The sequence below is a fragment of the Bacillus sp. BB081 genome (assembly GCF_008368895.1).
Lineage (GTDB): Bacteria > Bacillota > Bacilli > Bacillales > Bacillaceae_G > Bacillus_A > Bacillus_A wiedmannii.
Genome location: NZ_QOZX01000003.1, coordinates 1 through 50,090 on the forward strand (window position 1 = coordinate 1; position 50,090 = coordinate 50,090).

Here is a 50,090-nt window from a genome sequence, read left to right on the forward strand (position 1 = left end):
TGGAAGAAAAAGATATAGATTATCTTCAGCCATTATGCGAGAAAATTGCTATTGAACGTGCAGGGGCAGATGCGAATATTGGAGACTTTGTTTATAATGCAAATGTGGGAAGAAATGAACTTTTCGAAGCGATGTGTGAATTAGATGTTAGCGCACGTGAATTGAAACCGATTATGGCCCAAATACATACTTGTTTTGATAAATTAATTTATTATACTGTTTTAAAATACTCGGAAATTATATCAAAAAATTTAGAGGAAAAACAGCAATATATTAACGAAACACATAAAGAAAGGCTGACGATTTTAGGGCAAATGTCAGCAAGTTTTGTACATGAATTCCGTAACCCACTCACTTCAATTATGGGATTTGTTAAATTATTAAAGGCAGACCATCCAAGTTTATCTTATTTAGATATTATTTCGCATGAATTAGACCAATTAAATTTTCGTATTTCGCAATTTTTACTCGTATCGAAAAAAGAAATGTGGAATGAATCAGAACAATTTTGGCTTAACGATTTGTTTCAAGATATTATACAGTTCTTATATCCGAGTTTGGTCAATGCAAATGTTTCGATTGAAAAGAATTTACCGTATCCAATTCCACTTGTTGGCTATCGGAGTGAAGTGAGACAAGTATTTTTAAATATATTAATGAACTCAATTGACGCTCTAGAATCAATGAAAGAAGAACGGAAAATTATCATTGATGTATTTGAAGAAGATCAATCGATTCGAATTGTGATAAAAAATAATGGGCCAATGATTCCAGCTGAAAGTGTAGAAATGATTTTCGAACCATTTGTAACTACTAAAAAGTTAGGAACTGGTATTGGATTATTTGTATGTAAACAAATTGTAGAAAAACATAATGGGTCTATCATGTGCCGTTCAGATAACGAATGGACAGAATTTCAAATTGTATTTCAAAAATAAACAGTCTACACCAAATGAATGGTGTAGACTGTTTTAATTCGTAAGTATAACGGCTTCTAATTTAGGATCTTTAGTTGAATAGCCTAAAAGTGAAATTGTATATATGATGTTCGGTTCGACTTTGAAATTCGGTATAGTTAGTAAGACGCTTGGATTATCAGCGAGTGAAACTTCAATATCTGCTGTACCAGGACTAACTTCCAAAAAATCTGTTATTTGTTTAAAGAGTACATTTTCAAATAAATGATCTCCACCTTTTAAATCTACATTTACAACAGGGGTATCTGGAGAAAAATGTGCAAAGCGTATTTTTGCTTGACCAGCTGGTAAATGTGTATTATCAAGCATAGGTTGTAATTGTAGATGATTATCACTATTTATTGCGGAAAAAGTATAAGTGTGATTCCCCATTATTGGTACTAAAGCTGAAAAGATGGGAGTTTCATTTCCAACAGGGACAATATCTATACGGTATTTACCTTGCACTAATGTTAAATAGGGACTAAATTGTTTAAATGAAATATTTTTAATAACCTTTTGCCCGTTTACTAAAATGTCAACCGCAGGTGTATTTGAAGCAGAGTGAAAAAAACGTATGTGTGACGGTAAAGCAGCTTCTTGTGAATCTCTTTTTTCATACGCCTGTACAAGTTTCGTAAGCGCATCGTAATATTTCATATATAGTTCTACATATTTTTTCGGATTTTTAAATTGATAGTAACGAGCGAGCTGTTCGTAACGTGCAGCTTCTTGTCCATATTTTTCGATTTCAGATTGAGACATGAATATTCCTCCTTTGTCATCATTAAAACTATATGCTTAACAAGAAAGAGGTTATGCGAAAAAATTGTTTTTTGAAGGAGAAAAGTTGAAAATTAATAAAGAGTATTGCTTATGGATAAGTGTTTTTTAGGCGAAAGAGCCTTATAATTTTCTAGAGTATACAGCAATATATCATCTATGTTGGATGATGATGTACCGATTACAATGTATATTTCGAAATAAAAAACCTTAAGAGCGTATGAAGTAACATATCGAAAACATGTCCAAAAATCCTTAGGAAACTAGGGATTTTTTTAATAATGGGCAAATACACATACAAAGTGATAATTGTCCTACATAAATTATAAAGGAAAGGTAGTTTAAATATAAGGAAAGGAATGAAATATTGGGATGGGGATATCCAAAAAGGAATTGTGAATGGAGTTATGGAAGGTTTTGTGCTTTACGATGTAGGATGAATTTTGAATTTGTAACATTATTTTTTCTATTTACGTTAGCAAGTGGCAGTATTAACCGATAAAAGAGCGTCGTGCCGAACTGATTAATGTGGTTAATCGGTTCTTTTTTTATTGTATAAAATGGAGGAGAATGTATGTGAAATATAGGTTTCTATAAAAATAATTGCTATGCATTTAGTAGGATTAATTGTCGATATTTGTTTGAAAATATGCAATATAAAGTAGGAGAATAGGAAGGAGTTTAAAGGGAGTTTCGTCGAAGTTTACACAATGTCGGCAATTGAGGGAAGCTGATATTATGTTAAGAAAATATGTAGTGAAGCGTTTATTTTATATAAAGGAGGGTTATTGGAGCGTATAGATAAGGGTTGGTCTTCGTTTCAAGTTCTGAATTTTCTGTTTTCAAAATTAATATTTAGCACTCATTTGTATATTTTATAATAGTTTTTTGATAAAATCACTGCTTTCGCAGAGGGTTCTTTTTTATGAAAGAAACGTCAATTTTCTTCATATATATATACAAATTGGAGAAATGGGGGAGCGCTATGCGCGATTACTTAATTAAACCACTTGTTGGTCAGCCGTATCCAATGATTTCACATGGAAAAGGTGTGTATTTGTATGATCAAAACGGAAATAAATATTTTGATGGCTCGTCAGGGGCAATTACGGCAGGTATTGGGCATGGCGTAAAGGAGATTGCAGATGTTATAAAAAAGCAAGCAGAGGAGATTGCTTTCGTTTATAGATCACAGTTCACGAGTGAACCAGCTGAAAAATTAGCGAAGAAATTAAGCGATTTAAGTGTAGGAGATTTGAACTGGAGCTTTTTTGTGAATAGTGGTACGGAAGCAAATGAAACAGCTATGAAAATTGCAATCCAGCATTTTCAAGAGCGAGGTATTCAAGGGAAGCATAAAATTTTGTCACGATGGATGAGTTATCACGGTATTACGATGGGAGCCTTATCAATGTCTGGGCATCCACTGCGCAGACAACGTTTCGTGTCAATTTTAGAAGATTATCCAACTATTCCAGCTCCATATTGTTTTAGATGTCCGGTGCAAAAGGTATATCCAACTTGTCAGCTTGCTTGTGCGACTGAACTAGAAAGATCAATTGAAAGAATTGGTGCAGAACATATCGCAGCTTTTATCGCTGAACCGATTATCGGAGCAGCTGGAGGAGCAGTCGTTCCGCCGAAAGAATATTATAAAGTCATTAAAGATATTTGTAGTCATTACGATATTTTATTTATTGCTGATGAAGTAATGACAGGGCTTGGTCGTACTGGCGCATGGTTTGCGATGGAGCATTGGGGTGTAGAACCGGATATTATGACTCTTGGTAAAGGTTTAGGAGCTGGATATACACCGATGGCAGCGACGATTGTAAGTGACCGTGTTATGGAGCCAATTTTACGTGGATCGCGTTCTGTAATGAGTGGGCATACGTTAAGTGCAAATCCATTATCTGCAGCAACAGCTCTAGCTGTTATTGAATATATGGAGAAACATAATCTACCTGAAAAAACAGCAGAAAAGGGAGAGTATTTAATAAAAGGACTACAGAAAGTTCAGCAACAATCGACAATCATTGCTGATGTGCGCGGAAAAGGGTTGCTGATTGGAGTAGAATTGCAACCGTTTACAAAAGCGTCGGAACTTATTTCGGTTGCAGCTAAAAATGGTCTTCTTTTATACCAAGCTGTTTCAGGGCAAGCAGGAAAAGAAGATAGTGCACTGCTTGTAGCACCGCCGATGACAACTACATATTCCGAGTTAGATGAATTACTTTCAATTTTTGCAAAAAGTGTAGAAGAAATGATGCAAAAAGGAGGGCATAGTATCGCATGACAACTATTACGAATACATTCGATAAATTAAAAGAGATAGAGGAAGTAATTTCTTTGTTCCACGATGATATGACATTAATGTTTGGAGGATTTGGGGGGATTGGATCCCCTCCATCTTTAATACAGGCGATTTTAGAAAAAGGAGTTACAAATTTAAATTTAATAGGAAATGACACGGGATTTCCTGATGTAGGAATCGGTCGTCTTGTTACGAATGAAAGAGTAAAATCATTAATTACTTCACATATTGGTTCAAATCCAAATGCAGGAAGACAGCTAAACGAAGGAAGGTTACAAATCGAGTTTTCTCCTCAAGGAACATTAGCAGAGCGTATTCGCGCTGGTGGTGTAGGACTTGGAGGTGTATTAGTTGATGTAGGTGTTGATACGATTGTAGAAGAGGGAAAACGTACAGTTGAAATGAATGGCAAGACATATTTAGTTGAAACAGCATTAACTGCTGAGGTTGCAATTGTATATGCGAAAAAAGCGGATCCGTTTGGTAATCTTGTGTTTGATAAAAGTGCTCGTAATATGAATCCTCACGTAGCTATGGCAGGGGATATAACGATTGTAGAAGCAGAGGAAATCGTTCCACTTGGAAGTTTAGATCCAGAAGAAATTGTTGTCCCAGGAGTATTTGTAAATTATATTGTACCGTCGGAAGGAGTGAATTGGAAATGGGTATGGGCGTAGAAGTGAGAGATAAGATTGCTAGGCGCGCGGCGAAAGAAATACAAAATGGTATGATTGTAAATTTAGGTATTGGTATACCATCGCTTGTACCGAATCATCTTCCTGACGATATAAACGTTATGTTTCATGCGGAAAATGGAATTGTAGGTATGGGACCTACGCCAAGAAAAGGGAATGAAGACGAAAATTTATGTAACGCAGCAGGTTTACCGACTTCTCTTATTACAGGAGCGAGTTATTTTGATAGTTGCACAGCGTTTGGGATGATTCGAAAAGGTTTATTAGACATAACGATTCTTGGTTCATTACAAGTAAGTGAGAATGGTGATTTAGCGAACTGGATTGTACCAGGAAAACGCGTTCCAGGTATTGGGGGAGCGATGGATTTGGCACAAAAAGCGAAGCGGGTCGTTGTTGTGATGAATCATGTCGATAAATACGGAAATGCAAAGATTGTTTCGGAGTGTACATTACCATTAACTTCAAAGAAATGTGTAGATTTAATTATTACGGATATGGCAGTTATGGAAGTGACGCAGGGTGGACTCGTTTTACAAGAATTAATGAGTCCATACACAGTGGAAGATATAAAACAACATACAGAAGCTGATTTTAAAATTGGCTCTAACTTACTAGTAATCGAATGAGGGGAGATGTAATATATGGAGCAATTAAAAAAGAAAATTTGTGATTATATCGAGAGTCATGAAGAGGAAAGCGTAAAATTTTTAAAACGATTAATTCAAGAAAAAAGCGTATCTGGTGATGAAAGTGGTGCGCAGGCAATTGTGATTGAAAAATTACGTGAGCTAGGTTTAGATCTTGATATTTGGGAACCTTCATTTTCTAAAATGAAAGATCATCCTTATTTTGTATCACCGCGTACAAGTTTTTCAGATAGCCCGAACATAGTGGCAACTTTAAAAGGAAGTGGCGACGGGAAATCTATGATATTAAATGGACATATTGATGTCGTACCAGAAGGAGATGTGAATCAGTGGGACCATCACCCTTATAGTGGTGAGCAAATAGGGAATCGTATATATGGTCGTGGAACAACGGATATGAAAGGCGGCAATGTCGCACTGATGCTTGCGATGGAAGCCATTATTGAATCTGGTATTGAATTAAAAGGAGATATTTATTTTCAAAGTGTAATTGAAGAAGAAAGCGGCGGGGCAGGAACATTAGCGACTATATTACGAGGATATAAAGCAGATGGTGTCATTATTCCAGAACCAACTAATATGAAGTTTTTCCCGAAACAACAAGGGTCCATGTGGTTTCGTCTACATGTGAAAGGCAAAGCAGCACATGGTGGAACGCGTTATGAAGGAGTAAGTGCAATTGAAAAAAGTATGTTTGTTGTAGATCATTTGAGAAAATTGGAAGTGAAGAGAAATGACCGAATTACAGACCCGTTATTTAAAGGAATCCCGATTCCAATTCCAATTAATATTGGGAAAATTGAAGGTGGGAGCTGGCCAAGTTCTGTTCCTGATTCATTAAATTTAGAAGGAAGATGTGGTATTGCGCCGAATGAGACTATAGAGGCAGCAAAAGAAGAGTTCGAGAATTGGATCGCTGAATTAAATAATGTGGATAATTGGTTTGTTGAAAATCCTGTAGAAGTAGAATGGTTTGGAGCGAGATGGGTTCCTGGTGAACTAGAAGAAAATCATGAGTTAATTACGACACTAGAGCATAACTTTGTTGAAATCGAAGGGAATGAACCGATTATTGAAGCATCTCCGTGGGGGACTGATGGAGGTTTATTTACACAAATCGCAGGTGTACCAACGATAGTATTTGGTCCAGGAGAGACGAAAGTAGCACATTATCCAAACGAATATATAGAAGTTGATAAAATGATCGCTGCCGCAAAAATTATTGCATGTACATTACTAGATTGGTGTGAGGTGAAAAAATGAAATACTATGAATCTTTTAGAGAACAGACGAATGGCTATACAGTAGAAGGCGTTTTAGACTATTTTAATAAACGTATTCGAGTAGACCACTACACAGGAAATATTGAGAGGATTATCCAAACAATTGACGAATTAGCAGAGAAGCATTCTTTCACTAAATGTATTATTAAAGGAAAGGGAGAGCATGTTTCTACATGGCTCTCTTTCGGTTTTTTATTGGAAGCAACAATACCGCATTATTTTCAAGGTCACGATGCATACTTCTTCGTGAAATTTATTAATGATGAAAGACGGAATAGTATTCATTGGGCTGAGGAAGATACTATTTTAAGCGGTGTTAAAGCGAAAGAAGTAAAGGGAAAAATAGTCCCAGAGAAATTTTTATTAAGAAAAGCGACAGAAGAGGATGCGGAAGAATTAGCGGCTGTCTTTGGAAAAGTATTTGAAGTTTATCCGACTCCTTTAAACGAAGCGAGTTATGTAAAACAAACGATGAAGGAAGACGATACAATATACTATGTGTACGAATTCGAGGGGGAAATAATTAGTACAGCATCTGCAGAAATGAATATAAAAGAAGGAAATGCAGAATTAACGAATTGTGCTACTTTACCCGAATATCGTAAGCATGGGTTTATGAAAAGTTTACTAATTAAGTTAGAAGAAGAACTGCAAGAAAAATCGATTTTCTGCTCCTATACAATTGCTCGATCGCTTTCTTTCGGAATGAATGCGGCCTTTCATCAGTTAGGTTATACGTATACAGGAAGACTGGCGAACAATTGCTACATTTTCGATAAGCTGGAAGATATGAATATATGGGTGAAAGATTTGTCTAAATAGTACGGTATAAAAAATAGAACGGAATCGTCATGCTTATAATCGCATATAGGTATGCCGGAAATTCGGCATGTGATTGCTGGATTTTCGGCAAAAGGGGGGATGACATTGCTAGCAGTTTCGACACAAGAAGTCATTGAAGCGATTTTGGGCAGTATTGATGAGGCTATACACGCAGTAGATGAAAATGGTATTACAATTTTCTATAATACTGTAGCTGCAAAACACGATGGGTCAAAAATTGAAAAAGTGTTAGGAAAACATTTGTTAGAAGCGTTTCCTTCTTTATCTAGGGAAACGAGTACGTTAATGAAAGTGTTAGATACAAAAAAACCAATCGTTCATCAAGTTCAGCATTATCAAAATTTAAATGGGGAAGACATTTGTACAGTAAATACGACGTTACCTATTTTTATAGATGGAAATATTGCTGGGGCTGTTGAAATTGCAAAGGATTATTCCACAGTTCAAAAACTTACGGATACAATTGTAGATTTGCAGTCAAAAATAAAGCGGTCATCTAGAAAAAAAGCAATTAAAAAGCATGTTGCATTTGAGACGATTGTGACGGATGATGCTCGATTTAAACAGACGAAAGAATTAGCACAAAAAGTAGCGCCAACTGATGCAAATGTTTTAATATACGGGGAAACAGGAACAGGGAAAGAGTTATTTGTACAAGCGATTCATGAAGCTTCTAAACGGAAGAACAAGCCATTTATTGCACAAAACTGCGCAGCTTTGCCAGAGTCGCTATTAGAAAGTTTATTGTTCGGAACGACGAAAGGTAGCTATACTGGGGCAATTGAACGAGCGGGATTATTTGAACTTGTAGATGGTGGGACATTGTTTTTAGACGAACTGAATTCAATGCCTCTCGATTTACAAGCGAAAATGCTACGTGTATTAGAAGATGGTGTTATTCGTCGAATTGGTGATAATAAGACGAGAAAAGTAGATGTTCGCGTTATTACTGCAATGAATCAGCCACCAGAAATATGTTTAAGAGAGAATAAAATTCGTACTGATTTATATTATCGATTAAATGTCTTTTCATTATATATTCCGCCGCTACGTGAAAGAACTGAGGATGTCTTATTATTAGCGTCTTATTTTTTGAACGAATATAATAAAAGTTATAAAAAAGGTGTACTTCAAATGGATAAGGAAGCGAAAGAAAGACTACAAGCTTATCAATGGCCTGGCAATGTTCGTGAGCTAAAACATACGATTGAACATGCTGTCATTATTGCAGAAGGGGATACACTAACAGCCAATTGTTTACCGCGTACATTTCGGAAAGAGAATCTGCCAAAGAAGAAGAACATATTGCCACTTAGAGAAGCACTTCATCAAACGGAAAAGGAATTAATAGATCAAGCGTTAATTGAAACGGAAGGGAATATATTACAAGCTGCAAAAATGTTAGGTATCCCTCGCCAAACGCTTCAATATAAATTGAGTAAGTACGACAAAACCGCCGAATAATTGGCGGTTTTTGTGTGTTTGCACCAATAAAAGCGTGTTTACATATATAAAAAGTAATGAATATGATAGTATGTATGGATTTCATACAGTGCTTACAAATATTTTTTTGTTTATGTAATAGCGTTCTCCGTACATTTACTTATCAATAATGTAAAGTTGGCATAACTATTGCTTATATAAAGGATGAGCGTATAAAAAGGGGGAATAGCAATGTTACATGATGTATACAAACCAAATCGTCACTGGAAGGATATCGAGTTGTGGAAGGATGTTACTGAAGAGCAATGGAATGACTGGGTTTGGCAATTAACGAATACGATCAAAACTTTGGATGACTTAAAGAAAGTGATTAATTTAATACCTGAAGAAGAAGAAGGCGTTAAAATTTCAACAAAAACGATCCCGTTAAATATTACACCGTACTATGCTTGGCTAATGAATCCTGATGACCCACGCTGTCCGATTCGGATGCAATCTGTACCGATCTCGGAAGAGTTATATAAAACAAAATATGATTTAGAAGATCCGCTTCATGAAGATGAAGATTCACCAGTTCCAGGGCTAACACATCGTTATCCAGACCGTGTATTGTTCTTAGTAACGAATCAATGTTCTATGTATTGTCGTTACTGTACACGCCGTCGTTTTAGTGGACAAATTGGAATGGGTGTGCCGAAGAAACAATTAGATGATGCGATCGGTTACATTCGTGATACACCACAAGTACGAGATGTATTAATTTCTGGTGGAGACGGTCTTCTTATTAACGATAAAATTTTAGAATATGTATTAAAAAATTTACGAGAGATTCCGCATGTCGAGATTATTCGTATCGGAACGAGAGCGCCGGTAGTATTCCCGCAGCGTATTACAGAAAACTTATGTAACATTATTAAAAAATACCATCCAGTATGGTTAAATACACATTTCAATACTTCTATTGAAATTACAGAGGAATCGAAAAAAGCATGTGAAATGCTAGCGAATGCTGGTGTTCCAGTCGGAAACCAAGCAGTAATTTTAGCTGGTATTAACGACAGCGTTCCAATTATGAAAAAACTTATGCATGACTTAGTAAAAATCCGTGTACGTCCATACTACATTTATCAATGTGACTTATCTGAAGGTATTGGTCATTTCCGTGCACCAGTATCTAAAGGTCTTGAAATTATTGAAGGTTTACGCGGTCATACATCTGGTTATGCGGTTCCAACATTCGTTGTAGATGCACCAGGAGGCGGCGGGAAAATTGCGCTTCAACCAAACTATTTAATTTCGCAAAGTGCAGATAAAGTTGTGCTTCGTAACTTTGAAGGTGTTATTACAACGTATCCAGAGCCAGAGAGCTATATCCCAGGAAGAGCAGAAGGGTACTTTAAAGAAATCTATCCAAACTACGAAGAAAAACGTTCAGATGTTGGTATCGCAGGTCTTATGAGTGATAAGAAATTTAACCTTGTTCCAGACGACTTACAGCGTATGAGCCGTCGTAAAGACTATGAAGATAATGACACTCATGCATCACTAAAAGATAAACGTGATAAGCGTGATCAACTTAAAGATAAAAAGTATCAATCGCAAATGGCTAAATTAGAAGAAAACGACAAAAAAAATGAGGATGATGCAGTATGAATTGTATGTGGTGTGACAGTACAGAAGCGAAAGAAAGCTTGAATACTGTATATTGGGAATTACCAGATGGTACGAAAGCCATTGAAATCCAAGAGACACCATGCATTTCTTGTTCCTCATGTGGTATGGACTATCAAGCAGATCAAACAGTGAAAGAAATAGAAGATCAATTGTTTCTAATTTATACGAAAGATTTACCAAAACAACTAACATATGAAGAATTAATGGGAAGACCACGTCTATTAAAGAGAAATTATTTCGACTTTTAACCAGCATTTATGCTGGTTTTTTTCTTTTTTGCCTTGTATAATGTATCCAAGTTAGAAAGGTAGGGAATATTTTTGAAAAAGACATTTTACCACTATATGATGAAGCATCGTGCAGCTTTATTTAGTAATGAAGTATCGAATTTAGCAGAAGCAATGTATGATGATTTAAGCTTTCCAAAGCAATCTGAAGATTATGATGAAATTAGTTCATACTTAGAGTTAAGTGGATTGCTAGAAAGTATGTCTATATTTGATGAAGCTTGGGATTTATACATACAAGAGAGATAAGAACTATATGAAATTTTTGACGTGAAGCTAGTCTATTTGCTAGCTTTTTTTACGTTGTAAATAATTTTTTTATACGGTGATATTTTTTATTGAAAAAATTTATGAATATACGCTTCTGTGATAAGCGTTTTTATGTAGGTTGCATATACTGTTATCAAAATCACGACGTCAAAAAAAGGAGAGATATAGATGGCGAGAAAAAAGCAACCTAAATATAACGTAGGGGACATAGTCGTGATTACGCTATATGGAACCGTTGGTAAAATCACAAATATGAAGGTTTTAGATGGAGTTTACGTTTACGAAGTCAATAATCATGATGGGTTTTACGTAGAGCAAACGTTGCAGCACGTTTCAGAGCAAGATATGAAAAAAGGTGAAACTGAGTGGATCGAATTAAATTATAATTTCACATTTGGTGATCTCGTGCAAGTAACAGGATACGATAAAGATGTGTTTCGAATTGTTGGTTTTCGTACAGAAGTATGGAGATATAAAAATGACGCATGGGAAGATACTATATACGAATTGTCACGAATTACGGATGGTGAATGGTTAGAAGCGGATGAATCAGATTTAACGTTACTTGCTAATGCTCAAACGGCAAATGCAATTTTGAAGAAAATGAAACAAGATAAAGCTGGTATGAATAAATTAGATTTAGGAAAATTAAAGTCAATTAACAACTCAAAAAAAGTGAGTGTTAAGACAAATCGTCAAGAGATCATTGATGGATTACTTGATATTTATAACGATTATCAATTGTTATTCGATACATTTAAAGATGAAGAATACAAAATTGTTATGGATGTTGTTCATAATTATTTAGTTAAATTGACAGAGAAAAAATAGTTAACTAGAAAGAGAGAATGAATTGAACAACAACATATGCAGTATAAGGTATGCCTACAATTATTAAAAAAATAAAAAGCCATTTAATAAGAGAGTCTGCCCATTGATCTTCATGCATGAACTCTTCTTTTGTTTGCCCTACTTCTTGTTCTACCTCATATTGGTATTCCATAATTAAATCCCCCTTTTTGATAGCTTGTACTACCATCGTATGCATCTCGTCCAAAGGATATGACCTATAAAAAAAGAAAAACTATTTTTCTAATCTCATATACATATTTTTGAGATTTTTTCATAAAACAGAAATAAAGGAGTGATGCTCATGAAGGAAATTGAAGTCGTAATTGATACGGAAGAGATTGCGGAGTTTTTTTATGAGCAACTAATTGAAAGAGGATACGTCCCAAAACGAGAAGAAATTGAAGATCTCGCAGATATTACATTCGAGTACTTATTAGAGAAATGTATGATTGATGAAGTGTTTGATGAAGAGGATGAGTGAAAGTAACGGCGGGGTTAACTCGTCGTTTTTTACTCTTTACAAACTTGTCACAAATATAGTCGGTAATAGTTGGTATAATTAAAAGAAAATTTTACTCAAGAGGTGAAGGGATGTTCAAAAAAATTATTGATTCTTTATTAGGTAGGAAAAAATATCGTTCGTATTCTAGTAGTGATTACCGCCATAGAGGTCGCTCTTATTCAAGTAGCGATTATAAACGACGTTCATCTGGTTATGGGCATCAGCATTATAAAAGAAAGCGTAAAAGCCGTAGTTTCTTTTCAAGTAGCTGATGAAATGGCGTCGTATACTAGCTTTATTTGATAGACCACTGCGAAAAAATACAATCGTTGCAGAACGTTATAAAATTGAATCAGTAATTGGAATGGGCAGTTATGGGGTTACATATGTCGTTAATGATTTACAAATAAATAGATATAAAGTCTTAAAACAATTAAGACAAAGTAAACAAAGGTATGAGTCTGGTAGAAGGTCGTTTGAACAAGAGAAAATGATTTTACAAAAATTAGATCATCATGCAATTCCTAGTTTATATGATCATTTCATATGGGATAAAAAAAGCTTTTTTGTGATGGAATATATGCCTGGTAAAAATTTCGAAGATTATATTTTCCTAGATGGATATATTTATACAGAACATGAAGTTTTTAAAATTTTATATGAAATATTAGAAATTGTATCGATGTTTCATAGTGAAGGTATTATTCACCGAGATTTACGTATTCCGAATATATTAATGAAAGAAAATCGAATTAGTATTATTGATTTTGGTTTGGCTAAATTGAAGGGTGAGGGTGATGAACGAGCTACAACTTATGAAGGTGAACAAGCTTTGATGCGAGAAGTTCAGTTTCGTAGCGATTTTTATGCGCTTGGTCATTTCTCATTATTTTTATTATATGCAGGCTATGAATCTAATGAAAAACATGAAAAACCATGGTATGACGAATTAACTTTAGAAAATTATAACCGTGAAATGCTTATGCGAATGTTACAAATAAAAACGCCGTACTATGAAAATGTACAAGATTTAAAAAAAGATGTAGCTTTTGCTTTAGAAAGGATGGAGGGTCCATGTTTCAAAAGTTTTTAGCAAGCGTTGGTATTGGTAATGCAAAAGTAGATACAGTTCTTGAAAAAGATGAGTATATTGTTGGAGAAGAGATACTAGGGAAGGTTCATATAACTGGAGGTTCAGTTAGCCAACAAATTGAAAGCATTTACTTAACATTATCAACATCGTATGTACGAGAAGTGGATGATAAAAAAGTAACAGCAACATATGATCTAGAGCGAGTTCGTTTAACAGAACCTTTTTCTGTTGAGCCGAATGAAAAAAAGGAAATTCCATTTACATTTATAATGCCAGTTGAAACACCGCTTACACTTGGAATGAAAACAGTTTGGGTGCATACAGGCCTTGATATTAAGCGCAGTATAGATCCAAGTGATCGTGATTACATTCAAGTGTTGCCAAATGCATTATTAAATAGTGTGTTAGAGAGTGTAAATCAATTAGGTTTTAAAGCGCGTCATATAGAATGTGAAGAATTACCGTATCGATTACGTAAGCAAGTTCCGTTTGCACAAGAATTTGAGTTTGTTCCTGTTTCCGGAGAGTATTATGGGAAATTAGACGAACTAGAATTATTAATCTTACCAAGCGCTTACGATCGCCTAGAGATTATTATGGAAGTAGACAGAAAATCTCGCGGATTAGCAGGTTTATTTGCAGAAGCGCTTGATCTTGACGAGAAAGTGATTCGCTTTACAGTAACGAATGAAGATATTCCAGCAATGAAAGAAAAAATTAACAATTATATTTTTTAATAAACTATGCATAAAAAAGAAATGGAGAGGAAAACTAAAACAACCGCTCCATTTTTTTGCATAGTGAGGTTATGTATGTGAAACGATATCGACATTTATACTTGTTAAGTTTTACGCTACTCATTTGTTTTGTCGTATTATCACTTTCGTATCATACCGCTTGTATTGAGAAATTTGACAATATAGTCGCGCATTTTATTCAAAGTTTTCGAAACGATTATTTGACAGCCTATTTTACGTGGGTGTCTTTTATCGGTTCCAAAAGAATATATTTTCCGTTGCTCATTATTCTTGTAATGTATTTTCTCGTTAGAAAAAAATTGCTTAGTGCATTACTTCTAACAATTAATTATTATGGATCTCGTTATTTAAACAGTATGCTTAAACTATGGTACGAACGAGCAAGACCTGATGTAACGCAGCTTGTTACGGCAACTGGATATAGTTTTCCGAGCGGTCATACGATGAATGCTACTGCTTTTTTAGGATTTATTGCATACGTCACAATTACTGAAGAACGAATTACATTGCATAAAAAATTGTTGATTATTTTTATAGCGAGCTTTGTTGTATTATCTATTTCAGTTAGCCGAATATATCTTGGCGTTCACTATCCATCTGACATATTAGCAGGATGGGCAGCTGGCGGTAGCTGGCTCGTTTTATGTGTTATGTTTCATAAAACGTTCATTAAAAAAGAACCTATGTCATAATAGGTTCTTTTTCCATTGGTTCAACATGAATATGTGCATGGTAAATGCCAAACTTTTTCCGAAGCATAGCCTCGATGTTGTCAGTAATACAATGACTTTCACCAACATCCATACGAGCATCTACCTCGATTGTAATATCAACGTACGTTTGATTCCCATACATACGCGCGCGAATGTCTACGATGTTTTCCACGCCACCAATATGTTCAATAGCACCAGCGTACTCTTCCATTTTATCTGGATCGATTCCATCCGTTAACATATGAGAAGCTTCTACGAAAATCTCCCATGCAGTTTTACAAATAATAAGGCCGACAATTAAAGCGGCAATAGGATCTAAAATAGGCATTTGGAATTGCGAACCGACAATACCTACTACTGTACCAATGCTTACGAGTGCATCTGATAAATTATCCTTTGCAGCGGCTTCTAATGATTTGCTTTTTGTGCGCGCTGCAATCTTTTTCGTATACAAATACACAAAGTACATAACGACAGCAGAAAATAAGGCTACCCATGCAGCAAGTACATTAGGCGCTGCTTGTTTCGGATTTAAAAAAGATTGAATAGCGCTAATAATAACTTCTAATCCGACCGTTGCCATAATAAAAGAAGCAACAAGTGATGCAATTTGTTCTGCGCGTGAATGCCCATAAGGATGATCTGGGTCACGAGGTTTACGAGAGATTTTTAGACCAATTAATATCGCTAAAGAAGCACCGATATCCGTTAAGTTATTTAAACCGTCAGCACGTAATGCGCTAGAGAGGGTAATATAACTGATGATAATTTTCATAGAGGATAAAAATATGTAGGCCATAATGCTGACAATAGCACCTTTATCAGCTTCTTTATGAGAAAGAGTATCCATTTTAATCACTCACCTTTCTACAAGGAATTTCTTTCTATAAATAGAGTACCAAACGAAACTCGTGTGGGTCTATACAAACATTGTTGACGTTTTTTAGGTTTTTAAGAAGGGGATAACAAAGTTTCGTGAAGGAAAAATATGTTGTAAAGTGCAAAGTTAGGGTGTGGAATTGATTGGGATTTATTTGCAATTAAAGGGTGGGAGGGTAAGAGGATGAAAAAACTAATATTTTTCTTACTATGTATTGTTCTTATAATGATTGGGTGTAATTCATCAAATAACGAAAATGTGCAGGAACATAATATTTCTAAAGTATCCATATCTACTTTTAATGGATACGGTGGATTAAATGAAAATTATTTTCTAAACATGGAAGACAAACAAATAATCAATGGAATTAATAATATGTTTAATGGCATGAAAAAACAAAAGAAAAGAGGCGAAACACCACAATACGATATACTAATTACATATGAAAATAGTGATACGAAGGGTATCCATTTATACCTCGGAGATGAAGGGGAAAGGAGTGTAATTATGTACATTGGTCATGAAGACACTGTATATTATACTTCTGAAGAAATGACGAAACAACTACGAAAGATAATTGTGAAAAAAGATTAAAACCCTCTGAAAAATAATTTCTAGAGGGTTTTAATCTTAGTATGCTTCTAAAAACTCAGTAACTTGCTCTTCAGTTTTTGCGTTAGCACTATGTAAGTGGCCTAGCTTCTCACCATTTTGATATACAAGTAAACTTGGAATACCCATTACTTGATACTCTTCAGCGATACTTGGGAACTCATCTTTATTAATAGAATACCATTCAAACTTATTGAACTCTTCTATTACATCTCCGATAAAGTTGTCCATACGAACGCAATCTGGGCACCATGTAGTAAAGAACTTAACAACTACTGGCTCCTCGCTTGCGATGATGTCTTTGAATTCCTGTTCTGATTTGATTTCTCTCATGTTTTTGGCTCCTCTCAATGTCACACGGATAAGCTAGTATTTTTATGCGAAATCCGTAATTGCCAACATTTTGCAAACATTAGTGCTTTTGAAATAGATTGTTTGCAAAATCTTCGACTGCTTTTTCTTGTAGGCCTGGTACGACATGTGAGTAGGTGTCTAATGTGACGCCTACTTTTTTATGTCCTAATCGTTCACTTACGATCTTTGGATGAATACCTTGTCTCAACATTAATGTTGCATGGATATGTCTTAAATCGTGGAACCGAATATCAGGAACCCCACATTTCTTTATAAGCTTTTTCCAGAGCTGTGTCAAACTTCTGAAATTGCAGGGGTTACCATTGTAGGTTGGGCAAACTAAATCAAAATTATTATATCCATCGCCATATCGTTCTTTTTCTTCATTTATCTTCTGAAGATGTTCTTGAAGAGCCAGTAAAGTAATTTCAGGCAGAACAATTAATCTTTTTCCTGAAGATGTTTTAGGTTCATGAAATTCTTTGGTGATATGAGAGAGGGAACGGTTAACCGATAAAGTTCTTCTCTCGAAATCAATATCCTTCCATTGGAGCCCTAAGATTTCACCTTTACGCATTCCACATGTAATTGCAAGAAGGTAAGCGATATAATAACGACTTTCTGTTGCATTCTCTAAAAAAAGAAGAACTTCTTCTTCAGTCTATGTATTTACCGTTCTTGCATCGGCACCAGCAGTAGGAGGGCTAATTACATCAGCAACATTCTTTTTTACAATTTCATGGCGTACAGCGTAAGCTAATGCAGTTCGTACGATTTGATGAATGCTACGAACCGTAACAGGCTTCATAGTTTCAGATAAATCGCCATAAAACTTTTCAAGATCCACACCTTTTAATTTTTGCATTGGAATGTTTCCGAGTTTTGGTATAATATGATTGTTAATATGTTTTCGATAGTTGTAGTACGTGGTTTCTCGTAAATTTATCTTCCTAGCTTCAAGATATTGAAGGGAAAATTCACGTACTCTCATTTTTGTTGGCTCAATATATGAGCCTTCTTCTATTTCTACGATTTTTTTAGCCATGTCGGCTTGAGCCTCTTTTTTTGTTTTATACCCAGAAAACCATCTCTGTCTTCTTCTTCCAGTCTCTGGATGAGGTCCGATATCCATAACGAAACTGCCATATATAAAGACCTCTTTATTTATACTGAATTTTATGTTTGAGGTTATCTGAGAAAAATGACTTACCAATCTTAGTTTAGAAACTATTAGAAGTGACTAGTCTTCTTTTAAAAATTCAATATTGATTCTATCAACTTCAATTTCAACATACTTGTTAAAGTATTCACTGTGTTCCGGGAATAATTCATCTTCGTCTGTAATAATAATCCCTGCGTCAATAAACTCAGGATTTAATATTCCACTAATACGATACTTGAAAGAATTATCAATTCTCTTTAAATTTTTCACTCCATCTATTCCTTCATTTATTTCAATATCATCAAAAATTGTAATGTCGAGAATAACAGGATAATTTTTTCCTTCTTCAATTTTATATGGACAAACAGTGGAGAACCCTGTGAATACTATACCATTAATATTTATTGTAACTTCCTCTTCGATTAGCTCATCGATTTTTTCTACATATGCCATGTACTTCATATTTTTTCCTCCTATTATTAATCAGCGGGGTTTATAATTTGTTCATTTTTTCCGTTTAAAGTTCTCCAAAACGTTTTACCGCTTTGCGTATGATATGTTGTAATATATCCCTCGTTATTTGTGCCTACTAACTCAAACTTAGCTTTCCCCTTACCAGTATTACCCATATATTTAACGTAACCCGTTCGTACTTCACCTTTGTAATCATACTTAACTTTTATCCCATTTTCAATTACATCTCTAGCACCTTGCAAATATTGTTCAGCATTTTCATAAGCACCTTTAAATTCTCCGCCATGTTTATCAAAATGCCCAATTAATTTTTCTTTATCAGCAAAATTCTCAGCTTTTTTGACTGTGTTTTCAACTTTTTCAGCTTTTTTAACTGTATTAGCAGCCTCGGCCGCTTTTGCAGTCATTTTAACACCTTTTCCAATTTTAGCAACTTTTCCGACTGGTGTAAGACCAGTTACAGCCATTCCTCCAGCGGAAATCCTTTCCCAAGTGGAAAGTTTTTCGCCAGTAGATGGATCAATACCATCCCAAGCACGACGAACATCGTATTCACCACTTATTTCACCAGCTATATCTCTTGCTAGTTTTTTACCATCAAAACCTTTTTCTTCTGATTCCGATGAAGGTCTACCATCAATCGCTCCTTCTTCAATTGGACTACCATTTAAAAGATTGTCAGCCTGACGCTTCCTATCTTCTTCAATCGTCTGAATGGAAGCCGTCCACTCCATATTCAATCCTTTTGTGCTAAATGTACCACTTGCAGGACTAAAACCTTTTCCACTTTGGACTTCCGCTAAACCTGCCGCAATACTCGCTGCTAGTTGAAGAGCCGTACTATAGTTATTACTGGATGTATATTCAAATTCATGTAAATGCTCTAGTTTTTCTTCAAGTTTTTTTCTCATCTCAACTAAAACAGCCACAAGTGCATCTATTCCAGGCATTGGTGTAACGGCATTCATCATTTCTATACTTGCAATCGATTGATTAATTTCTTGAATTTGTTCTCTTATTTCTTGTTCAATGACATCTGTTGAAGCAACTTTTGATTGAAAATCGTTTGGAAAGGCATTATTTTGACGGATTAATTCTTCACATAAGTAAATGATTCCTTGCGCTAAAGGACGAAAGGTTTGTACAAAAAATGATTTTGCACTGCTATACGTTTGCCCTTGTAGAACAGTATCAATTGCAAAAGCGTCAATCGACTGAATGGTTTGTTCCATACCTTGAATGGTAGCCGTACATACAGCATTCATGCTTTGAGTTTGGCTTTGTACTTCTCCCAAATACATATTTAAACTCATACATTGACCTCCCTTGCTAATTGTTGTTGCTGGTAGGATAGGTCGTCTTCTAAATCACTAAGGTCTCGTCTTTCTTTAAGCAATGTTTCTTTTTGGTTTTCCAATTCGAATGTAAGTTTTCGTTCGATATGTTGTGCTTCTTGACGCATATTCATAAAAAAATGAGATAATTCTCTATCGCCGTGCCAAGCTTCTAGAATTCGGTTAAATAAACGATTACTTCGATTTCTCCATTCGTGAAAATCTGCTTCCGCGTGTTCTTGAGTTTGAATTGCAGATTGATTCCGATTCTGTTCTTTGAATACACTTTGTAATTTTTGATTCAATTGATTGATTTGTTTTTCAATATCTTGACTCATCTTTTTCCTCCTACCGTTTTACTTTTACGAAGGTGGTCACATTAGCGAAAAGTGTTGTGAAGTTTGTGATCCATTCTCTCAAACTCTTTAGCTACCGAATGAATGTTATCGACCGCTTGTTGAAAGCCGGTGGAAAATTGTTTCGTCAAATCTAAAAATTGGTGGTTCATTTCTTGTGCTTTTGAATTAACAGAAAGCGTAGTACGGGTCGCCTTTTTTATAGAGCGATTTGTTGCACTTTGGATGGTATCGGACGCAGCTCTCATCTGCGTAGCGATTTGTTGTGCCGATTGAAAATTACTTTGAAATTGTCCCATCGTATAAACCCTTTCTATATTTCTATGAAATTATTTAAGAAGGGGAGCGTCTAGTGTGTATGTCCATTGTCTACTGTTCTTTATAGGAATACTCCCGGGAAAATATTGCGAACTTAATTATAACAATAATTGTATATATTTTCCTTAAAAGATTTGCTTTTTATAAAATTTTTGTGTTTTACAGTCTTTAGTCAGTGGGAAAGAGTTCGTAAAGGGAGAATACGCTTTGCTAGGAATCAAATGAAAGATAAAGAGATTGGTATAGTATTTATAATTGATGCAAAGATAATTGTTGATGGTTCATCAAAATATAAAGTAGACAACAGTAAAGGTAAGCCATACTATGTAACAGCAAATAAACCTTACGCATTTGTGCAATAAAAAAAGTGCTCATAATGTGAGCACTCTTTTTTATCTGAATTTTTTGTTGAAACGGTACAACATAGTAGCAGCTTCAGCTCTTGTTACTGCATCGTTTCCGCGAGTATTGGTATATATACCAAAATCTTCTCCCCATGCAATCGCCTTACTGAATCCAGTAGTAGGGTTCCATACTTTGGTGTTAAAACGTACTGCAAAGAGCGTAGTCATATAGCTACCCCCACGAGTTCCGTCAGAATACCCTCTACTCATCATATACTGACGTGCTTCGTCGTAATTTTTAACCCAACGTCCATTGAAACGAGAAACCATTATCCAAACATCTTGTCGAAGTGCAGGACTATCTCGGTAATCATTTCGCATAATTCCTTTTCTGAAAGCCCAATCAATTTCCTGATCAGCCCAATGTGCTGAAGCTTCTTTCGGGGCGATTGTTGCGAATCCTGTAGATAACGTAATAGCAGCAATTGCAACAAACATAACCTTTTTAAGTTTTTTTAACATCTTTTCCATTCCTTCCCTATGTGTGTGTTACTTTTAGTGTATTACAATATTATATTTTAATAGTAAATGGATATAGTGATATTTTTTAGGGGGAATTTGTGAATTTTATAACAAAATGGAATTGTGTATGTGTGATTTTTTTATTTGAATAAATGTCAGATGAGTAATTAAATGGGATGAAAGGTTGGTGGTATGAAGTTAAGTAAAAAAGAGGGTCTGCTTAATGTTGAGTGGACTTTCTTTTTTAAATCTTAATATTTATGTTATTATCCATTAAGATATTAAGGATTGAAATTTGGAGGTAACGATGAATATAGAACTGGCATTAAAAGATTTATTACCATTTGGAAGTGCATTTTTTGGTGCAGTAACAGGTGGATTAATTACCTTTACAATTGCGAGGTCGAAAGAAAAGAAAGAAGCGCGTCAAAAGCAAGTAGAATCTATATTGGAGTTAGAAGCAGAGTTAAGTAGGATGCAGAGTGAAACTATGGAATTTAAGACTGAAGTGGCAAAACTTCAATATAAGTTTAATTCGTTTAAAGATGTTGATAAAGATAATGAAAAAGTGAAGTTCTATGAAAACCTGAATAAATATTTTGACAAGCAAATATTAGGGAAGCGAGAAACCTTATGCACCCCTGCAATTCACATTGATGAGATAACGTTTATTAAGGTTAGGGAATCTTATAATGATCTCTTTGTTATTTTTGGGAAAACTCGCAAAAGTAATTTTCAAGGTGATATTATACTAAATTTTGATAAATATCTCGAAGTAGTGATTAAAGCAATGGAAGAGATATTGTTAAAGATTAATGAATTGAGGATGTATTTAAGAATGAATGAAGTGAAATACACAGATCTCTACTTAAAAAAATATATTAAAAAAATTTCAAACTAAAGTGATTGTAAATAAGTACCTTAGTTTGAAATGAATCATTTCTTATCTATAGCAGTGTGCTACCAATATATATATACATACCTCCTATTTAGTAATTGTTATGCGACGAATAGGAGGGAGGATTGGACAATAGAGTATAGTTATTTAAGGCACAAATAAAAAAAGCCATCCTATTGGGTGGCTTTTTAAATTGCATCTTCAATTATTTCATGTTCAATTTCTTCTGTTTTAGTAACTTCTACTTCAAAGTCTTTGATTTCTAATTGCCCATTTTTACCTTTACCAAACACTTTCATCTCAACATTCTGCACATTTTGCAAGGCACGGTAAATTTTACTTGAATAATTAGGGGCGATTGTAATCATACGTACTTCCTCTTTAAAACAAGTGGGATAATAAGCTGATTGCCATGTAATCCCTTTATCATCATCAACAATTTTTAATTCAATAACACATTTAACTCCATTTTTATCTTCAGCCAAAATATCGATGACACCATAATCTACTTTGTGTTGTCTTTCAACAAATTTCATACCATCTTCAATAAGGTCTATAAAATCACATAGAAAATCCTCTAATAGGCTCTCTGTGCCATTAATTATTTCGTTAGTTATTAATTTCTTCCATATCATGTCCATTTTTTCTTTCTGCTCTTTAATATCCTTGTTGTTTTCCCATTTCTCTCGAGGTATACAGTAAGTCGAACATAGGCCGAAAAATACAGAAGGTTCTTTACTAGTAATATCCTCTACATGTGACCAGTCAAGATTATTTATTGAAAATAATATTTCACTTTGTAATAATTGTTTAGTTTTCTCAGGTGTCTTCTCCCAAAAACCATGAAACCAGTATTTTGTTTCTTTTGTGTTAGATAATCTTTCTACCTCTTTTTTTCTAAAACACTCTTTGCAAAAAAAACTCCCTAATTCAAGAAAGAATACTTGTGATTTTATCGAATCTATAATTTCTTCATCTTGTGTAACCATGAGTAACTTTCCTGTATTAAAATCCCATTCTGGCAGGGCGTTATCGAAAGCATAAATATAATATCTTCGGTTCTCATATTCTCTATATTCTATTTTTACACAACCGTATTTTTCCAAAAAGGTATCTTTATCGAGTAAAAGTTCCACACCATTATTAAAATAATCATCCATCATCTAACACCTCCATTAGCATTATGGAAATGTTTCATATAGATTATACGAAAGAATGTATGAAAAGAAGCCGACCTGTTGGGCGGCTTTTTTATATTCCAAGTAATTGTTTCTTCTTCGCGTCAAATTCTTCATTTGTTAGGATACCGCTATCACGCAAGTCGGCTAGTTTTTTGATTTGATCGGCAACATCACCAGAAGCATTTGTAGGTGCAGGGGAATGCTGTTCATCCATCTTTTGTTCAATTAATGCTTTGAGTTTCAGGAAATTGGGTTGTTGTTTTTTACTAAACATTATTGAATTCTCATCTTTTGTAGCGTCGAAAAGCCCACCTTTATTTTCTTTCCCTCCAGAAAAAGCAAATTGAATATAGCCATTTGTAAATGTTCCAGCATGTTTAAATTGAATAGAAGATAAGTGTTTGATTAGGATTTCTTTATCTCCCTTTAAGCCTTGTGACATTTTTGCAAGCATACTTTTTCGTTTAATGACGATTTTGTTCCCTTCAACTTGTAATTGTCCATTTACTCCTGTTGCTTCCATGAAAAATCCTCCTCGATATGTATTGGTAAGGCAATATCAATTATATCGAATAATTCAGATAATTTTACAAAAAGTTACTTAATAAAAATATTTTTGTAAGAAATACTACCTCTAAGGAGGTTTGAATATGTTATATGCTTTTCTAGTGATAGCAGGTATACTTTACATTTCGTGGTATGTCTATAAAAGAAGAAAAGACCATCATTTATACCAACTCATTGCTCGTTTTAATAAAGATGAAGAGTTTAAACGTACTTTAGCAATGGGGCTTTATTATCGATTTATGAAGCCGTTAGAAAATGAAAAGTGTTCATCAGTATTCATCCGTCAAACACCGTTAGAATTTGAAGCTTTTGTTGCTGATGTGTTTGAAAAATATTATGGTGGTTCTGCATTTGTAACGGTAGCTACAGGTGATTATGGTGTAGACTTTGAACATACAGTAAACGGTGACCTTTATCTGGGGCAGGTGAAGTGTTTATGTAACGATATGTCCTATAAAGCAATTGCCCTGGTGCATAGTAATATTGCCAAAAGAGAGGCGAAAGGTGGTTATGTAGTATCAACAGGTGGTTTTTCAAAAAATGCAAAAAAATATGCTGAAGAATTGAATGTACAACTAATCGATGGATCAAGATTGGCTGAAATGTATATGGAATCTATTGAGGGCCAACCGTTACCTCAATATGCACTAAACCCTGCTAGTAATTAACCAGCAGGGTCTTTTTCTTGGACCTCGTATAAATCATCGACCTTACAATCGAATATTTTGGCTAACTCAAATGCTTTGTCTACTGGTGGATAAGATTTACCCGTTACATAATTACTCATTTGATTCTGGCTTATATTTAATCGTTGAGCAATCCACTTTCCTTTTAATCCACTGTGTTTTAATAATTCTCCAATATTACTCTTCAAAATGATCATTATCATCACCTGTTGAATTATTCCATATTGTAAAGGGAATTACCTTCAAAATATAATTTGTAAAAAAATCATAATTAAATTTGTATAGACAGGCAAAATCCTTCTTTCCAGGTCATATACCTATATCAAGACCACGAGGAATACCAAGTGGAATCAAGGACACCAAGAGGGAAGAGGGCGCGTATGCATTGGCAATACTCACATTTAAATGAAACGCCTTACCTGTATCCATCAAAAGAATTAAGAAGTATGTATAGAGGGGCAAGTGGTAAAAAAGAAACAAATGCAATTGTGGACCACATGGAAAGACATGAGGTTTTTGATAATCGTGAGTATAAAGGCTATTACCGTTTATCAAACGATATCATGGAGGATTTATACGAAGATGAGGATGAGATGCTTGATTGGGGAGATGTCATTAATGACTATCAACCGGTTATGACACCGAAGGGATTACAACTCATTCGAAAAGAGGGATTCAAATGACAATCGTAGGAGAAGCGATAGTGGTATGGACGGCGACTGGCTTGTCAGTGATTACGATGAAGGTTGCAGAGAAAATGGGGCAGAGTGTTCCACATTGGCTTCCACGTATGACCATGTACACAACGCTCACAGGCTCGTTCTTGTATCTTCTACGTTATGTTCTTTTCGCGTTTCTATAGGGGAATATCAACATGGAATTGCGGGACATTTACAGGTCGTTAACATATAGCACGTACGGGAGTCTTCCAAAAATAAGGGATATATACCCTTATAAAGGGTATATGGGGAGTGGAGAAAATGATTGAATTATTACTCGTTCCGGCTGCAGGTTTGACAGTGGCATTATTCGGTGAAAAGTTCAAAAGTAAAAATTATGATAAGCGAAAAATACAGGTGTTTTTTGAGGTAGCTGGAATTGCGATCAAAAGAAATAATGAAGAAAAATTACAATATCCAAAGTTCCAAAAACAAATTGATGATGATCGTAGTACGACTTATGTATACATCTTGCCGTTAGGCATGCCGAGTAAAATTATTCAGAAGGTAGAAGATGTGGTTTCAGAAGGATTAAATAAACCAGTACGTATTCAGTACGATAATTATAAATTGAATATCCGTGTATTCCGAAGAACTGGTCATGGTCAATGGATTTAGTAACGAAAGGGAAATGGTGTATTCCAGTTGGTCAGAGTTTAGAAACAATTGTTTATCACGATTTTGATGAAACGCCGCATATGGCTGTAGGTGGATTAATTCGCATGGGGAAAACAGTCTTCCTTAAAAATATGTTTGCTTCCTTATCATTAGCAAATCCGGATCATGCGCATTTTTATTTAATTGATTTAAAAGAAGAAGGGCTCGAATTTAGCGAATATAAAAAGCTGAAACAAGTTGAACAAATTGCAGAAACATCAGAGCAAGCACACGGAATGCTGCTGAAAGTGATGGAGAAAATGCATGAGCGCGGGAAGTTCATGAAAGAACGTGGCATCAAGAATATTGTTCACACGAAAGTAAAAGACCGGTATTTCATTGTAGTGGATGAAGGAGTGGTGCTTGCTCCTGCCAAAGGGTTGCCGAGAGCTCATAATAAAATGCTGGAAGAGTGCCAATACATGCTTAGTCATATTGCGCGTGTTGGAGGGGCACTTGGGTTTCGTATTGTCTTCTGTACGCAATATCCGACAGGAGATACATTGCCGAGGGTAGTAAAACAGATGGCGAATGCAAAACTTGGTTTCCGTTTACCGACTCGTACTGCATCAGAAGTTGTCATTGATCAGTCCGGATTAGAGCAACTACCATCTATTCCAGGAAGAGCTATATATATGAAGGAAAGCTTCACCGTACTGCAAGTGCCATATATTGATGACGTGGTTATGTGGAAACATCTAAAAGAATATGAGGTGGAAAAACATGAACATCCAGAGTCACATGAAAATCAACCGTCAGATGGCGATACTTGCGACGATTAGGAAATTGCAGTTTGCAACAAGAAGACACGTAATGAGTGTGCATGATATGGGTGGTATCCGAAATGCAAACAGAATTATGGGCGATTTGAAGCCGTATTTGAGTAAGACGATGCAAGGGAAAGAATATGTGTATTATCTCAATAAAGAGGGGCATGCCATGTTTGGTGATGACGGTAAGGTTGTTTCGAGATGAAAGCTTGCACATGCATTATTACGGAATGAAGCATGGTTACATTTATTCTGTCCAGATGATTGGCAGATTGAAACGGATATACGTTATATAAAGAACAAAGAGAAAAAGAGAATAATTCCTGATGTGAAGTTTCGTGATGAAGAAGATATACTTCATGCGGTTGAAGTGGATCGCACGCAGAAAATGAAAGTGAATGAAGAGAAGTTGAAAAAATATGAAGAACTTACGCAAATTTATAAACAAAAACATAACGGAAAAATGCCAGTCATTTATTTCTTTACAGTGACTAAATATAGAGAAAAGAAACTGGAAGAATTAGCAGCTAAATATGATGTGTTTGTGAAGGTGTATGTAATAGAAGAGATATAAAAAAGTGCTAACAAGTTTGCAAACCAAATTGCAAACGAAAATGCAAACTAAACGAATACTTCTTAATAATGGCAAGAGGGAAATGGTCGCTGATATGTCCTCTAAACCTTTATATATTAACGCTTATTAACGTTGCATAATCATACATAATTCGTACTACTTCACCCGAACGCAATCTGGGCACCATGTAGTAAAGAACTTAACAACTACTGGCTCCTCACTTGCGATGATGTCTTTGAATTCCTGTTCTGATTTGATTTCTTTCATGTTTTGTTTCTCCTTTTTCACTATCAATATTTTTGGTTGTTTAGTTGGTGTATTTGCTGTGAAATGAAAACTCCTAACGAGAGCTTTTCATTTCAGAATAATTCGTTTGCAAATTGATCCACCGCAGTTTCTTGAAGTACTGGTAGAACATGGAAGTGATTGTCCGATGTGATACCTACTCTGTTAAGTCCTAAACGTTCGCTAATGATCTTCGGAAGTATACCTTAGAAACTAGAAACGAATATTAGGAACCTCACTTTTCTTTATAAGCTTTTTCTAGGTTTGTGTCAAACTTCTGAATTGTAAGGTTACTATTATAAGTAGGGTAATTCAAATTGTATTCATGATAGCCATCGCTATAACGTTCTTTTCTCACATATTTTTAGGAGAAGTTTATGAAGTGCCCGTAATGTGATGTCGGATAAAACAAGCAATCTCTTTCCGGTACTTAGAGAAGGTAAACGGTGGATGATCACTCATAAATTTTATGAGTGAATTAAACAACAAGCAGGAAATTCAAAAAATGATGTAGGGGATGCATGTATGAATTTAGAGGAATCATTATAAGAACTTATTCGTGAAGTTGTGAGAGGAGAGATTAGGGTGGCGTTATCTAAGTTCCAGCAATAATCACAACCAAATAAAGTAATGTGGGTGAAAGAAGCGTGACTAACAAGGGAGAAATTAGGATGTTGAAATGGGTAAAGAAACTGTTTTCAAAAAACGCCCACCCTGCATTGTTTGTGAGAAACAAGAAGGTGAGCTTCAATTAAAAGAAACGAATTGGATTTGTGAAAATTGTGCCAAATTATGCATGGACAAGGTATTGAAAGAGATACCTATACCCTTTATATCTTATTCCATAAATAAGAAAGTTGGTGGGCTTCTGATTCAAGAGCTATTAAATGATCATTATTAATAGAGTTATTCGTATACATTCTGTTCTTTTGGATGTTAAGGACAGTATAATTCGCATCGTTATATTCATTTGAAAATGTTGATTCATTTAATAATGTCAGTGTTGAGTTGATGTTATATTTATCAATTCGCTCTTTTTTTCCTTTGAAAAATAGTTTAATAAGATGCGGCTCATCATTAATGAGCAAACCGAGTTCAGGTGATGAGCGGACGATTAAATTATCTGATAACCAATGTGACTTACCTGGATCAAACCAAGAGATGTCTTTGTTTTTAATAAATTTTTTGTACTGCTTTATAACATCAATGTAGTTTTGCTTTTTTTTCTGATCAACAGTTTGTACTAATGTTTCAAAACAGTCAAAAGGTAGTTCGTTTTTATGAAATTTAATAACAGTTTCTCGTAATTGTTTCCAGTAATCAAAAACCGGGTGGTATTCAGGTTGAGATTTTAAATTCTTTACAAAATTTGTTTTAGCTGCACTACTTTTCAGTGTGAAGTCTAAAAATTGTGTAAGTCCCACTTTAATTTCCGCCATGTTACACCTCCTTTCCGAATGTTACTAATTCAATATTGGAAAGGGAAATCCTGCATTTTTAAGGAGGTGAACTAGATGCTAGAAAAACCTATGTTCATACACATGGAAGTTGAGGGAGAGTAATATTAAAATTTCATTTGTTTTTTACTGTAATAAATAAATTCATTTGAATAGAAGTGAAAAATAGAGGTTTGCCTTAGTCATTTATGAAAGTCGAGAATATTTATAACCATAGGAGTAAATACACAGGTCCGATTTTTGTAATGATGGAGGGAATTGATGTGGACATAACTCAAAGCATGGCAAGAATAGTGGTTAATGGGAAGGATCTTCCGTTTATTTCAGTTAGAACTTCTGTATGGAATCAAGGACCTGTAAATGATTTAATTGTTTCGACAAACTTGAGAGTCGAGGAGCTTTATCAGTTTATGTGGTCACAAGTGCCAGTAATGCTTGCGATGTATTTTCTTCAAGGGGCGGACTTAATGAGGTTTGCTAGAATTAATGGGATTAATCAAAGGGTAACGGGAGAATATATATATCATTTCACTTGGGGATAAAACGAATGTAAAGTAGCTTAACAGCTGCTTTTTTATTTTGTAAAAGAATTTTAGAAGATTAGAAAATATGATTAGAGAGTGATATAGATAATTTGTGACTGTTTTTCAAGTTCGTGAAGTTAATCAGTTACTTCATTTCATACAAGGGGGGTATGAAATGAAGTTTTTAAGGAACGCAAAAAAACAGAGAGACATATATTTTTGGCTCTCTGTTTTTTTTTATTCACAAATAGTTCCAGTTGCTATACCAGTTGGAGCAACGCCTACTGGAACCGTATCTATTACCGTATTTGTAGCAGTATTGATAACAGAAACAGTATTGCTACCTTGGTTTGTAACGTAGGCGAGAGTGCCATCTGGTATGATGGTTACTTGATCCGGGGATAAGGCAACAGGAATTGTATTAATTACAGTATTTGTCGCCACGCTTATTACTGATACATTATTACTAACTTTATTTACAACGTAAATACGTGTGCCATCTGGTGTAATATCTATACCAACCGGTTCAGTCCCTACGTTAATTGTATTAATTACGGAATTAGTAGCGGTGTCAATAACAGAAACAGTATTGCTGTTTTGATTTGTGACATACGCACGAGTACCATCTAGTGTAAAGACGATTATTCTAGGACGAATGCCAACAGAAATGGTAGCACTAACTGTATTAGTAGCAGTATTAATAACAGAAATATTGTTGCTTAATTCGTTTGCAACATATGCAAAGGTTCCATTTGGAGAAACAGTGATTCCTTGCGGAGCGTTGCCAACGGGAATGGTAGCAAAAACTGTGTTAGTAGCAGCATTTATAACAGAAACCGTATTATTACCGTGATTTCCAACATAAACAGTTGTGTTATTTGGAGTAACAGCTACACCGATTGGATTAGATCCAACAGGGATGGTAGCGACAACTATATTAGTGGCAGTATTAATAACAGAAACGGTATTAGAAAAAATATTAGTAACATAAGCGCGAGTTCCATTTGGTGAGACTGTTACTTCGAGTGGTGCATTATCTACAGTAATTGTTGCAACAACTGTATTTGTTCCGGTGTTAATTACAGATACTGTATCATCTGTTGGATCATCTATGACCCCTGCGTTTGTAACATAAACAAGAAAATTACATGAAGGTCCAGTCGGTCCGGTTGGCCCAGTTGGCCCAGTCGGTCCAGTCGGCCCCGGTGGACACTCACAATCTCCAGTTGGCCCTGGTGGTCCTTCTGGCCCCTGAATACCTTGCACCCCTTGAGGTCCAGTCGGCCCTTCTGGTCCTTCCGGTCCTTGCATGCCTTGCACCCCTTGAGGTCCAGTCGGCCCTTCGAGTCCTTCCGGCCCTTGCATGCCTTGCACCCCTTGAGGTCCAGTAGCTCCTTCTGGTCCTTCCGGCCCTTGAATGCCTTGTACTCCCTGAGGTCCAGTCGGCCCTGGTGGTCCAGGAACTCCCATTCCAGTCCCAGAGCCAGTGGGGCCTGGTGGTCCAGGCGGTCCTTGAATGCCTTGCACACCTTGAGGTCCCGTAGGTCCTTCTGGTCCTTCCACGCCTTGAATACCTTCTACGCCTTGAGGACCAGTAGCTCCTGCAAGTCCTTCAGGTCCTTGAAGCCCTTGCACACCTTGAGGACCAGTAGATCCTTCTGGTCCTTCTGGCCCTTGAATACCTTGCACACCTTGAGGACCAGTAGCTCCTTTAGGTCCTGGAAATCCTCTAGGTCCTGTCGCTCCAGTAGGACCGGGTATTCCGATAATATTTAATAGAGAACTATTCAATATTCCTTGCAAAATTAAGTTGAATGTTTGTTGTAACAATGGGTCCGATATATTGGAACAACTAATGAGCGAAGATAAATTTTGGAATAGAAATTGGAATAACGCAGAGATTTGAGTAAGAGATGCAGTAGGCAAAGAATTGATTAATTGAGTGATAGTTCGTATAACTAAATTTTTATTTGGAGTATTTGGTTGTACTGCAATGATTAAATCATTTAACGCTTGTAATGATGATTGGAGTATTTGTATAGTTGTCGGATTTGGCGTGGTAAAGAAAGAAAGGATAGCTTGATTTAATTGGTTAATTAGGGACAATAATTCTTGTTGCTGAGAAAATGAGAAAAAAACAGGTGTACAACAATTACTTTGATCACAAGAGGATATAGAAATAAAACAGGGAAATTGGAATTTTTTGCACGGATCGTTTGAGTTTTGATTATTTTTCATAATTACCTCCTTTTTAAAATTTTATCATCGTTAAGTATGCTTTAAGAGTTTGTATTTTCTTCTGCATTTAAAGGATTTGTAAGTATTTGTGTAATGTTCAGGAATATTTTTCTTCTAAGTATATGTTTAGAAAATCGAGACGTTCTTATGGGACGTATAATCAATACTTAGTTATTAACAGGAAGTGTAAGTAAGGCTAGAAAACAAAATGGACATATATTTTTATTAACTTAAAACATAAAAGAGTAATTTATTAAGTGTTCTAGTGAAGAAATCATCTATTTGCAAAAACTACTTTGTTTTATAGGAAAAGTAATATAAATGGAAAAAATTTAAACACTCAAATAAATAGCGAACCGAATGAAAAAATAAAGGAAGACAGCTGATAGAAATAGCAGGAAGTTGGATACAAGCCGTCGGTTCCGTAATTTCATTAATTGGACAAATACGTGAAGAAAATGAGGAGTTGGAAGGGAGCGATTGATAGACTAGTTTAAAAAAATAAAATGTAACTATTTTCTAAAATGACAATGAGTAATTTTCACCTTGTTTTTTGATGAACCATTTTTATATGAAAATCATATAATATATTGTAGGACAAGCAACTAGTTTATAATCTATTAAATACTCCAAGAGCTTACCTTTTATATATCTCCACATCTACTGATCTAGATGCTCTTTTTTATTGAACAAAACACCCATTTGGAAAGGAGCTTAATAATGGGAGTGACATTAGAAGAATTAGAAAAGTGTTATAATAAAGCCTTTATTGAGGGAGCAGAGTACGTAGCTGTTCAGATTGAAATGGATGGATTTCATAGGGATGAAGTAATTATTAACGACAAATACAGTATAGATTCTAAATTAAAGTATTATAAGAAAACATACAATGAAAATTTAGAACATAGATTGATTCCAGGGATTCGTATTGTAGGTTTTGCATATGGCTATTCGTTCTCAGAAATTCTACATGAATTAGGGTTGCTAGTGAAGAAATGATTAAACAAATAGCAGTTATTTAACGCGATGCCGTGCTTTTAGTGGTGTCTTTTTTTGTTGTGAAGGAAAAATAAAAATAAAAAAGAGAGCCTAAGCTCTCTTTTGAATAGATACCTAACGTTTATGCACAGATTGGAATTCCTAATGCTATTAAGGTCAATGCTACTTGAAGAGAAAGTTCTAATCTAGCAATTTCGATTCCAGCGACTGAGACCACTAAAAGAGGTTGTCCATTAACGAACAAAACACAGCTATCCATACTTTCGCCTCCTTCCGAGTAATCTAATATAGTATATGAATAAAATTTTAATACGTAATAGTCAGATTAATGAATTTAGTGGAATTGATAATTTAACCTATAGTATAAAAAAATTAAGTAGACTAATACCTGATTAATTAACACCATATATGAAGGACAAGAATATATTAGGAGTATATAAAAACGTAGGAGTAGTAAATATGTTCTTTGCAAAGTTACACGGTAGGAATGAAGTTCCACCAGTAGAAACAGGTGCTCGAGGAGAGGCTTTCTTTAAATTAAGCCCGGACAAGCTTAGCTTAAAATTCAAGCTAGATTTATTCGATATAGAGGATGTAGTAGCTGCCCATCTGCATCTTGGGTCAAAAGGAACGAACGGTCCTGTTGTAGCTTTTTTATTTGGACCTATAACAAATCCAGTTTCAATGGAGTGTGCAACTCTTACGGGAATGATTACTCAAGAAGATTTGGTCGGGCTGTTAGCGGGTCAAACATTAGGTACTCTTGTAAATGAAATCATATCTGGAAACATATATATTAATGTTCATACAGTACAACATTCTAATGGTGAAATACGAGGACAATTGAATTATTGTTAATGAATAAAAGTAGTGAAAAATAAAGCATCCATTTAGGGTGTTTTTATTTTGTGAAGGTTGTATAGATAAGTAATCTATTTTTAGTAATCTTGAACATTCATTTCTAAAATTTTGAAAGTGGTCGAATTTAAAAAATAGTTATCAGAAACTTGTTAATGAAATGCCCCTCCAAAAATTAAATTAGTATTAGTAGATGAACCTTGTAAATGAAGTATGCAAGTGTAACAGATTATAAAATTCTTTAAACTTAATCAAAGCTAATAGATTAATTCTCCACACCCACTGAAATAAAAAATCATAACATAAATTGTAATTACATTTACGGAAGTGAGATGAAAATAATGTTTTATTCATATTTTACTACCCAAGCAGGTATGCGACCAGCGTATGGTACATCAATAACGTTTAGCGGAGCACAAAGTACAGTTCAAGCTGTTCAACAAGCGTTACAAATGCAACAACAAATGCAAATGCAGCAACAAGGTATCCAGCCGTATTATTCATCTATGGAGTATTTTTACCCAGTGTATCAAATCACACCGTATGGAAGTTCTTTTCTTACTATCCCGTATGGAACTGTATTTAATCTATAAATTGAAAGTTTAATCAGTAGGGGGCAGGTATCCCAAACCGATTATTAGTCCTCACCAATTGGACATATACGGACGATCCGGCTCCTACCTATCTTTCTTGCATGTTCCGAAATTTTTTGGGAGTCTTATTACCCGCAAATGGAGAGGGGGATATGTAAGCGTCAAATAGTTCTCAACTACAATTTGTAAATAGTCGATGAGATAATCTCCGTACATATTACAAGTGTTTTTTGATGAGATGATACCGATTAAAGAAAAAATAGGGATTATTTTATCATGAAAAATGATGGTTAATGGCTCTGTATGAAAGGATACATGAACATTTATTTACGTGGATTAGATCGAGATGTAGCAACGAAGTCCTATTTGTGGTTATATCGAATAGTAACCTACAAAGAAGATTCGACCCGTTTTTTCTAATCTTGAAAGATATTTACAGCCATGACATCACATATTTTATTTATAATTGTAAATAGTTATTAAAATGTATAAATGATGTTTTTTTATAAATAAAAAAGAAAAAAGGAAAAATAATGCAACTTTTGAATTTGTTTATTCGTGTTATATATGAAAGGAGGAGGGGGATGGAGATTGAAGAAATATATAAGGTTTATATAAACGATGTGTACCGGTATTTATTTTCCCTTTCTCGTAGCCATCACGTAGCGGAGGACTTGATGCAAGAGACTTTTTATCGAGCGTATCTTTATTTAGAAGACTATGAAAATCAAAAGGTAAAATCATGGCTTTTTAAAGTGGCATATCATACGTTTATTGATTTTGTTAGGAAAGAGAAAAAAGTAACCTTTGTAGGAACGGAGGAATTAGAGACAATACAAGCGAGGGAATCTACAGAAGAGTATGTAGTCGCAAAAAATAGTTATGAAAAGTTAATTCAGATTATTCATACTCTACCGGTAATAGAGGCACAAGTTATTTTATTATGTGACGTACATCAATTAACGTACGAAGAGGGTGCTTCTGTATTAGATTTAAAGTTAAATACGTATAAAAGTCACATGTTTCGCGGGAGAAAGAGATTAAAAGAATTGTTAAAGGAGGAAAAGAGTCAAAATGACAAATGATAAACCTCATTCTGAACAAGATGATTATAAAGAACTGTTACAAGAAGCTATTCATCAAAGACCGGCTTCACTATCTGATGGAAAACAAGAGCAATTGTTGAAAATAGGTAAAAAAAGAGCACGTATTACGAATGTTTTAATTGTATTTACTTTTTTACTACTTATTCAACCTATTTTATATATATCAACACTCTTATATTATACAGTGGCACCTACAAACGCAATGGAGATACGGAATGTAGTAAATCAAACGTTAAGTGTAACAGAACCAAATGTATTTTTGAAAGATAGGGACATGGAGCAAACGTTGTTACCGCTTAGTTTGCAATTGCATTTTGATTTGTATAAAAGAGTAGGAAAGAAAGATATTCGAATAGGAGAAGAGAAAACAGATTATGTATTTAGTAGAGCAACGAAAGTAAGCCGTGAATATACAACAGATGAAAAAATTCCAGAAATCCCGTATATAGACAACGAAGTATTGTCTCATCCTAATAATTATAATGCGTCCTATAATAGTAGCGAAGAAGCGCAAGTATTAAAGGGTCTTCCGCAAGAATCTGTTGTAGAAGCATTTGTATCTTTTAGAGAATTATTAAGTGTACAAGAGGTAACGGATATGTTTCCTACTATTGATATTGTGTGGTATGCCGTTAATACAGGATTAGAGGAGAAGCAAACGAATGAAGAGGGTATGTATGTTGCCCCGATTGGCTTTCCAGCAAATATGATTTCAAGTCCAAGTGGTGCTTTTTTAAGTGATTCACCCCATGAGGAACAATTTATTGATGTTTTAAAATCATTACAGAAGCATGAAAACTTAGCAGTGAAGCTATCTAGAGCGAAAGTATTAGAGTTGTCTAAGCGCATTTCTTTCCTTGAAAAAAATGGGGTAAAAACATACGGGGCAGTTGTAACTGGGCCTAAAGTAGAAGTTGAAAAATTGATGAGCCACGAAAAAGTTAGAAAATTGAAAGTAGGTGAAGCGAGGTTATGGAATTGGCATTCTTAAAAAAAAGAAAGAATCATATGTATAAACAGGAAACCTGGATGGGGACTATTTCATTAATTATTGCCTTTTTAGCGCTATTGTATTTGAACATTATATTGCTTATTCAAGAAACATTTATAGGTAAAGGTTTTCTGCAAATAGTTGGTATTGGAGTGGTGTGCTCAGTCGTAGGTATGATCACAAAAAGCAAAAGTCGAAAATATGCATTGTGGGCATGTAGTTTATTTGTTTTTATGCTGCTGTTTGCTATATTTGGATTTATGTTAGGTTGGATGATAAGCTTTGGGCCATAAATATGTGGAAAAGAGCGAATGTAGATTCGCTCTTTTTTGTATTGAAAGTAAAATAGCTAAGAGAAGAATCCATTAAATTTGAATGGATTGCACTATACATCTAGGTTGTGTTTTTATTAATATGTTTTCCTCTCAAGTGTATATAAATAGGCGATAAGTATAGTGCTAAAACAATAGCTCGTCCAAACATTGCGAATCTCTCTTACATAATATGTAGTAATAAGCATGAAAGGGGGACTAGTATGTCTTGCTATAACTACTGTAAGTTTTGTAAAGAGTATAAAAAGAAACAGCATGATTGTTGTAAGAACACGAGTAAGTGTAATAACAACAAGGACATGCTTGTAAGGGCATCAGCATTTAGGGCTAGAAATACGATGGATCAAACGGTTCCTGCCAATACTTTTGTAAAGGTATTGTTCCAAAATGAACAATTTGATTTAGCAAATGAGTATAATCCAGTAACGTCTATTTTTATTCCGAAGACTAGGGGAGTTTACTCTATTATTGGAACGATTGGTTTCTTTCCAAACGATCCTAGCTTAAATTATAGAGCTCGTGTAGAAATTCGTGTAAATGGAAACGCAGCAATAGCTATAGATAATGATTTTTTCGGTCCAATAGGTTTTGGAAATGTAGTAAGTGTTTCGACGATTATTCAATTGAATGAAGGAGATCAAGTTGAGGTTTATGCACAAAGTAGCATAGACGGAGTTTTAAGTCCTTCAGAAGACGGCTCACATTTTGAAGCTGCAAGATTTCCTTCTCCAATTAAATAACGAAGAGAATAAATTACTTTTCAGTAGGTTTAGTTAATCCCCTTTACCAAATGGTGGGGGATTATTATTGTTTTTCTAAAATATACAAGTAAATAGGTTAAATGTAGTTTATTTCAGGAGCATTTCTCATGCTAGGAAGTAAGGTTGAAAGTGCTAGCTTATTATGAGTATTAGATATTCTGCAGGTAATAAAAAGAGTACAACGAAACAAGTAACATGGTTGTGAAAGTTCTTAGGCATTACATTTGCTAGTCGTCTTATGGAATAGAAAAGACATCTTAATTTATAAATACATAAAAGTCCGTATAATTACGGGCTTTTTCTTTACTATATAAAAATTACATATTTAACATAGGTATTGCTATTGTATGGAAAGGAATAACATTAAGGCAAGTACACTATATAAAAATAAAATAAATCCTAAGATGAGTAGTATGGGATGCAACTTGAACATATTTGACCTCCTTGAGTATATAAAGAATTTTAATACATCTATGGTCAATTTAGAAGGGAAATATATTAGATGAATATAATGTTTGGGTGAATACACTAATGTAACAGAGGAGTGAAAGTATAATAAATAAAGAAGTATTATTGAGTTCACATTGATTAAATTGTTTATAAGTAAGCAGGATGGGGGATCGCCTGTGAAATATAAAAGTAAACAGGTTTATATGTACAGGATGAGGGGAAAATAAAAAAAGAGCATACATAAACAGTACGCTCTAAAGAAAGATAGGTTTTATGAGTGGATAATCTCCATACGATAATATATGTTCGGTTAACAAAAATGTGTGAAAAATCAATAGATTATCAATAGAATATCATGAAATGAGTAATTTTAATTTTTTACTGAAGTCGATTAGCTAATCAAAATATGGATAGAACGGATTAACAATTGGATAATGATCGTACTTCAGTTTCGTATTTCTTATAGTCTGGATATTGGGTAATAGTTTGACACTTAGGTATGGAAAGTTGATTAATTATAGAAACATTTGTAATTACCTCGTTATAAGGACCGAAAAATGTGATTTTTAGTTTTGAGTTTGGTGGAACTTTGACCACGATAGGTTTTTTTTTCATAAAATCAGCTCCTCATATGCAGTATCTTATTCTGCACTTTTTCGTTCAGATTATAAAGGCGTATTAATATAATATGAAATTTTAGTTGAGTTGATAATAATATGGGGTTTTATGGCGTGGTGAAAATGTGGGAAATGCATTGGAAACTGAGAATGTTCTATAAAATGTTTAATCGATATAATAGGTAAAAGCAAAAAATAAGTAATTTATCTAATACACTTTTTTCCTTGATACATATTATAGTAGTAAGACTTGTATTAGGAGGTAATGAAAGAGTGCAAGAAAATGTACAAGCTCAGCTTTCACCACCATGGATCACATATTTCAATGAGTTAAAAAATTCAATTGGTGCTGATCCAACTGTTTCAGTTGGTCCGCTAATTCCAGTTGGCGGGAATTATATTATATTAGTGCATGCGTTAAGTAATGAAAAAGCGATAGCGTTAGCAACGCTTCTAAAATCTTTTGTAGAATTTGGGAATGTAAGTGTAACAGTTATTGTAACTAATAATGAAAATAACATTGTAAATCCACTTCCATGTCCACTAGATGCATTTGAAATTGCTCATTTATTTCAAGTGGCGTTAGAAAATAATCCTTATTTTGAACAAGTTGTTGTACAGCCGCAGCTTCCTGGAGGATCAAATGTTGTCTTTCCAGTTTTTGCTGCGCAAGTGATTCAATTTTTTAATGATGATATTTCAAATTTATGTCAAACATTTACTGGTGTTGCTGCAAATGTATTTCATGATGTAATGAACGATGACATTTGTGATATCCCAATTTTATTCTCCACAAGCTGTGTTCCGAGCGGTGAGAGTGCACAATTACAAAATACAGATTTAACACCAAAACTGTTTTACTAGATTGTAAGTAGACATTTTCTTTAATAGAAAATGTCTTTTTTATATGTATTAACGTTACATTGTCTAGCTAATTGCGGATGGTGACTGAAATTTCCACTGATAAATATATAGCGTATAAAGATAGTATGTTTGATGCGAAAATATATAAGAAATGAAAGATAAATTATTTTCATTAATATAGAGTAACCGTAAGAAACACAGAAAGTTAGCTGTCATACATATGTTTATTAGTCTAAAGAAGATTAATATCGATGAGTAGTAATAATGAAAACGTTTCTAATAATAGCGCTAATGAAAGGTTAATTAATTGATATTATTTACTAATAGATGATAGTGCATATCTCGAATTTGTGAATGAACTGTATGAAAAATAAATAAAATTAGTGGAAGTTTAATTAAAAGATTATATGTTTTGAAAAATAATATAGATTCTTCTTATTTATATTATAGATAGCTAGTATTAGGCATAAGGGGCTTTTAATAAGACAAGCTTTGAATATGATATTAAAAAGGGGATGAATTGTATTGGGGTATATTATCGATATTTCAAAATGGAATGGAACTATTGATTGGGATATTGCAGCATCTCAGCTAGATTTAGTTATTGCTAGAGTTCAAGATGGTTCGAATACGGTAGATTTTATGTATCAAAATTATGTGAATGAAATGAAGAAACGCAGTATTCCATTTGGTAATTATGCATTTTGTCGTTTTATATCTATTGCTGATGCAAGGAAAGAGGCACAAGATTTTTGGAGTCGTGGCGATAAATCTGCTAAGTTTTGGGTGGTGGACGTAGAAATTCAAACGATGATGGATATGCAAGGGGGGACACAAGCGTTTATAGATGAATTACGCCGTTTAGGTGCGAAAAAAGTAGGGCTATACGTGGGGCATCACACGTATGTATCATTTGGAGCACGTAATATTGAAGTTGATTTTGTATGGATTCCTCGTTATGGAGGAAATAAGCCAGCATATCCGTGTGATATTTGGCAATATACTGATTCGGGAAATGTTCCTGGTATTGGGAAATGTGATTTAAATCAATTAATAGGAAAAAAGTCGCTTTCTTGGTTTATAGGATCGGATCAAGTAAATCAATCAGAGGATACACAACGATCAACTGGTATTGGTATTGCGGTTTCAAAATATTCTGATGGATATGGCATAAATCTATATGAAAATCCTGCGAATCCTCAGTTTACAGGTACAATCACTCAAAAAACTCCATATTTAGTCTTACATGGTTATTGGGGAGGCGCAAATAAAGATATGATTTGCTTAGGCAATGATAAACAGTGGGTATATGTAAAACATTTTGATGTGAAATGGTTTTATGCATCTTCAAAATATCCCGTTGGGTATGGAGTTAATTACTATGCAGAGCCTGAATGTATAAATTATAAAGGAAATATTGATGGATCAAAATCTTTTCGTGTGTGGGGCAGAGCCAAAAATGCGGTAGATATCGGGCAAAATAATTGGATACTGGAAGAACATGTAACTATTAAGAATCTATAGGAATACGTAAAGGGTCATTTTACTGATACATAGTAAGATGACCTTTAATATTTGAACAAAAAAGAACAAGATACATAGTTTATTCAAATGAAATGAATTACATGTGGAAAACACATTGTTAACACAAGTACATTGTATAGTTATTCTTATATAATAATAAAAGTGAGGTATTTTGAATTGAAAAAGAAAAAGCTATTTTTAGGAACAATTATTTCATGCGTAGTACTGGCATTATCGGCATGTGGTTCCTCAGACAATGTAGTAACATCAAAAGTAGGAAATGTTACAGAGAAAGAGTTAAGTAAAGAATTAAGACAAAAATATGGGGAAAGTACTTTATACCAAATGGTGTTAAGTAAGGCGTTGCTAGATAAATATAAAGTTTCAGATGAGGAAGCAAAAAAACAAGTAGAAGAAGCAAAAGATAAAATGGGTGACAACTTCAAATCGACTTTAGAGCAAGTTGGATTAAAAAATGAAGATGAATTAAAAGAAAAAATGAAGCCAGAAATCGCATTTGAGAAAGCGATTAAAGCGACTGTCACAGAAAAAGATGTAAAAGATAACTATAAACCAGAAATGAAGGTAAGTCATATTTTAGTGAAAGATGAAAAGACTGCTAAAGAAGTGAAAGAGAAAGTAAATAATGGAGAAGATTTTGCAGCTTTAGCGAAGCAATATTCAGAGGATACTGGTTCAAAAGAACAAGGCGGAGAAATAACTGGTTTTGCTCCAGGGCAAACGGTGAAAGAATTTGAGGAAGCTGCATATAAATTAGATGCAGGACAAGTAAGTGAGCCGGTAAAAACAACTTACGGGTACCATATTATTAAAGTGACAGATAAAAAAGAATTGAAGCCATTTGATGAAGTAAAAGATCAAATTCGTAAAGATTTAGAACAGCAAAGACTACAAGATACGACAGGTAAATGGAAACAGCAAGTAGTTAAAGATTTATTGAAAGATGCTGATATTAAAGTGAATGATAAAGAATTTAAAAATACATTTGAATTTCTAGAAAAGAAATAATGATTGTAATTAGAAAAGGGAACCTATATAGGTTCCCTTTTCTAATTAGTGTGTGTGTTATAAATAGATAGTAAGACAATGTAATATTACATTTAAATATTAAGAATTACAATGGGAATTTATGTAATTATTTTAAATAGGAATGATCAATGCTTCATAGAATATTGATATTATAATGTTTCGCTTGCTTAATTTCATTAAATATAAAGTGGATTTATTAATTTATCCCACTATTTGCATGTAGTCTGATTGGCGTGGGCTAATTAAAACCTGAATTGATTTAAGTTTTTCTTTATTGAAGTGGATAAACATAATTTGCAGAATGAAACATACAATAGTATTGAAAAAATATTGATGCTGAATGAAGTGAAAAGCAGAGCATTCTACTAAAAAAAGGATGTTCTTTTTATTATGAAATTTTTAGGATAAAGAAAGAATGCTTTTAAATGAATTACTTAATAGATAAATATATTATGTAGGAGGAGAAAATATGAAAGTAATTTTTCAGAGAGAAGGCGGAGGGAAGGTTTTTGAATCGCATGATGAAGATATAAGTAACTTATTAGCTATTTTAAAAGAAACGAAAGGGATTAAGATTGGGATGGTTGACTATGAAGTATTAAAATACGAATTAGAGTATTTTCGTAACCCAAAAAAAGCAGTAACGGAGAGGGAATTACATATAATAGTACAACCAAAATATATGTAGTAAGGGGAGATTATGTATTCTTAAACAGTATGTACGAAAAGAAAGTGTTTACATTGCTCTCTTTTCTATAGAAATTTTGTGAGTTCGTTCTTTATGATATATGCTTTCATTTATAGTTGGTTAATAAACTTGAAAAATTAAAACTTTTATATAAGAAGTGAAAAGCTCATTTGATGAAGAAAAAATAAATGATGGATAAAAATATAATTTAAATCATTCCAAAAGAACGTAGGTTCGTGTATAATTAGAACGAATGTTCTTGTGTGTACAGATAGTATACGAATAAGAAATAAAGTGAAACTTTAATTAGCGGGGTGTTCATCGTCCGTTATGTATTAGCTTTCACCAATTAAGCGTTTACGGGCAGTTGATTTTCGTCTTACCTCCTCGCATATAGCGGATTTTGAGGTAGGAGCTTCACTACCTGTTAATGCGGGATAAATATGAGCCTAGCAATTATTAACGAATAATCGAGGAACAATATGTGTGAAATAGAATGGATAAATGATCAAGGAGATAAAGAAATGAATGATGTAAAGGTGCAGAAAGCAGAAAGAGAATGGGTTCCATTTACAGTAATGTCGGACCAGTTATTAAGTATGCGAAAGATTGTTGGAGAGAAGTTTAAAGTACAAAAACCGCTCTTAACAAACGAAGCAAAAGAGAGAATTTCTGATAAATTATTAACGTCATTATTGTCTGAGAAAGAAATATTGGTGACATATTTTGAAGATGGTTACATCCTTACAAGTTATATGACAGTAGTGCATATAAACCCACTAAAGTGCATTGTAATATGTACTGACGCATTTTATAAAACTTACGTATTTAATACTTCTGATATTATTGAAATAACGTAAAGGAAGCTGGAATTTCAATTTTAGCTTCCTTTACGTTATGTTAGATGAGGGATATAAATAATGAAAAGAAAAAGCAGCTAGCTTCATACTAGCTGCTAAGCCCCAGGGAAAGGGAGAAAAAGATAGGGTACTCCAAAAATCAATAATAGCTGTGTAACAGCCTGATTATAGTATAGACAAATTTATTATTCCTAAACAGTACGATGAAAAAATAGGACTAAGCTGTACCTACTTGGTTTTGATCTGCAAGGTCAGAATCAAAAGTATTAGTCGCGCTCACACCATTAAAAGTATTAACAACAAAACCAACATTTGAAGCACCAGATCCATTATAAGCCTTCGTATTTTCTTTCGGAGAAACATTGTAGAAATCGCCTAAATTAAATGAACCGTTACTATTTTGTACAACTAAATTCCCTACAACTGAGGGCATAGTTTTCACCCGCTTTACAATCATTTGTTAATACTACTATATGGTGTTATAGTCCAAATGGTTCATGTAACAAAAATTGTGGAATAGTAAAACGTTTGAAGTGTAGCTTAATCCTACAATAAAAGTATGTTAAAATTAATGTAAGGTCGATTAATTTTAACATACAATTGTATAATTAATATATACAAAATCAAAGGAGGCAAAATGTAATGAATAATGTTATAAAAAAAGTAGATTTAACAGATGCAAAATCAAGTAATCTTGTTGCACTTATTTATAGCAATGAAGTTATATTGGTTGAAGAAGCATTTTGTCCAAATGAAATAAAATTAAAGTTTAATGAAATTGCAATTTTATCGGCTATTAAAACAGCACATATAATGAAAGTATCCATCAGAAAAGAACTGGAAGCAATTTTTCATGACACTGGTGTTTTATTTGTGAAGCATAGTGTTGATTATGGAAATAGTCAATCTATCACTATGCATTTTGAACAATTCAAAAAGTTGCAAAATGAGATTGAGAATTTAAATAAAAATAGGTAATCAGACTAGATGAAGATTCTGTCATAGAGGTGAACTGTTCTATGATGAAAAATTAGTTTGAAATTTTTTCAGATGAATCTCACTGTAAGCATAAATATGGTTTTATTAAGATGCAGGATAATGAAGATTTTAAAAGAAGTAATCTAGGTGTAGCTTTTATGTATCGGTGTGAGAAATGCGGGAAAGAGAAGCTGAAATATAAAAGCAATAACGAAATAAATAATGACTTTTTTGATATATAAGCAAGAGTAACTGTTATGGTTACTCTTTTTGCTTACATAAAAACTCCTACTAAAGTATGAAATGAGTTGATACTTTAGTAAATGGCTGAATGAAAAGGGAGAGTGTAAAATTTTATAAAGGAGGAGAGGTATATGCAGCGAAACGAAACTGGAAAAATTGTAATGATTACAGGAGTGACGCAAGGATTAGGTCGTGCAATGGTTGATCGATTTCATGAATTGGGATGGAATATATATGGCTGTGGACGTTCAAAAGATAAAATTGAAGAATTGAAAAAATATTACGGTAATATACATGATTTTCAAATAATCGATGTTTCAGACTCCCAGCAAGTAAGTAATTGGGCGAATTATATACTTCATAGATATAGAGCACCTGATTTGTTAATAAATAATGCATCGATTGTTAATAAAAATGCGCCACTGTGGAAAGTAACAGCTCAAGAATTCGAAAATGTAATGAATGTAAACGTAAATGGTGTAGTAAATGTAATTAGGGCATTTGTCCCAGCGATGGTAGCTAGGAAAGAAGGAATGATTATTAATATGAGTTCTAGTTGGGGCCGAGAGGGAGAAGCTGAGCTGGCGCCATATTGTGCCTCAAAGTTTGCAATTGAAGGTATCACGAAATCTATGGCACTTGAATTACCCTATGGTATGGCTGTTGTTGCTTTAGATCCGGGCGGAAGTATCAGGACCCCAATGCTGTATTCATGTGCACCAGAGTATGTAAATGAATCACCCACACCTGAAATGTGGTCACATCATGCGATTCAATATATATTAAATATAACAATAGATAAAAATGGAGCTTCATTGACATGCCCAGAATGTATGTAAATATATTTTGAATTGTATACGTATCTTTTTATTAGCATATTTTCAGTGATATACGCTTTGTCTAAAAAAAGTATCTTAAAGGTGCTTTTTTGTATGATTAACACGTTTTAGAATGCACAAAATTACATATAGAAAATAAATATGAGATAAAGGATGCCGTTTGTGTATGGCGAAAAAAGCACTAGAAAATTTCTAAATAGGTGATAAAAATGAATCCAAGCGGTTTAAAAGTGACAGGAGCATGGTTTCAAGTAGGAGGAAATCTTACTGCGGCTATTGGGGCGACAAGAGGATTTATTGGAGAAGAGAAAGTTGAATCGAAGATTGTAATTGTAGGAAGCTCATTACAAGCCCTCGGTTATATATTACAAATAATAGCGAGTAATGATACCGGAGATGAAGCTGAAAGAGAAAATCAAAATATGTGTTTGGAGAATAAAAGTGAAATGCTTGATAAAATGGGCATTGAATTATTAGCATTAGGGAATATATCAAATGTAATAGGAACATATTTTAATATAAATAAACAATTGAAAGAGAATGATTATCTCATAATTGTCGGGAACAGTTTACAATCGATTGGTGCTTTTTTAGGAGTAGAAGCAGCTTTGCTTCAGATGAAAGCAATACAGAGAATTATAATACTAGGTAATTCTTTGCAAAGTTTAGGTGCGGGACTTCAAGCGTATCAAGGTATTATTAATGTATCAAAGAATGAAATAGAAAATGAGGGCAGTATGGTTGATAAGAAAGATAAGAAAGATAAGAAAGATGAGAAGATAATAGCCCTCATTGGTATTTGGATACAAGCAATAGGAACTATTATTTCTGCAATTGGATTAACTATAATAGAGGAAGAAGAAAAATTAGAAAAAATAAATATATGAAAATACACATTTGATAAAGGTAGGGAAATTTCAATTTTACATACGTGGTAAGATTGAAGTAGTAGGTTTTTAGGCATATGAATAGAATATATAAGAGTAGAAAAGTTTTTCATGCTTAATTGGAATGTATGAAATATAAAAATAATTGGTTTTGTGAGCGTTTGAAAAGAAGAGAGATAAAAATACAAAATGAGGAGTTTTCAAGAGATGATGTATTTATTGGCAATTCTTCTGCCACCTGTAGCCGTATTATTTTGCGGCAAACCATTTCAAGCGATAATTAACTTCCTATTAACATTAATATTTTGGGTTCCAGGAGTTATACATGCGATATTAGTTGTACATGATAAAAAAGCAGATCGGCGTTTAAAAAAACAAATTCGAGCATATGATGAAATGAATAAGAGGGATAGAAGGTAGCTAAGTCGTGAAATGATTGTAAAAAGAAAGGGGGACTACCTCCTTTCTTTTTTTCATTCTGTTTAAATTTTAGTATAGCGGTAAGAATTTTTAATATAAGTATTGTGATAATTAGTTTTAGACTGTGCGCTTAATAAACCGGTGTAAATGTTTTCAGGCACGTTAAAGAAATCATACGTTCCATTCTTTAATTGAATGCGTAAAATCATAGAAAAAGGATTATAGCCAACAGCAACAATATTTTTGGAACTCACGGGAGATAACTTCATCATTATGCAACTCCTCACTTTTCATTTTTAATAATTTCTTGTAGATGTTGAGGTTGTAGTGTTGAAATCCTTATAATTAAAGCGGTATTATACTTATATGCAATATATTAAATGTTCGTTATACGTAATGATAAGAAAGTTCACACGAAGTACATATCATTGTGCTATTTTTATTTCACCTTTGATTTATAAATAAGAAAATATTGACCATTTGAAAAAAAGGTATATTATTTATACGAGGTATGAAAAATTCACTTTTTACATTCTATGCTTCAAGGGGCAGCATTATTAGGAAAATAGAAGTGAAAATAGTTTGTATAAGAAGAATTCTAAAATTTATAATCTGTGAATTAGGAAAATATTGAATGCTCCAGGTCAATATACTTTCTTAATTAAATTCATTTTAGAAAGTGACCTCAATATTTTTAAGTAAATCAACGGGAGAATTGAAAGGCAGGAGAAAGTAACATGTCAGAAAATTATCGTTCTCGAGAGGAGCGACGACAAGTTAAAAAGAAAAAACAGCCAGCGTCTAAAACACAAAAACCAAAAGGTAAAACATCATTCTTTCGTAAGTTTTTGATTACTTGTTTATTACTTGGTATTGTTGGTTTAGTGGCGGGGGTTGCTACCTTCTTCGTAATGATTAAGGATGCACCAAAACTTGAGAAAGCAAAACTTGTTAATCCGTTATCCTCAAAAATTTATGATAAAAATGGCGATTTGGTATATGAATACGGGAAAGAAAAACGGACGAATGTTACGTATGATCAAATTCCTAAATTAGTAGAAAATGCATTTTTAGCAACTGAAGATGCACGTTTTTATGAGCATAGTGGAGTAGACTTTAAAGGTACTGCCCGTGCTGTTTTGGTGAGTCTTAAAGGAGATTACGGTTCACAAGGTGGAAGTACGATAACACAGCAGGTTATTAAAAACTACTTCTTATCGATGGAAAAAACATCAAAACGTAAGGTTCAAGAAATATATTTAGCGTATAAGCTAGAACAACAATATTCAAAACATGAAATTTTAGAAATGTATTTAAATAAAATTAATTTAGGAAATCGTTCATATGGAATCGCAACAGCAGCACAAAACTACTATGGTAAAGAATTGAAAGATTTAACATTACCAGAAGTTGCGATGCTTGCAGGGTTACCGAAAGCACCAAATAACTATGATCCATCGAAACCAGAAAATGTTCAAAGAGCAACAGAAAGAAGAAATGTTGTACTAGGATTAATGAATCGACATGGTTATATTACAAAAGCAGAAATGGAAGAAGCATCGAAAGTTTCAGTAACAGATGGTCTTAAACCTGCAACTGAACTTCAAGCAATGCCATATCCTGCATTTATGGATGCAGTTGTGAAAGAAGTAGAAAAAGAATTGCCCGATGCTAATATTGGCTCAGATGGTTTAGAAATTCATACAACTTTGGATCCAAAAGCACAGAAATTAGCTGATAATATTTTAAATACAAATATTATTAATTATCCAAATGATAAATTCCAAGGTGCTTTCACATTTATGGATACGAAAACAGGTGAGGTTCGTGCTATAGGTAGTGGACGCGGTGAAAATAAAGCAGTATTTAAAGGGCATAATATGGCAATTGAATTAGATCGTGCAGCTGGTTCGACGATGAAGCCAATCTTTGATTACGGTCCTGCAATTGAATACTTAAAATGGGCTACGTATCATCAAATTGATGATTCTCCATTTAAATATTCAACTGGACAAGAACTTCGAAATGCGGACAGAAGTCATTTAGGCCCAATTACTATGCGTGAAGCGTTAAAAATGTCACGTAACGTTCCAGCAGTTAAAACTGCAAAAGAAGTAGGACTTAATAAATCAAAGGAATTCTCTGAGAAATTAGGTATTACATTTAATAAACCGCTGGCAGAATCTACAGCTATTGGTACAAACGAAGTATCACCAACTGAAATGGCGGGTGCTTATGCGACATTTGGAAATGGTGGAAAGTATGCAAAACCGCATTTTGTTAAGAAAATAGTTTATCCAGACGGCAAGTCACAAAGTTTTGAGCAAAAACCAAAACAAGTTATAGCTGACTCTACAGCATATATGATTACTGATATGCTTCGTTCAGTAGTGACATCAGGTACTGGTACAGCGGCAAATATAAGTTCTTTAGATGTAGCTGGAAAAACAGGTACAACAAACTATGCTTCAAAACAATTAGCTCAATATAAAATTCCAGAAAGTGCAACTCGTGATAGTTGGTTTGCAGGTTATACGCCGCAATATACGATGGCAGTATGGACTGGGTATATGAAAGATGGTAAAGACGAGTATATTAGTAGTAAAAATACGAAAATTGCACAGTTGATCTTTAAAGAAATGATGAGCGAGATGGCTACAGATAAATCAAGATTTAAAATGCCAAGTAGTGTAATTCAAGAAGGTAGTGAGCTACGTATAAAAGGGGAAAAACGTGATTCTTCTCCAAATACGAGCGTACCAGATACAACGGAACAACCAAAACAAGATCAACAGCAAAAAACTGAAGAAGAGAAAAAGCAAGAAGAATTAAAGAAACAAGAAGAAGAAAAGAAACAAGAGGATCTTAAGAAGCAAGAAGAACAAAAGAAACTAGAAGAACAAAAGAAACTAGAAGAGCAAAAGAAACAAGAAGAAGAAAAGAAACAAAATGAACAAAATAATGGAAATGGCCAAGGAACGACACCTCCAGCGAATAACGGA

59 protein-coding genes and 5 pseudogenes are annotated in these 50,090 nt (G+C 34.1%); 43 read left to right on the plus strand and 21 right to left on the minus strand.

Going from position 1 to position 50,090, the window contains the following annotated elements; all coding sequences use genetic code 11:
• Positions 1-938, plus strand: a 938-nt coding sequence (locus tag DN394_RS02365; protein WP_149293563.1) for a BA2291 family sporulation histidine kinase, incomplete at its 5' end; no start/stop codon positions are given.
• A gap of 33 nt (positions 939-971) precedes the next feature.
• On the opposite strand, the gene DN394_RS02370 is transcribed toward DN394_RS02365, so the two are convergent.
• On the minus strand, positions 972-1,721 hold the full coding sequence (locus DN394_RS02370) for a DUF4397 domain-containing protein (RefSeq protein WP_000083267.1): 750 nt from the start codon (positions 1,719-1,721) through the stop codon (positions 972-974).
• Between the two features lie 1,003 nt (positions 1,722-2,724).
• On the opposite strand from DN394_RS02370, the gene DN394_RS02375 reads away from it, so the two are divergent.
• From DN394_RS02375 to DN394_RS02420, 10 genes are all read left to right on the plus strand, one after another.
• A complete protein-coding gene (locus DN394_RS02375; RefSeq protein ID WP_001205889.1) occupies positions 2,725-4,035 on the plus strand; it encodes an aspartate aminotransferase family protein in 1,311 nt (436 codons plus the stop codon).
• Positions 4,032-4,730: an acetate CoA-transferase subunit alpha gene (gene atoD, locus DN394_RS02380; protein ID WP_000208097.1), complete on the plus strand. Its 699-nt coding sequence runs from the start codon at positions 4,032-4,034 to the stop codon at positions 4,728-4,730. Before DN394_RS02375 ends, atoD begins: the two co-directional genes overlap by 4 nt.
• Complete coding sequence (locus DN394_RS02385) at positions 4,715-5,377, plus strand: CoA transferase subunit B (RefSeq protein WP_000525267.1); 663 nt, start codon at positions 4,715-4,717, stop codon at positions 5,375-5,377. Before atoD ends, DN394_RS02385 begins: the two co-directional genes overlap by 16 nt.
• A 15-nt stretch (positions 5,378-5,392) precedes the next feature.
• A complete protein-coding gene (locus tag DN394_RS02390; RefSeq protein WP_046955707.1) occupies positions 5,393-6,661 on the plus strand; it encodes a peptidase in 1,269 nt (422 codons plus the stop codon).
• Positions 6,658-7,503 (plus strand): putative beta-lysine N-acetyltransferase, encoded by an 846-nt coding sequence (gene ablB / locus DN394_RS02395; RefSeq protein WP_149293564.1) that lies wholly within the window; start codon positions 6,658-6,660, stop codon positions 7,501-7,503. Before DN394_RS02390 ends, ablB begins: the two co-directional genes overlap by 4 nt.
• A 99-nt stretch (positions 7,504-7,602) precedes the next feature.
• Positions 7,603-8,988: an arginine utilization transcriptional regulator RocR gene (gene rocR, locus DN394_RS02400; protein WP_079998392.1), complete on the plus strand. Its 1,386-nt coding sequence runs from the start codon at positions 7,603-7,605 to the stop codon at positions 8,986-8,988.
• A gap of 210 nt (positions 8,989-9,198) precedes the next feature.
• A complete protein-coding gene (gene kamA, locus DN394_RS02405; protein ID WP_000902133.1) occupies positions 9,199-10,620 on the plus strand; it encodes a lysine 2,3-aminomutase in 1,422 nt (473 codons plus the stop codon).
• Positions 10,617-10,889: a YokU family protein gene (locus DN394_RS02410; protein ID WP_000995761.1), complete on the plus strand. Its 273-nt coding sequence runs from the start codon at positions 10,617-10,619 to the stop codon at positions 10,887-10,889. Before kamA ends, DN394_RS02410 begins: the two co-directional genes overlap by 4 nt.
• Before the next feature lie 72 nt (positions 10,890-10,961).
• Positions 10,962-11,177, plus strand: a complete 216-nt coding sequence (locus DN394_RS02415) for a YozE family protein (protein WP_000750728.1) — start codon at positions 10,962-10,964, stop codon at positions 11,175-11,177.
• 189 nt (positions 11,178-11,366) lie between these two features.
• On the plus strand, positions 11,367-12,029 hold the full coding sequence (locus DN394_RS02420; RefSeq protein ID WP_000101496.1) for a hypothetical protein: 663 nt from the start codon (positions 11,367-11,369) through the stop codon (positions 12,027-12,029).
• A 4-nt stretch (positions 12,030-12,033) separates the two neighbouring features.
• On the opposite strand, the gene DN394_RS02425 is transcribed toward DN394_RS02420, so the two are convergent.
• Positions 12,034-12,201 carry a DUF3930 family protein gene (locus DN394_RS02425; RefSeq protein WP_000456535.1) on the minus strand — a complete coding sequence of 56 codons (168 nt, stop codon included), beginning with the start codon at positions 12,199-12,201 and terminating at the stop codon, positions 12,034-12,036.
• 150 nt (positions 12,202-12,351) lie between these two features.
• Between DN394_RS02425 and DN394_RS02430 the strand changes: the two genes are divergently transcribed.
• The 5 genes from DN394_RS02430 to DN394_RS02450 all read left to right on the plus strand — a co-directional run bounded on the left by DN394_RS02430 (position 12,352) and on the right by DN394_RS02450 (position 15,095).
• Positions 12,352-12,531 (plus strand): YozD family protein, encoded by a 180-nt coding sequence (locus DN394_RS02430; RefSeq protein ID WP_000658451.1) that lies wholly within the window; start codon positions 12,352-12,354, stop codon positions 12,529-12,531.
• Positions 12,532-12,641: 110 nt separating this feature from the next.
• A complete protein-coding gene (locus DN394_RS02435) occupies positions 12,642-12,824 on the plus strand; it encodes a hypothetical protein (RefSeq protein WP_000473374.1) in 183 nt (60 codons plus the stop codon).
• Positions 12,824-13,645: a serine/threonine protein kinase gene (locus DN394_RS02440; protein ID WP_149293565.1), complete on the plus strand. Its 822-nt coding sequence runs from the start codon at positions 12,824-12,826 to the stop codon at positions 13,643-13,645. The genes DN394_RS02435 and DN394_RS02440 overlap by 1 nt, the downstream gene beginning before the upstream one ends.
• Positions 13,627-14,382 (plus strand): sporulation protein, encoded by a 756-nt coding sequence (locus tag DN394_RS02445; RefSeq protein ID WP_098110157.1) that lies wholly within the window; start codon positions 13,627-13,629, stop codon positions 14,380-14,382. Before DN394_RS02440 ends, DN394_RS02445 begins: the two co-directional genes overlap by 19 nt.
• A gap of 77 nt (positions 14,383-14,459) precedes the next feature.
• Positions 14,460-15,095, plus strand: a complete 636-nt coding sequence (locus tag DN394_RS02450; RefSeq protein WP_141475243.1) for a phosphatase PAP2 family protein — start codon at positions 14,460-14,462, stop codon at positions 15,093-15,095.
• Here DN394_RS02450 and DN394_RS02455 read toward each other — a convergent pair.
• The gene (locus DN394_RS02455; RefSeq protein WP_046959341.1) at positions 15,085-15,966 is read right to left on the minus strand and encodes a cation diffusion facilitator family transporter; all 882 of its coding nucleotides are present in this window, start codon (positions 15,964-15,966) and stop codon (positions 15,085-15,087) included. The genes DN394_RS02450 and DN394_RS02455 overlap by 11 nt on opposite strands.
• Positions 15,967-16,179: 213 nt before the next feature.
• Between DN394_RS02455 and DN394_RS02460 the strand changes: the two genes are divergently transcribed.
• On the plus strand, positions 16,180-16,590 hold the full coding sequence (locus tag DN394_RS02460; protein ID WP_149293566.1) for a YhfM domain-containing protein: 411 nt from the start codon (positions 16,180-16,182) through the stop codon (positions 16,588-16,590).
• A gap of 36 nt (positions 16,591-16,626) precedes the next feature.
• Here the strand turns inward: DN394_RS02460 and DN394_RS02465 are convergent, their stop codons facing one another.
• The 8 genes and pseudogenes from DN394_RS02465 to DN394_RS02495 all read right to left on the minus strand — a co-directional run bounded on the left by DN394_RS02465 (position 16,627) and on the right by DN394_RS02495 (position 21,472).
• Positions 16,627-16,941 (minus strand): thioredoxin family protein, encoded by a 315-nt coding sequence (locus DN394_RS02465; RefSeq protein ID WP_149293567.1) that lies wholly within the window; start codon positions 16,939-16,941, stop codon positions 16,627-16,629.
• 79 nt (positions 16,942-17,020) lie between these two features.
• Positions 17,021-17,620, minus strand: a pseudogene (locus tag DN394_RS29255) (site-specific integrase); the annotation flags it as partial.
• Positions 17,621-17,623: 3 nt separating this feature from the next.
• Positions 17,624-18,094, minus strand: a complete 471-nt coding sequence (locus tag DN394_RS29260; protein WP_255451610.1) for a tyrosine-type recombinase/integrase — start codon at positions 18,092-18,094, stop codon at positions 17,624-17,626.
• A gap of 108 nt (positions 18,095-18,202) precedes the next feature.
• Positions 18,203-18,586: a hypothetical protein gene (locus tag DN394_RS02475; RefSeq protein ID WP_088107264.1), complete on the minus strand. Its 384-nt coding sequence runs from the start codon at positions 18,584-18,586 to the stop codon at positions 18,203-18,205.
• 17 nt (positions 18,587-18,603) lie between these two features.
• Positions 18,604-19,911 (minus strand): pre-toxin TG domain-containing protein, encoded by a 1,308-nt coding sequence (locus tag DN394_RS02480; RefSeq protein ID WP_252197144.1) that lies wholly within the window; start codon positions 19,909-19,911, stop codon positions 18,604-18,606.
• Positions 19,908-20,270 (minus strand): DUF3958 family protein, encoded by a 363-nt coding sequence (locus tag DN394_RS02485; RefSeq protein WP_149293568.1) that lies wholly within the window; start codon positions 20,268-20,270, stop codon positions 19,908-19,910. The genes DN394_RS02480 and DN394_RS02485 overlap by 4 nt, the downstream gene beginning before the upstream one ends.
• Before the next feature lie 41 nt (positions 20,271-20,311).
• Complete coding sequence (locus DN394_RS02490; RefSeq protein ID WP_149293569.1) at positions 20,312-20,587, minus strand: TIGR04197 family type VII secretion effector; 276 nt, start codon at positions 20,585-20,587, stop codon at positions 20,312-20,314.
• 411 nt (positions 20,588-20,998) lie between these two features.
• On the minus strand, positions 20,999-21,472 hold the full coding sequence (locus tag DN394_RS02495) for a protein phosphatase 2C (protein ID WP_149293586.1): 474 nt from the start codon (positions 21,470-21,472) through the stop codon (positions 20,999-21,001).
• A 307-nt stretch (positions 21,473-21,779) separates the two neighbouring features.
• On the opposite strand from DN394_RS02495, the gene DN394_RS02500 reads away from it, so the two are divergent.
• Positions 21,780-22,373, plus strand: a complete 594-nt coding sequence (locus DN394_RS02500) for a hypothetical protein (protein WP_149293570.1) — start codon at positions 21,780-21,782, stop codon at positions 22,371-22,373.
• A gap of 185 nt (positions 22,374-22,558) precedes the next feature.
• On the opposite strand, the gene DN394_RS02505 is transcribed toward DN394_RS02500, so the two are convergent.
• A complete protein-coding gene (locus DN394_RS02505; protein ID WP_252197145.1) occupies positions 22,559-23,533 on the minus strand; it encodes an endonuclease NucS domain-containing protein in 975 nt (324 codons plus the stop codon).
• Between the two features lie 88 nt (positions 23,534-23,621).
• Positions 23,622-24,074 (minus strand): SHOCT domain-containing protein, encoded by a 453-nt coding sequence (locus DN394_RS02510; protein ID WP_149293572.1) that lies wholly within the window; start codon positions 24,072-24,074, stop codon positions 23,622-23,624.
• Positions 24,075-24,201: 127 nt separating this feature from the next.
• Here DN394_RS02510 and DN394_RS02515 point away from each other — a divergent pair, with 127 nt between their 5' ends.
• The gene (locus tag DN394_RS02515) at positions 24,202-24,786 is read left to right on the plus strand and encodes a restriction endonuclease (RefSeq protein WP_149293573.1); all 585 of its coding nucleotides are present in this window, start codon (positions 24,202-24,204) and stop codon (positions 24,784-24,786) included.
• Here the strand turns inward: DN394_RS02515 and DN394_RS02520 are convergent.
• Positions 24,783-25,001 carry a helix-turn-helix transcriptional regulator gene (locus DN394_RS02520; RefSeq protein ID WP_098102624.1) on the minus strand — a complete coding sequence of 73 codons (219 nt, stop codon included), beginning with the start codon at positions 24,999-25,001 and terminating at the stop codon, positions 24,783-24,785. The two genes, DN394_RS02515 and DN394_RS02520, sit on opposite strands and share 4 nt — an antisense overlap.
• A 183-nt stretch (positions 25,002-25,184) precedes the next feature.
• Between DN394_RS02520 and DN394_RS02525 the strand changes: the two genes are divergently transcribed.
• The 4 genes and pseudogenes from DN394_RS02525 (at position 25,185) to DN394_RS02540 (ending at position 27,524) form a co-directional block, all read left to right on the plus strand.
• Positions 25,185-25,487 carry a hypothetical protein gene (locus tag DN394_RS02525; RefSeq protein WP_149293574.1) on the plus strand — a complete coding sequence of 101 codons (303 nt, stop codon included), beginning with the start codon at positions 25,185-25,187 and terminating at the stop codon, positions 25,485-25,487.
• Complete coding sequence (locus DN394_RS02530; protein WP_097820102.1) at positions 25,484-25,666, plus strand: hypothetical protein; 183 nt, start codon at positions 25,484-25,486, stop codon at positions 25,664-25,666. Before DN394_RS02525 ends, DN394_RS02530 begins: the two co-directional genes overlap by 4 nt.
• A gap of 118 nt (positions 25,667-25,784) precedes the next feature.
• A pseudogene (locus DN394_RS02535) lies at positions 25,785-26,962 on the plus strand (FtsK/SpoIIIE domain-containing protein).
• Between the two features lie 31 nt (positions 26,963-26,993).
• Positions 26,994-27,524: pseudogene (locus tag DN394_RS02540) on the plus strand (replication-relaxation family protein).
• A 162-nt stretch (positions 27,525-27,686) separates the two neighbouring features.
• Here the strand turns inward: DN394_RS02540 and DN394_RS29265 are convergent.
• Positions 27,687-27,791 (minus strand): annotated as a pseudogene (locus DN394_RS29265) (thioredoxin domain-containing protein); the annotation flags it as partial.
• Between the two features lie 848 nt (positions 27,792-28,639).
• Positions 28,640-29,248 carry a hypothetical protein gene (locus DN394_RS02560; RefSeq protein ID WP_098954003.1) on the minus strand — a complete coding sequence of 203 codons (609 nt, stop codon included), beginning with the start codon at positions 29,246-29,248 and terminating at the stop codon, positions 28,640-28,642.
• Positions 29,249-29,454: 206 nt separating this feature from the next.
• Here DN394_RS02560 and DN394_RS02565 point away from each other — a divergent pair, with 206 nt between their 5' ends.
• Entirely contained in the window at positions 29,455-29,808 is a 354-nt protein-coding gene (locus DN394_RS02565) for a hypothetical protein (RefSeq protein WP_046955713.1), read from the plus strand.
• Between the two features lie 219 nt (positions 29,809-30,027).
• Here DN394_RS02565 and DN394_RS02570 read toward each other — a convergent pair whose 3' ends face one another.
• Positions 30,028-32,028, minus strand: coding sequence for a collagen-like repeat preface domain-containing protein (locus DN394_RS02570; RefSeq protein ID WP_149293575.1), 2,001 nt, complete (start codon positions 32,026-32,028; stop codon positions 30,028-30,030).
• Between the two features lie 314 nt (positions 32,029-32,342).
• On the opposite strand from DN394_RS02570, the pseudogene DN394_RS29950 reads away from it, so the two are divergent.
• Together DN394_RS29950 and DN394_RS02575 are read left to right on the plus strand one after the other, a co-directional pair.
• A pseudogene (locus DN394_RS29950) lies at positions 32,343-32,512 on the plus strand (DUF6944 family repetitive protein); the annotation flags it as partial.
• 236 nt (positions 32,513-32,748) lie between these two features.
• Complete coding sequence (locus DN394_RS02575; protein ID WP_149293576.1) at positions 32,749-33,027, plus strand: hypothetical protein; 279 nt, start codon at positions 32,749-32,751, stop codon at positions 33,025-33,027.
• Between the two features lie 121 nt (positions 33,028-33,148).
• On the opposite strand, the gene DN394_RS02580 is transcribed toward DN394_RS02575, so the two are convergent.
• Complete coding sequence (locus DN394_RS02580; protein WP_046955715.1) at positions 33,149-33,286, minus strand: DUF3956 domain-containing protein; 138 nt, start codon at positions 33,284-33,286, stop codon at positions 33,149-33,151.
• 200 nt (positions 33,287-33,486) lie between these two features.
• Here DN394_RS02580 and DN394_RS02585 point away from each other — a divergent pair, with 200 nt between their 5' ends.
• The 6 genes from DN394_RS02585 to DN394_RS02615 all read left to right on the plus strand — a co-directional run bounded on the left by DN394_RS02585 (position 33,487) and on the right by DN394_RS02615 (position 37,647).
• On the plus strand, positions 33,487-33,885 hold the full coding sequence (locus DN394_RS02585) for a CHRD domain-containing protein (RefSeq protein ID WP_149293587.1): 399 nt from the start codon (positions 33,487-33,489) through the stop codon (positions 33,883-33,885).
• A gap of 341 nt (positions 33,886-34,226) precedes the next feature.
• Positions 34,227-34,478, plus strand: coding sequence for a DUF3947 family protein (locus tag DN394_RS02590; protein WP_149293577.1), 252 nt, complete (start codon positions 34,227-34,229; stop codon positions 34,476-34,478).
• 584 nt (positions 34,479-35,062) lie between these two features.
• On the plus strand, positions 35,063-35,563 hold the full coding sequence (locus DN394_RS02595) for a sigma-70 family RNA polymerase sigma factor (protein ID WP_000401927.1): 501 nt from the start codon (positions 35,063-35,065) through the stop codon (positions 35,561-35,563).
• Positions 35,553-36,575 carry an anti-sigma factor gene (locus DN394_RS02600; protein ID WP_149293578.1) on the plus strand — a complete coding sequence of 341 codons (1,023 nt, stop codon included), beginning with the start codon at positions 35,553-35,555 and terminating at the stop codon, positions 36,573-36,575. Before DN394_RS02595 ends, DN394_RS02600 begins: the two co-directional genes overlap by 11 nt.
• On the plus strand, positions 36,557-36,868 hold the full coding sequence (locus tag DN394_RS02605) for a hypothetical protein (RefSeq protein WP_149293579.1): 312 nt from the start codon (positions 36,557-36,559) through the stop codon (positions 36,866-36,868). Before DN394_RS02600 ends, DN394_RS02605 begins: the two co-directional genes overlap by 19 nt.
• Positions 36,869-37,110: 242 nt before the next feature.
• The gene (locus tag DN394_RS02615) at positions 37,111-37,647 is read left to right on the plus strand and encodes a C1q-like domain-containing protein (protein ID WP_149293581.1); all 537 of its coding nucleotides are present in this window, start codon (positions 37,111-37,113) and stop codon (positions 37,645-37,647) included.
• Positions 37,648-38,538: 891 nt separating this feature from the next.
• On the opposite strand, the gene DN394_RS02620 is transcribed toward DN394_RS02615, so the two are convergent.
• Positions 38,539-38,733, minus strand: a complete 195-nt coding sequence (locus DN394_RS02620; RefSeq protein ID WP_149293582.1) for a hypothetical protein — start codon at positions 38,731-38,733, stop codon at positions 38,539-38,541.
• 275 nt (positions 38,734-39,008) lie between these two features.
• Between DN394_RS02620 and DN394_RS02625 the strand changes: the two genes are divergently transcribed.
• From DN394_RS02625 to DN394_RS02645, 5 genes are all read left to right on the plus strand, one after another.
• Positions 39,009-39,599, plus strand: coding sequence for a hypothetical protein (locus DN394_RS02625; protein WP_001157700.1), 591 nt, complete (start codon positions 39,009-39,011; stop codon positions 39,597-39,599).
• 525 nt (positions 39,600-40,124) lie between these two features.
• Complete coding sequence (locus DN394_RS02630; RefSeq protein ID WP_098085410.1) at positions 40,125-41,123, plus strand: glycoside hydrolase family 25 protein; 999 nt, start codon at positions 40,125-40,127, stop codon at positions 41,121-41,123.
• Positions 41,124-41,300: 177 nt separating this feature from the next.
• Positions 41,301-42,152, plus strand: a complete 852-nt coding sequence (locus tag DN394_RS02635) for a peptidylprolyl isomerase PrsA (protein WP_149293583.1) — start codon at positions 41,301-41,303, stop codon at positions 42,150-42,152.
• Between the two features lie 490 nt (positions 42,153-42,642).
• Positions 42,643-42,861, plus strand: a complete 219-nt coding sequence (locus DN394_RS02640) for a hypothetical protein (RefSeq protein WP_000864293.1) — start codon at positions 42,643-42,645, stop codon at positions 42,859-42,861.
• 524 nt (positions 42,862-43,385) lie between these two features.
• A complete protein-coding gene (locus DN394_RS02645; protein WP_149293584.1) occupies positions 43,386-43,721 on the plus strand; it encodes a YolD-like family protein in 336 nt (111 codons plus the stop codon).
• A gap of 217 nt (positions 43,722-43,938) precedes the next feature.
• On the opposite strand, the gene gerPF is transcribed toward DN394_RS02645, so the two are convergent.
• Positions 43,939-44,154: a spore germination protein GerPF gene (gene gerPF, locus DN394_RS02650; protein WP_001141565.1), complete on the minus strand. Its 216-nt coding sequence runs from the start codon at positions 44,152-44,154 to the stop codon at positions 43,939-43,941.
• A gap of 209 nt (positions 44,155-44,363) precedes the next feature.
• Here gerPF and DN394_RS02655 point away from each other — a divergent pair, with 209 nt between their 5' ends.
• The 5 genes from DN394_RS02655 to DN394_RS02675 all read left to right on the plus strand — a co-directional run bounded on the left by DN394_RS02655 (position 44,364) and on the right by DN394_RS02675 (position 47,088).
• Positions 44,364-44,699: a hypothetical protein gene (locus DN394_RS02655; RefSeq protein ID WP_001066867.1), complete on the plus strand. Its 336-nt coding sequence runs from the start codon at positions 44,364-44,366 to the stop codon at positions 44,697-44,699.
• Between the two features lie 62 nt (positions 44,700-44,761).
• Complete coding sequence (locus tag DN394_RS29270; protein ID WP_223266021.1) at positions 44,762-44,941, plus strand: hypothetical protein; 180 nt, start codon at positions 44,762-44,764, stop codon at positions 44,939-44,941.
• A 132-nt stretch (positions 44,942-45,073) separates the two neighbouring features.
• Entirely contained in the window at positions 45,074-45,781 is a 708-nt protein-coding gene (locus DN394_RS02665; protein ID WP_001189474.1) for an SDR family oxidoreductase, read from the plus strand.
• 209 nt (positions 45,782-45,990) lie between these two features.
• Positions 45,991-46,668 carry a DUF6944 family repetitive protein gene (locus DN394_RS02670; RefSeq protein WP_097916242.1) on the plus strand — a complete coding sequence of 226 codons (678 nt, stop codon included), beginning with the start codon at positions 45,991-45,993 and terminating at the stop codon, positions 46,666-46,668.
• A gap of 207 nt (positions 46,669-46,875) precedes the next feature.
• Positions 46,876-47,088 carry a YqaE/Pmp3 family membrane protein gene (locus tag DN394_RS02675; protein ID WP_046955724.1) on the plus strand — a complete coding sequence of 71 codons (213 nt, stop codon included), beginning with the start codon at positions 46,876-46,878 and terminating at the stop codon, positions 47,086-47,088.
• 62 nt (positions 47,089-47,150) lie between these two features.
• Here DN394_RS02675 and DN394_RS02680 read toward each other — a convergent pair whose 3' ends face one another.
• Positions 47,151-47,360, minus strand: a complete 210-nt coding sequence (locus DN394_RS02680) for a KTSC domain-containing protein (protein ID WP_046955725.1) — start codon at positions 47,358-47,360, stop codon at positions 47,151-47,153.
• Positions 47,361-47,825: 465 nt separating this feature from the next.
• On the opposite strand from DN394_RS02680, the gene DN394_RS02685 reads away from it, so the two are divergent.
• On the plus strand, positions 47,826-50,090 hold a 2,265-nt coding region (locus tag DN394_RS02685), incomplete at its 3' end, for a transglycosylase domain-containing protein (RefSeq protein ID WP_149293585.1).

Coding starts and splice junctions, on each gene's coding strand:
- DN394_RS02475 (WP_088107264.1), bottom strand. CDS start 18,586: ATGAAGTACATGGCATATGTAGAAAAAATCGATGAGCTAATCGAAGAG.
- DN394_RS02615 (WP_149293581.1), top strand. CDS start 37,111: ATGTCTTGCTATAACTACTGTAAGTTTTGTAAAGAGTATAAAAAGAAA.
- DN394_RS02440 (WP_149293565.1), top strand. CDS start 12,824: ATGAAATGGCGTCGTATACTAGCTTTATTTGATAGACCACTGCGAAAA.
- DN394_RS02460 (WP_149293566.1), top strand. CDS start 16,180: ATGAAAAAACTAATATTTTTCTTACTATGTATTGTTCTTATAATGATT.
- DN394_RS02570 (WP_149293575.1), bottom strand. CDS start 32,028: ATGAAAAATAATCAAAACTCAAACGATCCGTGCAAAAAATTCCAATTT.
- DN394_RS02485 (WP_149293568.1), bottom strand. CDS start 20,270: ATGAGTCAAGATATTGAAAAACAAATCAATCAATTGAATCAAAAATTA.
- ablB (WP_149293564.1), top strand. CDS start 6,658: ATGAAATACTATGAATCTTTTAGAGAACAGACGAATGGCTATACAGTA.
- DN394_RS02425 (WP_000456535.1), bottom strand. CDS start 12,201: ATGGAATACCAATATGAGGTAGAACAAGAAGTAGGGCAAACAAAAGAA.
- DN394_RS02525 (WP_149293574.1), top strand. CDS start 25,185: ATGCATTGGCAATACTCACATTTAAATGAAACGCCTTACCTGTATCCA.
- DN394_RS02420 (WP_000101496.1), top strand. CDS start 11,367: ATGGCGAGAAAAAAGCAACCTAAATATAACGTAGGGGACATAGTCGTG.
- DN394_RS02560 (WP_098954003.1), bottom strand. CDS start 29,248: ATGGCGGAAATTAAAGTGGGACTTACACAATTTTTAGACTTCACACTG.
- DN394_RS02510 (WP_149293572.1), bottom strand. CDS start 24,074: ATGGAAGCAACAGGAGTAAATGGACAATTACAAGTTGAAGGGAACAAA.
- atoD (WP_000208097.1), top strand. CDS start 4,032: ATGACAACTATTACGAATACATTCGATAAATTAAAAGAGATAGAGGAA.
- DN394_RS02370 (WP_000083267.1), bottom strand. CDS start 1,721: ATGTCTCAATCTGAAATCGAAAAATATGGACAAGAAGCTGCACGTTAC.
- DN394_RS02435 (WP_000473374.1), top strand. CDS start 12,642: ATGTTCAAAAAAATTATTGATTCTTTATTAGGTAGGAAAAAATATCGT.
- DN394_RS02495 (WP_149293586.1), bottom strand. CDS start 21,472: ATGTTAAAAAAACTTAAAAAGGTTATGTTTGTTGCAATTGCTGCTATT.
- DN394_RS02680 (WP_046955725.1), bottom strand. CDS start 47,360: ATGATGAAGTTATCTCCCGTGAGTTCCAAAAATATTGTTGCTGTTGGC.
- DN394_RS02585 (WP_149293587.1), top strand. CDS start 33,487: ATGTTCTTTGCAAAGTTACACGGTAGGAATGAAGTTCCACCAGTAGAA.
- DN394_RS02530 (WP_097820102.1), top strand. CDS start 25,484: ATGACAATCGTAGGAGAAGCGATAGTGGTATGGACGGCGACTGGCTTG.
- DN394_RS02505 (WP_252197145.1), bottom strand. CDS start 23,533: ATGATGGATGATTATTTTAATAATGGTGTGGAACTTTTACTCGATAAA.
- DN394_RS02645 (WP_149293584.1), top strand. CDS start 43,386: ATGAATGATGTAAAGGTGCAGAAAGCAGAAAGAGAATGGGTTCCATTT.
- DN394_RS02455 (WP_046959341.1), bottom strand. CDS start 15,966: ATGGATACTCTTTCTCATAAAGAAGCTGATAAAGGTGCTATTGTCAGC.
- DN394_RS02640 (WP_000864293.1), top strand. CDS start 42,643: ATGAAAGTAATTTTTCAGAGAGAAGGCGGAGGGAAGGTTTTTGAATCG.
- DN394_RS02665 (WP_001189474.1), top strand. CDS start 45,074: ATGCAGCGAAACGAAACTGGAAAAATTGTAATGATTACAGGAGTGACG.
- DN394_RS02620 (WP_149293582.1), bottom strand. CDS start 38,733: ATGAAAAAAAAACCTATCGTGGTCAAAGTTCCACCAAACTCAAAACTA.
- DN394_RS02670 (WP_097916242.1), top strand. CDS start 45,991: ATGAATCCAAGCGGTTTAAAAGTGACAGGAGCATGGTTTCAAGTAGGA.
- DN394_RS29260 (WP_255451610.1), bottom strand. CDS start 18,094: ATGGATATCGGACCTCATCCAGAGACTGGAAGAAGAAGACAGAGATGG.
- DN394_RS02655 (WP_001066867.1), top strand. CDS start 44,364: ATGAATAATGTTATAAAAAAAGTAGATTTAACAGATGCAAAATCAAGT.
- DN394_RS02430 (WP_000658451.1), top strand. CDS start 12,352: ATGAAGGAAATTGAAGTCGTAATTGATACGGAAGAGATTGCGGAGTTT.
- DN394_RS02520 (WP_098102624.1), bottom strand. CDS start 25,001: ATGATCATTTTGAAGAGTAATATTGGAGAATTATTAAAACACAGTGGA.
- DN394_RS02480 (WP_252197144.1), bottom strand. CDS start 19,911: ATGAGTTTAAATATGTATTTGGGAGAAGTACAAAGCCAAACTCAAAGC.
- DN394_RS02465 (WP_149293567.1), bottom strand. CDS start 16,941: ATGAGAGAAATCAAATCAGAACAGGAATTCAAAGACATCATCGCAAGC.
- DN394_RS02575 (WP_149293576.1), top strand. CDS start 32,749: ATGGGAGTGACATTAGAAGAATTAGAAAAGTGTTATAATAAAGCCTTT.
- DN394_RS02605 (WP_149293579.1), top strand. CDS start 36,557: ATGGAATTGGCATTCTTAAAAAAAAGAAAGAATCATATGTATAAACAG.
- DN394_RS02490 (WP_149293569.1), bottom strand. CDS start 20,587: ATGGGACAATTTCAAAGTAATTTTCAATCGGCACAACAAATCGCTACG.
- DN394_RS02600 (WP_149293578.1), top strand. CDS start 35,553: ATGACAAATGATAAACCTCATTCTGAACAAGATGATTATAAAGAACTG.
- DN394_RS02590 (WP_149293577.1), top strand. CDS start 34,227: ATGTTTTATTCATATTTTACTACCCAAGCAGGTATGCGACCAGCGTAT.
- DN394_RS02675 (WP_046955724.1), top strand. CDS start 46,876: ATGATGTATTTATTGGCAATTCTTCTGCCACCTGTAGCCGTATTATTT.
- DN394_RS02515 (WP_149293573.1), top strand. CDS start 24,202: ATGTTATATGCTTTTCTAGTGATAGCAGGTATACTTTACATTTCGTGG.
- DN394_RS02390 (WP_046955707.1), top strand. CDS start 5,393: ATGGAGCAATTAAAAAAGAAAATTTGTGATTATATCGAGAGTCATGAA.
- DN394_RS02595 (WP_000401927.1), top strand. CDS start 35,063: ATGGAGATTGAAGAAATATATAAGGTTTATATAAACGATGTGTACCGG.
- DN394_RS02580 (WP_046955715.1), bottom strand. CDS start 33,286: ATGGATAGCTGTGTTTTGTTCGTTAATGGACAACCTCTTTTAGTGGTC.
- DN394_RS02385 (WP_000525267.1), top strand. CDS start 4,715: ATGGGTATGGGCGTAGAAGTGAGAGATAAGATTGCTAGGCGCGCGGCG.
- DN394_RS02445 (WP_098110157.1), top strand. CDS start 13,627: ATGTTTCAAAAGTTTTTAGCAAGCGTTGGTATTGGTAATGCAAAAGTA.
- kamA (WP_000902133.1), top strand. CDS start 9,199: ATGTTACATGATGTATACAAACCAAATCGTCACTGGAAGGATATCGAG.
- rocR (WP_079998392.1), top strand. CDS start 7,603: ATGACATTGCTAGCAGTTTCGACACAAGAAGTCATTGAAGCGATTTTG.
- DN394_RS02410 (WP_000995761.1), top strand. CDS start 10,617: ATGAATTGTATGTGGTGTGACAGTACAGAAGCGAAAGAAAGCTTGAAT.
- gerPF (WP_001141565.1), bottom strand. CDS start 44,154: ATGCCCTCAGTTGTAGGGAATTTAGTTGTACAAAATAGTAACGGTTCA.
- DN394_RS02565 (WP_046955713.1), top strand. CDS start 29,455: ATGAAAGTCGAGAATATTTATAACCATAGGAGTAAATACACAGGTCCG.
- DN394_RS02375 (WP_001205889.1), top strand. CDS start 2,725: ATGCGCGATTACTTAATTAAACCACTTGTTGGTCAGCCGTATCCAATG.
- DN394_RS02500 (WP_149293570.1), top strand. CDS start 21,780: ATGAATATAGAACTGGCATTAAAAGATTTATTACCATTTGGAAGTGCA.